General features: G+C 68.2%; 56 protein-coding genes (2 of these 56 cut by a window edge). 32 read left to right on the forward strand and 24 right to left on the reverse strand.

The features are described 5' to 3' along the window. A protein-coding gene (locus EV653_RS29620) for an LLM class flavin-dependent oxidoreductase (RefSeq protein ID WP_238160525.1) crosses the window boundary here: on the reverse strand, positions 1 to 745 show its 5' portion. It extends 704 nt beyond the left edge of the window; 745 of the gene's 1449 nt are visible here — the first part of the coding sequence; its start codon is at positions 743 to 745; the stop codon falls past the left edge of the window. A 34-nt stretch (positions 746 to 779) separates the two neighbouring features. Here EV653_RS29620 and thpR point away from each other — a divergent pair, with 34 nt between their 5' ends. The 4 genes from thpR to efeB are packed head-to-tail and all read left to right on the forward strand — an operon-like array spanning position 780 to position 4659. Then, positions 780 to 1343, forward strand: a complete 564-nt coding sequence (thpR, locus tag EV653_RS29625) for an RNA 2',3'-cyclic phosphodiesterase (RefSeq protein WP_134107571.1) — start codon at positions 780 to 782, stop codon at positions 1341 to 1343. A gap of 46 nt (positions 1344 to 1389) precedes the next feature. Then, positions 1390 to 2241, forward strand: a complete 852-nt coding sequence (gene efeU, locus EV653_RS29630) for an iron uptake transporter permease EfeU (protein ID WP_134107573.1) — start codon at positions 1390 to 1392, stop codon at positions 2239 to 2241. A gap of 31 nt (positions 2242 to 2272) precedes the next feature. After that, entirely contained in the window at positions 2273 to 3412 is a 1140-nt protein-coding gene (gene efeO / locus EV653_RS29635; RefSeq protein ID WP_134107575.1) for an iron uptake system protein EfeO, read from the forward strand. After that, positions 3409 to 4659: an iron uptake transporter deferrochelatase/peroxidase subunit gene (efeB, locus tag EV653_RS29640; RefSeq protein WP_134107577.1), complete on the forward strand. Its 1251-nt coding sequence runs from the start codon at positions 3409 to 3411 to the stop codon at positions 4657 to 4659. Before efeO ends, efeB begins: the two co-directional genes overlap by 4 nt. A 36-nt stretch (positions 4660 to 4695) precedes the next feature. Here efeB and EV653_RS29645 read toward each other — a convergent pair whose 3' ends face one another. Continuing rightward, positions 4696 to 5295, reverse strand: a complete 600-nt coding sequence (locus EV653_RS29645) for a TetR/AcrR family transcriptional regulator (protein WP_134107579.1) — start codon at positions 5293 to 5295, stop codon at positions 4696 to 4698. Between the two features lie 122 nt (positions 5296 to 5417). Here EV653_RS29645 and EV653_RS29650 point away from each other — a divergent pair, with 122 nt between their 5' ends. After that, complete coding sequence (locus EV653_RS29650; protein ID WP_134107581.1) at positions 5418 to 6158, forward strand: SDR family NAD(P)-dependent oxidoreductase; 741 nt, start codon at positions 5418 to 5420, stop codon at positions 6156 to 6158. A 78-nt stretch (positions 6159 to 6236) separates the two neighbouring features. After that, positions 6237 to 7112 (forward strand): NADP-dependent oxidoreductase, encoded by an 876-nt coding sequence (locus tag EV653_RS29655; protein WP_134107583.1) that lies wholly within the window; start codon positions 6237 to 6239, stop codon positions 7110 to 7112. 84 nt (positions 7113 to 7196) lie between these two features. Here the strand turns inward: EV653_RS29655 and EV653_RS29660 are convergent, their stop codons facing one another. The 4 genes from EV653_RS29660 to EV653_RS29675 form a co-directional block, all read right to left on the reverse strand. Beyond that, a complete protein-coding gene (locus tag EV653_RS29660) occupies positions 7197 to 8036 on the reverse strand; it encodes a carbohydrate ABC transporter permease (RefSeq protein WP_130441026.1) in 840 nt (279 codons plus the stop codon). Next, positions 8029 to 9006: a carbohydrate ABC transporter permease gene (locus EV653_RS29665; protein WP_134107585.1), complete on the reverse strand. Its 978-nt coding sequence runs from the start codon at positions 9004 to 9006 to the stop codon at positions 8029 to 8031. Before EV653_RS29665 ends, EV653_RS29660 begins: the two co-directional genes overlap by 8 nt. 88 nt (positions 9007 to 9094) lie before the next feature. Continuing rightward, on the reverse strand, positions 9095 to 10414 hold the full coding sequence (locus EV653_RS29670; protein ID WP_202871888.1) for an ABC transporter substrate-binding protein: 1320 nt from the start codon (positions 10412 to 10414) through the stop codon (positions 9095 to 9097). Positions 10415 to 10625: 211 nt separating this feature from the next. Further along, on the reverse strand, positions 10626 to 11711 hold the full coding sequence (locus EV653_RS29675) for a LacI family DNA-binding transcriptional regulator (protein ID WP_134107587.1): 1086 nt from the start codon (positions 11709 to 11711) through the stop codon (positions 10626 to 10628). Positions 11712 to 11794: 83 nt separating this feature from the next. On the opposite strand from EV653_RS29675, the gene EV653_RS29680 reads away from it, so the two are divergent. Beyond that, complete coding sequence (locus EV653_RS29680; RefSeq protein WP_134107589.1) at positions 11795 to 13453, forward strand: acyltransferase; 1659 nt, start codon at positions 11795 to 11797, stop codon at positions 13451 to 13453. Positions 13454 to 13562: 109 nt separating this feature from the next. Here the strand turns inward: EV653_RS29680 and EV653_RS29685 are convergent, their stop codons facing one another. Genes EV653_RS29685 through EV653_RS29700 form a run of 4 tightly spaced genes read right to left on the reverse strand, consistent with a single transcriptional unit; the run spans position 13563 to position 19244 of the window. Next, positions 13563 to 16082, reverse strand: a complete 2520-nt coding sequence (locus tag EV653_RS29685; protein WP_134107591.1) for a hypothetical protein — start codon at positions 16080 to 16082, stop codon at positions 13563 to 13565. Positions 16083 to 16092: 10 nt separating this feature from the next. Further along, on the reverse strand, positions 16093 to 17403 hold the full coding sequence (locus EV653_RS29690) for an ABC transporter substrate-binding protein (protein WP_134107593.1): 1311 nt from the start codon (positions 17401 to 17403) through the stop codon (positions 16093 to 16095). A gap of 18 nt (positions 17404 to 17421) precedes the next feature. Further along, the gene (locus tag EV653_RS29695) at positions 17422 to 18282 is read right to left on the reverse strand and encodes a carbohydrate ABC transporter permease (protein WP_134107595.1); all 861 of its coding nucleotides are present in this window, start codon (positions 18280 to 18282) and stop codon (positions 17422 to 17424) included. Further along, complete coding sequence (locus tag EV653_RS29700; RefSeq protein WP_134107597.1) at positions 18282 to 19244, reverse strand: carbohydrate ABC transporter permease; 963 nt, start codon at positions 19242 to 19244, stop codon at positions 18282 to 18284. Before EV653_RS29700 ends, EV653_RS29695 begins: the two co-directional genes overlap by 1 nt. 262 nt (positions 19245 to 19506) lie before the next feature. On the opposite strand from EV653_RS29700, the gene EV653_RS29705 reads away from it, so the two are divergent. Both EV653_RS29705 and EV653_RS29710 read left to right on the forward strand, forming a co-directional pair. After that, a complete protein-coding gene (locus EV653_RS29705) occupies positions 19507 to 20544 on the forward strand; it encodes a hypothetical protein (protein ID WP_238160527.1) in 1038 nt (345 codons plus the stop codon). An 85-nt stretch (positions 20545 to 20629) separates the two neighbouring features. Continuing rightward, a complete protein-coding gene (locus tag EV653_RS29710; protein WP_134107599.1) occupies positions 20630 to 21511 on the forward strand; it encodes a universal stress protein in 882 nt (293 codons plus the stop codon). 65 nt (positions 21512 to 21576) lie between these two features. On the opposite strand, the gene EV653_RS29715 is transcribed toward EV653_RS29710, so the two are convergent. Together EV653_RS29715 and EV653_RS29720 are read right to left on the reverse strand one after the other, a co-directional pair. Continuing rightward, positions 21577 to 22845: an MFS transporter gene (locus EV653_RS29715; RefSeq protein WP_134107601.1), complete on the reverse strand. Its 1269-nt coding sequence runs from the start codon at positions 22843 to 22845 to the stop codon at positions 21577 to 21579. Next, on the reverse strand, positions 22842 to 23429 hold the full coding sequence (locus tag EV653_RS29720) for a helix-turn-helix domain-containing protein (RefSeq protein WP_134107603.1): 588 nt from the start codon (positions 23427 to 23429) through the stop codon (positions 22842 to 22844). Before EV653_RS29720 ends, EV653_RS29715 begins: the two co-directional genes overlap by 4 nt. A gap of 183 nt (positions 23430 to 23612) precedes the next feature. On the opposite strand from EV653_RS29720, the gene EV653_RS29725 reads away from it, so the two are divergent. After that, entirely contained in the window at positions 23613 to 23978 is a 366-nt protein-coding gene (locus EV653_RS29725; RefSeq protein ID WP_134107605.1) for a hypothetical protein, read from the forward strand. Between the two features lie 9 nt (positions 23979 to 23987). Here EV653_RS29725 and EV653_RS29730 read toward each other — a convergent pair whose 3' ends face one another. Continuing rightward, on the reverse strand, positions 23988 to 24368 hold the full coding sequence (locus EV653_RS29730; RefSeq protein ID WP_134107607.1) for a PIN domain-containing protein: 381 nt from the start codon (positions 24366 to 24368) through the stop codon (positions 23988 to 23990). Continuing rightward, complete coding sequence (locus EV653_RS29735) at positions 24365 to 24616, reverse strand: type II toxin-antitoxin system Phd/YefM family antitoxin (protein WP_134107609.1); 252 nt, start codon at positions 24614 to 24616, stop codon at positions 24365 to 24367. Before EV653_RS29735 ends, EV653_RS29730 begins: the two co-directional genes overlap by 4 nt. 162 nt (positions 24617 to 24778) lie before the next feature. On the opposite strand from EV653_RS29735, the gene EV653_RS29740 reads away from it, so the two are divergent. The 3 genes from EV653_RS29740 to EV653_RS41795 are packed head-to-tail and all read left to right on the forward strand — an operon-like array spanning position 24779 to position 28201. Beyond that, positions 24779 to 26092: a class I SAM-dependent methyltransferase gene (locus EV653_RS29740; protein ID WP_134107611.1), complete on the forward strand. Its 1314-nt coding sequence runs from the start codon at positions 24779 to 24781 to the stop codon at positions 26090 to 26092. Next, positions 26089 to 27207 carry a hypothetical protein gene (locus EV653_RS29745; protein WP_134107614.1) on the forward strand — a complete coding sequence of 373 codons (1119 nt, stop codon included), beginning with the start codon at positions 26089 to 26091 and terminating at the stop codon, positions 27205 to 27207. The genes EV653_RS29740 and EV653_RS29745 overlap by 4 nt, the downstream gene beginning before the upstream one ends. Positions 27208 to 27256: 49 nt before the next feature. Further along, entirely contained in the window at positions 27257 to 28201 is a 945-nt protein-coding gene (locus EV653_RS41795) for a GNAT family N-acetyltransferase (protein WP_202871889.1), read from the forward strand. A gap of 51 nt (positions 28202 to 28252) precedes the next feature. Here EV653_RS41795 and serC read toward each other — a convergent pair whose 3' ends face one another. Together serC and EV653_RS29765 are read right to left on the reverse strand one after the other, a co-directional pair. After that, positions 28253 to 29377 carry a phosphoserine transaminase gene (serC, locus tag EV653_RS29760; RefSeq protein WP_134107616.1) on the reverse strand — a complete coding sequence of 375 codons (1125 nt, stop codon included), beginning with the start codon at positions 29375 to 29377 and terminating at the stop codon, positions 28253 to 28255. Between the two features lie 108 nt (positions 29378 to 29485). Then, positions 29486 to 30337: a phytanoyl-CoA dioxygenase family protein gene (locus EV653_RS29765; protein ID WP_238160528.1), complete on the reverse strand. Its 852-nt coding sequence runs from the start codon at positions 30335 to 30337 to the stop codon at positions 29486 to 29488. 104 nt (positions 30338 to 30441) lie between these two features. On the opposite strand from EV653_RS29765, the gene EV653_RS29770 reads away from it, so the two are divergent. Further along, positions 30442 to 31191 (forward strand): AraC family transcriptional regulator, encoded by a 750-nt coding sequence (locus EV653_RS29770; RefSeq protein ID WP_238160529.1) that lies wholly within the window; start codon positions 30442 to 30444, stop codon positions 31189 to 31191. Here the strand turns inward: EV653_RS29770 and EV653_RS29775 are convergent. Beyond that, positions 31188 to 32300 (reverse strand): citrate synthase 2, encoded by a 1113-nt coding sequence (locus tag EV653_RS29775; protein WP_134107619.1) that lies wholly within the window; start codon positions 32298 to 32300, stop codon positions 31188 to 31190. The genes EV653_RS29770 and EV653_RS29775 overlap by 4 nt on opposite strands. Before the next feature lie 138 nt (positions 32301 to 32438). Between EV653_RS29775 and EV653_RS29780 the strand changes: the two genes are divergently transcribed. Next, positions 32439 to 33569, forward strand: coding sequence for a hypothetical protein (locus EV653_RS29780; protein WP_134107621.1), 1131 nt, complete (start codon positions 32439 to 32441; stop codon positions 33567 to 33569). 9 nt (positions 33570 to 33578) lie between these two features. Further along, positions 33579 to 34220, forward strand: coding sequence for a pyridoxamine 5'-phosphate oxidase (gene pdxH, locus EV653_RS29785; protein WP_238160530.1), 642 nt, complete (start codon positions 33579 to 33581; stop codon positions 34218 to 34220). Here the strand turns inward: pdxH and EV653_RS29790 are convergent. Then, complete coding sequence (locus tag EV653_RS29790) at positions 34169 to 36343, reverse strand: MMPL family transporter (RefSeq protein WP_134107623.1); 2175 nt, start codon at positions 36341 to 36343, stop codon at positions 34169 to 34171. The genes pdxH and EV653_RS29790 overlap by 52 nt on opposite strands. A 115-nt stretch (positions 36344 to 36458) precedes the next feature. Between EV653_RS29790 and EV653_RS29795 the strand changes: the two genes are divergently transcribed. The 4 genes from EV653_RS29795 (at position 36459) to EV653_RS29810 (ending at position 39382) form a co-directional block, all read left to right on the forward strand. Continuing rightward, complete coding sequence (locus tag EV653_RS29795; protein WP_134107625.1) at positions 36459 to 37166, forward strand: TetR/AcrR family transcriptional regulator; 708 nt, start codon at positions 36459 to 36461, stop codon at positions 37164 to 37166. Between the two features lie 317 nt (positions 37167 to 37483). After that, positions 37484 to 37777 (forward strand): hypothetical protein, encoded by a 294-nt coding sequence (locus EV653_RS29800; RefSeq protein WP_134107627.1) that lies wholly within the window; start codon positions 37484 to 37486, stop codon positions 37775 to 37777. Further along, positions 37777 to 38772, forward strand: a complete 996-nt coding sequence (locus tag EV653_RS29805; protein WP_134107629.1) for an SPFH domain-containing protein — start codon at positions 37777 to 37779, stop codon at positions 38770 to 38772. The genes EV653_RS29800 and EV653_RS29805 overlap by 1 nt, the downstream gene beginning before the upstream one ends. Positions 38773 to 38776: 4 nt before the next feature. Next, positions 38777 to 39382 (forward strand): CGNR zinc finger domain-containing protein, encoded by a 606-nt coding sequence (locus EV653_RS29810; protein WP_134107631.1) that lies wholly within the window; start codon positions 38777 to 38779, stop codon positions 39380 to 39382. 12 nt (positions 39383 to 39394) lie between these two features. On the opposite strand, the gene EV653_RS29815 is transcribed toward EV653_RS29810, so the two are convergent. Continuing rightward, complete coding sequence (locus EV653_RS29815; protein ID WP_134107633.1) at positions 39395 to 40117, reverse strand: hypothetical protein; 723 nt, start codon at positions 40115 to 40117, stop codon at positions 39395 to 39397. 237 nt (positions 40118 to 40354) lie between these two features. Here EV653_RS29815 and EV653_RS29820 point away from each other — a divergent pair, with 237 nt between their 5' ends. The 5 genes from EV653_RS29820 (at position 40355) to EV653_RS29840 (ending at position 45007) form a co-directional block, all read left to right on the forward strand. Next, entirely contained in the window at positions 40355 to 41008 is a 654-nt protein-coding gene (locus tag EV653_RS29820; RefSeq protein ID WP_134107635.1) for a TetR/AcrR family transcriptional regulator, read from the forward strand. A gap of 171 nt (positions 41009 to 41179) precedes the next feature. Continuing rightward, positions 41180 to 42127, forward strand: coding sequence for an ROK family protein (locus EV653_RS29825; RefSeq protein ID WP_238160531.1), 948 nt, complete (start codon positions 41180 to 41182; stop codon positions 42125 to 42127). Then, complete coding sequence (gene nagA, locus EV653_RS29830; protein WP_134107638.1) at positions 42124 to 43254, forward strand: N-acetylglucosamine-6-phosphate deacetylase; 1131 nt, start codon at positions 42124 to 42126, stop codon at positions 43252 to 43254. The genes EV653_RS29825 and nagA overlap by 4 nt, the downstream gene beginning before the upstream one ends. Beyond that, positions 43242 to 44156 carry a 1-phosphofructokinase family hexose kinase gene (locus EV653_RS29835; protein WP_202871890.1) on the forward strand — a complete coding sequence of 305 codons (915 nt, stop codon included), beginning with the start codon at positions 43242 to 43244 and terminating at the stop codon, positions 44154 to 44156. The genes nagA and EV653_RS29835 overlap by 13 nt, the downstream gene beginning before the upstream one ends. 11 nt (positions 44157 to 44167) lie before the next feature. Next, on the forward strand, positions 44168 to 45007 hold the full coding sequence (locus EV653_RS29840; protein WP_134107640.1) for a class II fructose-bisphosphate aldolase: 840 nt from the start codon (positions 44168 to 44170) through the stop codon (positions 45005 to 45007). On the opposite strand, the gene EV653_RS29845 is transcribed toward EV653_RS29840, so the two are convergent. Beyond that, on the reverse strand, positions 45004 to 45258 hold the full coding sequence (locus EV653_RS29845) for a hypothetical protein (RefSeq protein WP_134107642.1): 255 nt from the start codon (positions 45256 to 45258) through the stop codon (positions 45004 to 45006). The two genes, EV653_RS29840 and EV653_RS29845, sit on opposite strands and share 4 nt — an antisense overlap. Before the next feature lie 74 nt (positions 45259 to 45332). Between EV653_RS29845 and EV653_RS29850 the strand changes: the two genes are divergently transcribed. The 3 genes from EV653_RS29850 to EV653_RS29860 all read left to right on the forward strand — a co-directional run bounded on the left by EV653_RS29850 (position 45333) and on the right by EV653_RS29860 (position 47769). Then, entirely contained in the window at positions 45333 to 45890 is a 558-nt protein-coding gene (locus tag EV653_RS29850; protein ID WP_166679618.1) for a TetR/AcrR family transcriptional regulator, read from the forward strand. Between the two features lie 75 nt (positions 45891 to 45965). Continuing rightward, a complete protein-coding gene (locus tag EV653_RS29855) occupies positions 45966 to 46505 on the forward strand; it encodes a hypothetical protein (RefSeq protein WP_134107646.1) in 540 nt (179 codons plus the stop codon). A 1-nt stretch (position 46506) separates the two neighbouring features. Then, a complete protein-coding gene (locus tag EV653_RS29860) occupies positions 46507 to 47769 on the forward strand; it encodes an APC family permease (protein ID WP_134107648.1) in 1263 nt (420 codons plus the stop codon). On the opposite strand, the gene EV653_RS29865 is transcribed toward EV653_RS29860, so the two are convergent. The 4 genes from EV653_RS29865 to EV653_RS29880 all read right to left on the reverse strand — a co-directional run bounded on the left by EV653_RS29865 (position 47735) and on the right by EV653_RS29880 (position 51523). After that, complete coding sequence (locus EV653_RS29865) at positions 47735 to 48787, reverse strand: ABC transporter permease (RefSeq protein ID WP_134107650.1); 1053 nt, start codon at positions 48785 to 48787, stop codon at positions 47735 to 47737. The genes EV653_RS29860 and EV653_RS29865 overlap by 35 nt on opposite strands. Further along, positions 48784 to 49662 carry an ABC transporter ATP-binding protein gene (locus EV653_RS29870; protein ID WP_134107652.1) on the reverse strand — a complete coding sequence of 293 codons (879 nt, stop codon included), beginning with the start codon at positions 49660 to 49662 and terminating at the stop codon, positions 48784 to 48786. The genes EV653_RS29865 and EV653_RS29870 overlap by 4 nt, the downstream gene beginning before the upstream one ends. Next, a complete protein-coding gene (locus EV653_RS29875; protein WP_165549724.1) occupies positions 49659 to 50051 on the reverse strand; it encodes a GntR family transcriptional regulator in 393 nt (130 codons plus the stop codon). The genes EV653_RS29870 and EV653_RS29875 overlap by 4 nt, the downstream gene beginning before the upstream one ends. A gap of 173 nt (positions 50052 to 50224) precedes the next feature. After that, entirely contained in the window at positions 50225 to 51523 is a 1299-nt protein-coding gene (locus tag EV653_RS29880; RefSeq protein WP_134107656.1) for a cryptochrome/photolyase family protein, read from the reverse strand. A 61-nt stretch (positions 51524 to 51584) separates the two neighbouring features. Here EV653_RS29880 and EV653_RS29885 point away from each other — a divergent pair, with 61 nt between their 5' ends. The 4 genes from EV653_RS29885 to EV653_RS29900 all read left to right on the forward strand — a co-directional run. After that, on the forward strand, positions 51585 to 52298 hold the full coding sequence (locus EV653_RS29885; protein WP_134109319.1) for a metal-dependent transcriptional regulator: 714 nt from the start codon (positions 51585 to 51587) through the stop codon (positions 52296 to 52298). A 91-nt stretch (positions 52299 to 52389) separates the two neighbouring features. Continuing rightward, entirely contained in the window at positions 52390 to 53169 is a 780-nt protein-coding gene (locus EV653_RS29890) for a class I SAM-dependent methyltransferase (protein ID WP_134107658.1), read from the forward strand. 43 nt (positions 53170 to 53212) lie between these two features. Then, complete coding sequence (gene pabB / locus EV653_RS29895) at positions 53213 to 54598, forward strand: aminodeoxychorismate synthase component I (protein WP_134107660.1); 1386 nt, start codon at positions 53213 to 53215, stop codon at positions 54596 to 54598. Continuing rightward, on the forward strand, positions 54595 to 55288 hold the 5' portion of the coding sequence (locus EV653_RS29900; RefSeq protein ID WP_134107662.1) for an aminotransferase class IV. Its footprint extends 5 nt past the window's final position; the window shows 694 of its 699 coding nt (coding positions 1–694); the start codon lies at positions 54595 to 54597; its stop codon lies beyond the right edge, outside the window. Before pabB ends, EV653_RS29900 begins: the two co-directional genes overlap by 4 nt.

Consider the following 55288-nt stretch of genomic DNA (forward strand, 5'->3'; position numbering starts at 1 on the left):
CCAGATACCCCAGGGTCGTCCAACTCTCCAGGAAGTCGTCCCAAGCCCGCCCCACCTGCGGAATCTGCCGGAAATGATCCATCACGTAGATCGCATCAAATCCCACCGCCTCCGCCCGCGCGGCCACCTCGCGAACCCACTCCGCCATCCCGGCCCGCCCAGCCGGATGCGTGTAACTGCTCAACTGCAGCCCGAACCGCAGCCCGCTCGGCCTCTCCGCCTGCCGCACGGCTGCCGCGCCTGCCTGCACGAACGCCTCGGGAACCACCCGAACGGCCGTCGGCTGCAGAACCTGGTCGTACCCTTCGTCCGGCAGGTCCTTCTTCACCGCCGCCCATGACCGCAACTGCGAGGTCAGCACATCGGCCGGGATCCGCTTTGCCGACCGCTCCCGGTTGCGCCGCCGGCACTCGTCGGCCGGCGTGTCAAAGCCGACCGCCACACAAGGCATCCCGGCCTCACGCGCCAGCTCCAGCCACCGGATCCGCCGTTCCTTGTCCAGTCCCAGGGTGTCGATGACAGTCGTCAGCCGCCGCCCGATGCGTTGCTTCACCGCCACATCCAGTAAGGCGAACGCATCCGCACTCGCCGCGATGTCGTCCTCGCCGGCACCCACCAACGCCCGCAATCGATCACTCGACACGATCAGCTCAGGAGCAAATAGTTCGGCCGCCCACGTCGACTTCCCCGACGCCCCCGGCCCGACCAGGATCACCACACACGGCGACGGCAGCTTGAGTTCCACACAAAGCAGTTTCCACCACCGATAGCATTTCGGGATGCGATTGTTCGTGGCTGTGGTGCCACCTATCGAGGTTGTGGAGGATCTGAACGAGTTCGTCGAGCCGCGGCGGGAGCATCCGGATGACGACATTCGGTGGGCCTCCGACCAGCACTGGCACATCACGCTGGCGTTCCTCGGCGACGTACCGGACTGGAAGACCGAGGAGCTCGAGGAGCGGCTGGAATCGGCTGCACGGCGGCAGAAGCCGTTCGAGCTGCAGCTCACCGGCGCGGGCGCGTTTCCCGGCGTACCGGACGCGCGGGTTGTGTACGCCGGAGTGCGCGACGACACCGAATCACTCCAGCATCTGTCGATGACCACGCGGGCGGCAGCGAGTCGCGCTGGCGTCCCGGTCGAGGGCCGGAAATTCACCCCGCATGTCACGTTGGCCCGGTTGCGGCGGCCGATCGACGCGACCAGGTGGGTCAGGATCTTCGACACGTACGAGAGTCCGGTCTGGACCGCGGGTAGTCTGCGACTGATCGCATCCCGGCTCGGTGAGGGTCCGGGCCACAGTGCGGCGTACGACACAGTAGGCGAATGGGACTTCTTAGGTTAACCTCAGCAAGGTTAGCCGTACCTAATGCTCTGGAAGTGTCGCCGCCATGCTCGCGAACTATCTGATCGGACTCCGTGAAGGACTCGAGGCCTCGCTGGTTGTCAGCATCCTCGCTACGTTCCTGGTCAAGTCCGGACATCGCGATCGACTGAAACTGGTCTGGATCGGTGTTGCCTCGGCGCTCGGCGTCGCAGCGGTCGCCTGGGGCCTGCTCCAGTTCGTCACCGCGCTGACCGCGAAGTCGTTCACCACCCAGGAGACCGTCGGCGGGGTGATGTCGATCCTCGCAGTCGGCTTCGTCACCTGGATGATCTTCTGGATGCGCAAGGCGTCCCGCAGCATCGCCAGGGAACTGCGCGAGCGGATGGGGCAGGCCCTCGAGGTCGGCTCCCGCGCCGTGGTGATCCTCGCGTTCCTGGCGGTGTTCCGCGAGAGCATCGAGACCGCGTTCATCGTGTACGCGTCGGCCGCCACCGCGACCACCGCCGTACCGCTGATCGGCGTTCTGCTCGGTCTGGGTACGTCGGTGCTGCTGGGGATCGCGATCTACAAGGGCGCGGTGAAGATCAACCTGGCCGTGTTCTTCAAGTGGACCGGCGCGGTGCTCGTGCTGGTTGCGGCCGGCATCTTCGCGTACGGCTTCCACGACCTGCAGGAGGCCGGCATCCTGCCCGGGATCGGTCACCTGGCGTTCGACATCTCGCACGTGATCCCGCCCGCCAGCTGGTACGGCGTACTGCTCAAGGGCATCTTCAACTTCAACCCGGCGCCGACCGTGCTGGAAGCGACCGCGTGGGTCGTCTATCTCGTCCCGGTGATGGTGCTCTACTTCCGTCCGGTGAAGAGCTCCACGCCTCCGGCCGTCCCGGCGGCGAAGACCGCCGGCGAAGCGGCCTGATCCACCCCTCACATCCCCGCTCAGGAGAACCATGTCCAGCTCATTGCCCCGCCGGGCCGCCGTTCTCGGCGTCGTCCTCAGCATCGGCGCGCTGACCGCGTGCGCGAAGGACGAGCCCGCGGCCAAGGACGACGGCACCGGCCCGATCTCGGTGAAGGCAACCGACTCGGGCTGTGACCTGAGCCGCCGCGACGTGAAGGCCGGCACCAGCACGTTCTCCGTCTCCAACGGTGGCAGCAAGATCACCGAGTTCTACGTGTACGCCGAGGGCGACCGGGTGATGGGCGAGGTCGAGAACATCGGGCCGGGCCTGAAGCGGGACCTGATCGTCGAGCTGCCGACCGGCAAGTACCAGGCGGTCTGCAAGCCGGGCATGGTCGGCGACGGGATCCGCGGCGACCTCACCGTGACCGGTGCTGCGGCCGCGCAGGCCGACACCGACACCGAGCTGCAGCAGGCGACCTCGAGTTACCAGCGCTACGTGAACTCGCAGGCGATCGCGCTGGAGCAGAAGACGGCAGAGTTCGTCGCCGCGGTGAAGGCCGGCGACGTCGCCAAGGCGAAGGCGCTCTTCCCGGTGTCGCGGACGTACTGGGAGCGGATCGAACCGGTCGCGGAATCGTTCGGCGATCTGGACCCGAAGATCGACGCGCGGGTGAACGATGTGGAGCCCGGCACCGAGTGGACCGGGTACCACCGGATCGAGCAGGCGCTCTGGGTCTCGAACTCCACGAAGGGCATGGAGAAGTACGCCGACCAACTGCTGGCCGACGTGAAGACGGTGGTGGCGAAGGCCAAGGTGGTGAAGCTGACGCCGCTGCAGCTGGCCAACGGCGCGAAGGAACTGCTCGACGAGGTTGCCACGGGCAAGGTCACCGGCGAGGAGGACCGCTACTCGCACACCGACCTGTGGGACTTCCAGGCCAACGTCGAGGGCTCGCAGGCCGCCATCCAGGCACTCCGCCCGGCGCTGCAGTCACGCGACGCGGCGCTCGTCACCCAGCTGGACACGAACTTCAAGGCCGTCTTCGCGGCGCTGGCCAAGTACCGCGACGGCGAAGGCTTCAAGCCGTACACCGCCTCCGAAACCGAGAAGAAGGCTCTAGGCGTCGTAGTCGACGGCCTCGCCGAGCCGGTCAGCCAAGTAGCCGGAGTAATCGCCCAAAAATGACTGAGCGCAAAGGAATCTCGCGGCGCGGCTTGTTCGGGGCCGCGGGAGCAGCTGTGGCGACGGGAGTTGCCGGGTACGCCGCGCACTCGGCGCTCACCAGCGAACCCTCGCAGGCGGCTGATAACAGCGGGCCGGTTGAGTTTCATGGGCCGCATCAGGCCGGTATCACCACGCCGGTCCAGGATCGGCTGCACTTCGCCGCGTTTGATGTGACGACGACGAGTCGGGACGATCTGATCGCGCTGCTGAAGGAATGGACCGCCGCGGCCGCGCTGCTGACGGCCGGGCGCGACATCGGTCAGTACGGCGCGGTGAACGGGCCGGACGAGGCCCCGCCCGAGGACACCGGCGAGGCGGTCGGTCTGCCGCCGGCTCGGTTGACGATCACCGTCGGGTTCGGGCCGTCGTTGTTCGACAAGCGGTTCGGTCTCGCCGCCAAACGCCCGAAGGCCCTGGTCGACCTGCCGCACTTCATCGGCGACGACCTCGACCCGACCCGCTCGTACGGCGACATCGCCGTACAGGCCTGCTCCGACGATCCGCAGGTCGCAGTACACGCGATCCGCAACCTCGCCCGGATCGGCTTCGGGCGCGTCGCCGTACGGTATTCCCAGCTCGGATTCGGCCGTACGTCGTCGACGTCGCGGGCGCAGGCGACGCCGCGGAACCTGTTCGGGTTCAAGGACGGGACGAACAACCTCAAGCTCGAGGACGCCGACAAGCTCGAGCAGCAGCTGTGGGTGCAGCCCGAGGACGGCCCGGACTGGATGGTCGGCGGCTCGTACCTGGTGTCGCGACGGATCCGGATGAACATCGAGATCTGGGACCGTACGTCGCTCGGCGAGCAGGAAGGCATCATCGGCCGGGGCAAGGGCACCGGCGCCCCGCTCGGCAAGGCCGACGAGTTCGACGCGCTCGACTTCAACGCCAAGCAGGCCGACGGTCAGCCGAAGATCCCGGCCGACTCGCACGTCCGCCTCGCCCACCCCAACTTCAACAACGGCGCTGAACTCCTGCGCCGCGGCTACAACTTCGTCGACGGCTCCGACGGCCTGGGCCGCCTCGAAGCCGGCCTCTTCTTCCTCGCCTACCAGCGCGACCCGCGCAAGCAGTTCATCCCGATCCAGAACCAACTCGCCAAGCACGACACGATGAACGAGTACATCCACCACGTCGGCTCCGGCATCTTCGCCTGCCCGCCCGGCGTCAGCCCCGGCTCCTACTGGGGCGAAAAACTCTTCAGCTGAACCGCTCGCTTCGCACGCTGCCGCGGTGAGCAGCGCTCAGGTTCTGGGAAGGGCACGCAGGGCGATCTCCACCGTCGCGTACAGGCGGGCCCGATCGGCCCCGGCGGCGGCGTGCACCGCGTTTCCCTCGCTCACGGTCATCACGTAGCGCGCGAGGTCGGCCGGGTCGGTGCCGGCGGGCAGGTCGCCCTCGTCGACCGCGCGGGCCAGGCGCTCGGCCAGCTGCTGCTCGCCGGCCAGGCGGCTCGCGGCCAAGAACTGCGCCACCTGACCGTTGTCGCTGCCGCCCGCCAGGCCGCCCTGGATCGACAGGCAGCCGGCGGGCCGGCCGGGCTGCGTGAGCGCGTCGGCATTCGCCTTCAAGAACTTTTCGACGGTCGCGTACGCGGTCGGCTCCGCGAGCGCCTCCCGGGCGTACGCCATGTCGTACTCCGCGTAGCGCGCAACGGCCCGTCGGAACAGCTCCTCCTTGTTGCCGTACGCCGCGTACATGCTCGGGCGGTTGATGCCCATCGCGTCGGTCAGATCGGCCAGCGACGCGCCCTCGTAGCCGTGCTCCCAGAACACCTCGATGGCCCGGTCGAGCGCCGCGTCCGCGTCGAAGCCCCGCGGCCGTCCTCGTGTCTTCGCCGTCACACCGCTGATTCTAACCGCTCGGTACAGAAATATCCCGGAAGGTGCTACCGTTCCCTTCCATACCGAACGGTACATAATTTTGAGTAGGCCATGAAACACGGACTCACCAAGGAGAACTTCTGATGGGACAGCTCGACGGCAAGACCGCCCTCGTCACCGGCGCCACCTCCGGCATCGGTCTCGCGGCCGCCCGGTTGCTGGCCGGCGAGGGCGCACACGTCTTCGTGACCGGCCGGCGGACGGAGGCCCTGGACGCCGTGGCCTCCGACAGCATCACCCCGATCCAGGCCGACGTCTCCAACCTCGACGACCTGGACAGCGTCTACGCCGCGATCTCCGACCGCGGCCAGGGCCTGGACATCCTCTTCGCCAACGCCGGCGGCGGCGAGTTCTCGGCGCTGCCCGATGTCACCTGGGACCACTACGCGACAACCTTCAACACCAACGTGGGTGGCACGATCTTCACCGTGCAGAAGGCGTTACCGCTGCTCAACCCCGGCGCCTCGGTGATCCTGACCAGCTCCAACATCGACGTCAAGGCAGCGCCCGCGTTCAGCATCTACGCCGCCACAAAGGCCGCCGTACGCTCGTTCACCCGTAGCTGGGCGGCCGAACTGGTCGAGCGCGGCATCCGCGTCAACGCCATCGCCCCCGGCCCGATCAACACGCCCGGCCTCGCGGGCCTGGCCGGCAGCCCCGAGGATGCCGCTCAACTCCTGAAGGGGCTCGCGTCGGGCGTCCCGATGAACCGCCTCGGGGCCCCCGAGGAGATCGCCACCACGGTCCTGTTCCTGGCCACGCCGGCCAGCGCCTACATGACCGGCGCGGAGATCTACGTCGACGGCGGCGCCAGCCAGATCTGACCCCGGTCGATCACTCACCCGTAGCTTCGGTCCCGCCAAGAATCCGCACGTCAAACACTTGCCAATCAAGGAGAGAGCATGCCGAACGCAGTTGTGTTGACCGACTTCGGGGCACCCGAGGTATTGCGCTGGCAGGAGGTCGTCCTGCCCGAGCCAGGTCCCGGGCAGGTGCGCCTCAAGGTGGCTGCGGCCGGCGTCGGTCCCACCGACCTGGCGATCCGCTCCGGCCGGCTGCGGGCCTTCGGAGCGGCGCCGGGCGGCGTACTCGGCTTCGAGGCGGCGGGCACCGTGGACCTGGTCGGGCCGGGCGTCACCGGGGTATCGGTGGGCGACGAGGTCGCCGCGCAATTGCTGAGCCTGGGCGGCTATGCCGAGTTCGCGCTCGCCGAGATCTGGACCGCCAAGCCGGCAGGCGTGTCGTGGGAGGACGCCGCCGCGTTGCCCGCGTCGGCCGAGGCGGCTGTCCGGGTACTCGATGACGTCCGGCTGGAAGGCGGGCAGACGCTGTTGCTGTTCGGCGGCGGAGGATCGGTCGGCATCATCGCGACCCAGTTGGCGGTGGCCCGGGGCGCTCGGGTACTCAGCGTGGTCCGCGGCCACGACGAGCGGCTGGTCGGCGAACTGGGCGCCGAGCCGGTGAAGCTCGGCGATACGGTCCGGGCCGACGCGGCGGTCGATGCGGCCGGAACGGGGGTGCTTCGAGAAGCTCTCGCTGCGGTCGGCGATCCCCGACGGGTGGTAAGTCTCTCCGATCCGCAGGCGGCCGATTTCGGCGTACGTGTGTCCGGTCCGCGCCCGCAGGCGGCGACGGCCGCGCTCGCCGAGACCATGCAGATGCTCGCGGCCGGACGGCTACGGCTCCGGGCACAGCGGACAGTCCCGCTGCCCGAGGCCGCCGAGGCCCACCGTCAACTCGAGGCCGGCACGCGGGAGAAACTGATCCTCATCCCGTGAGACCGGCTCCCGAAAGGTCGACGGTGAGAGTGGCCGGGTGTTCGGTGCGAACACCCGGCACGTAGTCCTCGAAGTACATGCGTCCTATTTGACCGCGCCGGCGGTCACACCGGCGACGAAGTGGCGCTGGGCGAGGAGGAAGCCGATGACTACCGGGACGCTGACGACCAGGGCGGCGGCCATGATCTGGTTCCAGTAGATGTTGGTCTGGGTGGAGTACTGGCGTAGGCCCACGGACAGGGTGCGGTTCGCTTCGGTGGTCATCACCGAGGCGAACAGGACCTCTCCCCACGCGGTCATGAACGAGTAGATCGCGACCGCGATCACGCCAGGCCGCGCAGCGGGAAGTACGACGCGCCACAGCGCGCCCATCGGCCCACAGCCGTCCACCAGCGCAGCCTCGTCCAGCTCGCGCGGGATGCTGTCGAAGTACCCGGCGAGCATCCAGATCGAGAACGGCAGGCTGAACGTCAGGTACGTGATGATCAGCCCGAGCCGCGTCCCGACCAGCTGCAGCCCGAACGAGTTGTTGATGTTCACGAAGATCAGGAACAACGGCAGCAGGAACAGCACGCCCGGGAACATCTGCGTCGACAACACCGTCGTGGTGAACGCCGTCCGCCCGCGGAACCGGAAGCGGGACACCGCGAACGCGGCCAGGATCGCGATCGCCACCGAGAACACCGTCGCCGACACGGAGACGATCGTGCTGTTCACGAAGTACCGGGCCAGCGGCACCGTCTTCCACATGTCCACGAACGGCGCCAGCGTCAGGTTCGACGGCCACCAACTGAACGCGCCCTGCACGTCCTTCAGCGGCTTGAGCGACGACGTGATCATCACGTAGAGCGGGACGAGCACGAACAGGCCGAGTACCGTCAGCACGACACCGCGGTAGATCTTGAACCCCTGGGTCTCACGCACGACGCGACCTCCTTCCGGTGACGAGCAGATACGCGCCGGTGACGATCATCAGGAAGATCAGCAGCAGGACGGACATCGCCGCCCCGGTGCCGAAGTTCCAGGTCAGGAACGACGCGTTGTAGATGTGGAACGTGATCAGGTCACCGGCCGGCGGCTGCGCCGTACCGAACAGCACGTACGGCGTGTTGAAGTCGCTGAACGTCCACAGGAAAAGGACCAGCACCAGCACCAGGTTGACCGGGCGCAGCGAGGGCAGCGTGATGTTGCGCCACTGCCGGAGGTTGCCGGCGCCGTCGACCGACGCGGCCTCGTACAGATCGCCCGGGATGCTCTGCAGGCCGGCCATCAGCGTGAGGAACGCGAAGGTCCACAGCTTCCAGGTCGCGACCGTGATCAGCGAGACCAGCGCATTGCTGCCGATCAGCCAGAACGTCCGGCCGTCGCTGAGGTGCAACTGGTTCAGCACGTGGTTCACGGCGCCGGTGTCGCGCTGGAGCATGAAGTTCCAGGTCAGGATCCCGGCGTACGCCGGCAACGCGTACGGCACCAGGAAGAACGTCCGGATGATGCCGCGACCGCGGAACGGCGGCTGCAGCGCGACCGCGGCGGCCATCCCGAGCACCCACGACAGCGCGACCGTGATCAGCGAGAAGGCGACGGTGACGCCGAACGACTTCAGCAGGCCCTCACCGACCGCGTTGTTGAAGTCCAGCGCGACCTTGTAGTTGTTGAGCCCGGCGCTCGGAGCCGCGGACCAGTTCGCGATGAAGAACTTGGTCAGCTTGATGAAGCTCATCCAGATGCCGACCAGCATCGGGATGATGTGGATCAGCAGTTCGGCCAGCACGGCCGGCGCCAGCAGCAGATACGGCAGCCACCGGTTCAGGCCGGGACGGTGTTCGGGGCCGCGTTTGGTCTTCTTCGCAGGCTTCGCGGCGGCCGGCGTCGCTTCCTGTGTGGCGACGGACATCGACTGGTCGCCTCCTGTCTGTCGGATCGGGGGTGGGGGCTGACGCGGGCAGTGGCCCGGACGCGTAGTCCGGGCCACTGAGCGCGGGTCAGCTACCTGCGGCCACCTGATCCTGGGCGGTCTTCAGGGCCGCCTTCACATCGTCGGCCGTGACCGTGCCACCGGTGGCGATCTTGGCGAACATCGAGTTCATCGCCTTGCCGACGGTGCTCTCGAACTGGTCCTCGGCCGGCACCAGCGGAAGCGGCTTGGACTTGGTGTTGTAGACGTCCTGGAACGTCGCAGCCTCGGCCGCGTCGGTGGTGAAGACCGGCTTGGCGTCCTTCAGCACCGGCAGCGAGGAGAACGGCTTGCCCAGTGTGGTCTGGGTCTGCGCGTCGGTCATGTACTTGACGAACTTCAGCGCCGCGTCCTTGTGCTTGGTGTTCTTGAACACCGACAGGTTGATACCGGCCACGTGGCTGGCGACCTGCTCGGCGCCGGACGGAGCCGGGAACGGCACGACGCCGTACTCGCCGGCCTTCATGCCGTTGGCAACGATCGAGGAGTCGGCGTTGTTCTGGTTGATGACCATCGCGACCTTCTTGGTGGCGAAGTCGTTGACCGACTTGGTGCCGTTGTCGTACTGCGCGTTCGACGGATTCGCGACCTTGTCCTTCTGCATCAGGTCGAGGTACCGCAGGACGCCCTGCACGTTGCCGTCACCGGTGAAGGTCGGCTTGCCGTCCTTGTCGAACCAGTCGGCCTTGTTCTGCGCGGCGTTGATGAACGCGAAGTGCACGTTCTCGGTGTAGCTACCGGCCGCCAGCGCCATGCCCCACTGCTTCTTCGCGGGGTTGGTCAGCTTCTGCGCGTCGGTGACCATCTCTTCCCACGTCTTCGGCGGCTGCAGACCGGCCGCGGCGAACATCGCCTTGTTGTAGTACAGGCCGTAGGCCAGACCGTAGAGCGGGACCGAGGTCGGGTCGGTGCCTTCCTTGCCGCCGGTCGCCAGAGCCGTCGGCACGAACTTGTCCTTCCCGCCGATCGCGCCCATCGCGTCGCCGTCGAACGGCAGGAACGCGTCGGTCGCCTGCAGCGAGGCCGCCCAGGTGTTGCCGATGTTGACCACGTCCGGCGCCTGGCCGGAGGTGATCGCGGTCTGGATCCGCGTCTGCAGATCGTTCCAGCCGATCACCTCGAGGTTGACCTTGATGCCGGTGTCCTGGGTGAACTTCTGCAGGACCGGGGTCAGCACCTCCTTGTCGTTGTCCAGGCTGGTGCCCTGGTTGCTGGCCCAGTAGGTCAGCGTCTGGTCACCACCGGAACCGCCGCCGGAGGAGTCATTCTTGTCGCCCCCACCGCACGCGGCGAGGCTGATTCCCATGGCGGTCGCCGCCACCGCGGCTACAAACGAACGCAGTCTCACGTCGGACTCCCTCGTCCCGTCGAGCCTCCACAGAGCTGCGAAGGCGGATCGGCCCCATACTGACCTAACCGGTTAAGTTTCGAAACCCTAACCGGTTCAGTTCCGGGGTCTTCGTTACGACCTCGTGACTGATCCAACCTCTCGCGAGGTTCCGGTAAACGCAATCCAACACTCTCCGAATTCGCCTGAATTCACAGAGTCTTGAAACTGGTCAGAAAGGCGCCGGACCGCTCGAATCCCGGGCCTGCAGCTCGCCCGCCGGGGCCTGTTCGTGCATTTCGTTCTCGCCGGTGACGATCCGAAGCAGCAGATCGGCAGCCGCCCGCCCGCGTTCCATCGTCTTCTGGTTGACCGCGGTGATGCCGGGCCGCGCGAGTTCGCACAGCGGCGAGTCGTCCCAGGCGAGGATCGAGACCTCGGCCGGCACCGCCGTACCGAGATCCATCGCGACCCGCAGCGCCGCGACCGCCATCAGGTCGTTGCCGAGCACGATCGCAGTCGGCGGATCCGGATCGGTCAGCAACTGCCGGGTCAGCTCGGCGCCGTCGTCGTAGCGGTAGCTGCCCTCGATCTGCCGTACGGCGACCCCGCGCCGTTCGGCCTGTTCCTGCAGGACCTGCACCCGCAACCGCTCGTGGACGAACGTGAACGGCCCGCTGATATGCGCGATGTTGCGGTGCCCGAGCTCGACCAGATGATCGAGCAGCAGCCCGACCGTCTCCTCCGGCGAGCTGATCAACCGCCCGACCGAATCGTCGGGCGCGTTCGAACTCACCACCACGCACGGAACCCCGAGCTCGGTCAGCAGCGGGATCCTGGGGTCGTCGTCGTGCTCGTCGAACAGGATGAACCCGTCGACGCGTCCCTGCCGCGACCACCGCCGCAGTACGTCGAGATCCTCGCCGTGCTCGCCCGTGAGCCGGAGCAGCAGCGACGAGTCGACCTCGTTCAGGTACTGCTCGATGCCGACCAGTGTGCGCATGTAGAACGCTTCGGTGGAGATGAGCGCGGGGTCGCGCGCGATGACGATCCCGATCGTCCGCGTCCGGCTCGCCGACAGCGCGACCGCGGCGGAGTTCGGGTGGAAGCCCAGCTCCTCGGCCAGGTCGAGCACGCGCTGCCGGGTCTCCTCGCTGACGCCGGCACGCCCGTTCAGCGCGTACGAGACCGAGGCCTTCGAGATGTGCAACCGCTGCGCGAGATCGCTGATCGTGACCCGATGACTCCGGCGCGTGCTGCTCTGTGGGCCGTCGTCGCCGACCTCGCCGCCGTCGGTCACAGATCCGCTCGTCGTCATCGCCTGGCTCCCCGCACAGAGGGGAGGTTAGCAGCGGCATTTCGGGACTGGCGGGGCTCCGGTGTTTTGGATAGCGTTTTCCCATGCTGCCGAATGAGCCGTTGCGACTCGATTTCCTGCCATGGGAGTACAAGCGAACGGCCTCCGATGCCGACCGCGATCGCCAGGCCGAGCGGCAGTCGCGCCTCGGCGGGTCGGTCCGGCTCGCCGCCGACGTGTACGTCGCGGAGTCGGCCGCCGTGTACTGCGACGAGCTGACCATGGGGGAGCGCTCGTACATCGCCGCGCACGCCTATGTCACCGGAAACATCGCGCTCGGATCCGACTCCACGATCAACCCGTTCTCCGCCGTCCGCGGCAACGTGACGATCGGCGACGGCGTACGGATCGGCGCGCACACGTCGTTGCTGGCGTTCAACCACGGCACGGCTCCCGGTCAGCCGATCTTCAAGCAACCTCACACCGCCCTCGGCATCACGATCGGCGACGACGTCTGGATCGGTTCCAATGTGACGATCCTCGACGGTGTCACGGTCGGCCCGCACACCATCATCGGCGCCGGTGCGGTTGTCACCAAGAACGTCCCGGCCAACTCGGTCGCCGCCGGCAACCCCGCCCGCGTCCTCCGCTCGCGAACAGGATCCTCCATGCCAGGTGACCTCCGGACCCAGTTGACCGCCTTCGCCGCCAAGGCGCGCTCGCAGGTGGACGACGTACTCGCTCGCTGTTGGGACGGCGAGCGATTCGTCGACCGTCCTGACCTCGGCCACGAGCCGGCGGTCCGCCCGTGGTGCGACGCCATCGAGATCGCCGACCTGCTGGTACGTCGTACTCCGCTCGGTCACACTCGCGACGACCTGGTCCGCCGGTTGCGTCACCGGCAGGACCCGAAGACCGGACTGGTCGCACCAGGGGACCTCTCCGACTCCGGGCTGGACGTGCCGGACGACGGCAAACTCTCTGTCCTGGAAGGGCCCGCCGGCTACCACGTGCTGTGTGTCGGCTACGCGCTCCAGTTGCTCGGCAGCAGCTTCGAGCACCCGATCGACACCACATTCGACTTCACCGACCTTGACAATTTGCCCTGGGCAAGGAGGTCCTGGTCGGCCGGGTCCGGTATCGACCACCTCGGCACCGCGATCGCCCGGAATCTCCATGACCACTGCGAATCCGGGCCGCTCGAAGCCCTGATGGGTTGGCTCGTCACGAGGGTCGATCCAACGACCGGTGCTTGGGGTCACCAACATCCCGACGACGGCTGGCTGCAGGTCGTGAACGGGTTCTACCGCCTCACCCGCGGAACGTACGCGCAGTTCGGCCTCCCGCTGCCGTACCCCGAACAAGCGGTTGCGACTGTCCTTGCTCATAGCAACGACCGCCGCATGTTCACCGGTGACAACTACAACTCCTGCAACATCCTCGATGTCATCCACCCGTTGTGGCTGGCCCGCAAACAGACGACGTACGGCGAGCAGGACGGTCGCCGCTGGGCCGAGGAACAACTGCGTGCGATCCTCCCGCGGTGGGTCGACGGCGCCGGCTTCGCGTTCGCTCCCGACGGCACCGACGACCGCGCAATTCCAGGCCTCCAAGGCACCGAGATGTGGCTGGCCATCATCTGGCTGCTGTCGGACTACCTGGGCCTGTCCGACGCCCTCGGCTACCGCCCCCGCGGCGTACACCGCCCCGAACCACTCGTCACTCTCCACACGCCCGGGGTCCGCAACTACCCACTGGTGTGAACGACCCGGACGGGGGTCCACTAGCCTGAGCAAGTGGACCCCCGGACTCGTCGACTCATCACCTCGGTCGTGCTGGCAGCGCTCGTCGCGATCGTCGTGATCGCAGCGATCATCCGGTGACGGTCGAGGAACCCAGAACGACATACGGCTGGTTGGACAGGTCGGCAGCCAGACCGGGGTAGAGCGCCTGTCCTCCGGTCCGGTGCTGCACGCTGAAGAAGTACATCAGCGGGTACGTCGACGACGTGTACTCACTGTCGATCGTGCCGGACAACGTCTGCCCTGACAGCTCCATCGGGACCTGTTGCCATGGCTTCGACTGGTCCACGTGCCGGTAATGCAGTGTCGCGCCGATCACATCTGGCTCCACCACGTCCAGCGACAGTGTGACCGGCTTGCCCCGGTCGAAGCTCGCCGGCACCTTGTGGTCGACGCCGGCGGTGGCCGGCCGGGCCGGTGCTTGGGCCAGCTGGGTGACCTGCTGCGTGCCCGTCGCCTCCTTCAGTTCCTCTTCGAGGGCTGCAAGGTCGGCGTCGATGGCCGGGATCCGGTCCTCCCAGTGACCGTGTTCTGACGTCTCGATCCCGAACCGCAGGTCGGGCTGGTAGACGCCGTCGACGATGCCCGGGATCTCGGCGTAGGCGTCCCGCGCCGCCTGGCAGGCCTCGACCGCCGACTCCAAGGCACTGACCTGCTTGGTGGTCCGATAGATCGAGTAGTCGACCGCGGCGCGGAACTTGCCGGCGAAGAACCGCCCCATCCGGACCAGGATCTCCAGATCGATCAGAACCCGGCGGACCTGTGCGTCGGACTCGTCCGCGGTTTCACGAGCGCGGTCGAGGGCCTGCTGCCCGTCGTCGACGAGTCGCTCGATCCACGCGGCGACCTCGAGCGGGGTGTACTTCGCCGATACCGAGCCGCTCGCCAGCGCCGCGACGTACTCGTCGATGGCGTAGAACGTCGTCGGGTCGAACGGGCTCACGCCGCCCCAGTTCACCGGCGGGTCGGTGTCGGCGGCGTAGTGGGGCGACTCGACGCGCGACGAGATCGGGAGGTTGAGGTACACCTCCGGCCAGTAGCCGTTGTTCGATCCGCCGACGCCGTGGACCACGGTCACCAGCGGGAGGATCCGGCTCAGCGGGCTGAGGGCGTCCTCGACGTGTGCGGCAGCCTCGCCGTACGTCGCGCGCAGGTGACGACGCCACGTCTCGGGCTCGGCGTCGGGGTTGTAGAGCAGCCGGCCCCACAACAGGTAGCCGTAGCGGTACTTGGTCCACTCCCGGTTGTCAGACAACCTGAGGTCCTCGCGGACGTACGGGTCGCGCTTGCCCGGTTCGCCGCTGCCCTTGCGTCCCTTGAAGAACAGCGGTTCGCAGAAGTCGACACCGCGGGATCCACCGAACGTCGACAGCCGCCCGTACCCGGCCGCGATCGCGGGATCGCCCCACGCCAGCAACTTCTGGGTTCCCGGCCAGACCCGGAACATCAGGTCGACGGTCCGGTCCTCGCGCAGGAAGTCGCCGTACCCGTAGCGGGTGAACCGGCGGGAGAACTCGGTGATGCCCTTCAGTTCGTGGCCGGGCGGGATCGGCTTGGCCGTCTCCTTGGCCCGGATCGAGGCCTGGTGATACGGCAGGCCGACGTGCTCGGCCCAGTACTTCGCCGACAGCACCGGCGACAGGTTCGGTAGGTCGACGGCGTCGAGCAGGGCCTGGTCGACCCCCTTGGCGTGCATGTCGACCTCGAGCGGCCGGCCGACCGAGTTCGCGCCTTCGAACACCGCCCGCCAGAAGATCTCGTGCTTGTCGTCGGGGATGCCGCCTTCGTAGTGCACCCGGAAGGTGAGCCCGTCGATGTCGGGACACTCCGTGAGCAGCTTGGCGATTCCGGCCTTGCAGTACTCCGCGTGGGTCTCCGGACCGATCCCGGTGATCGGGTACCGATGCACCGAGTCGCGGCCGTAGTCGTACGCGTGGTTCCACAGCCCGAGCTGGAACTTCAGCCCGCGCCGTTTGCTCTCGGCAGCGATGAACCGCAGCGTGTCCAGGTTGCGCTTCTGCTCGTCTGCGCCGACGCCCTCGGCCTGTACCTCGTAGCCGTCCACGTCGAACAGGAACGGATAGACGAAGCACAGGTAGTTGTCGGTCGCGCCGTGCCGATCAGCGCCGTAGTTGTACTGCATGCCGAGCGCCAGGTGGAACCGGTTGAACCGCGACGCGGCCAACCAGGTGAGGTACTCGGTCCAGAACCGTCGGTCGTGGAACCAGGGCGAGTCCTCGTCCACGCTGGAGAATGACCGCACCACACCCCGGACCGGTACGGCGGGCTGCTCGGCGAAAGGCGTCGTGCCAGCGAGATCTTCGCCCGCTGCGACCCGATCCGCGAGTTCGAGTACTCCGCAGCGCAGGCCGATCTCGTCGTTGCTAACGACAACGATCTCGTCGTCGACACGGAGTACGGCGTACGACTCGGGCACGTCTGCGAGGTCCGCGGCAGGCACCTCGTCGAGGGTGGCCAGCCGCACCGGCGGGTCCGCGGCCGTGATCCCCTTCTCTGCCAGGGCTTGGACGAGCTGCTCCATCGCCCAGGTGGCGGTGCGGCCGGTGGTGACGGGGTTCTGCTCGTTCATAGGGCTCCAATCACTTGCCGTCGAGAGTCTTGCCGGCGTCGGCCATGAACTTCGGCACGCCTTGCTTGATCGAGATCTTGTTGAACGCGATGTCCTGGCTGACCTTCAGCAACAGGTCGCCGACCGCGGTCGAGGCAGCGGGGGACGCCTGGGGCGGGGGCGAGGAGTTCTTCAACGCCAGGTCGGTGTAGGCCAGCACCTGCTTCTCGCTCGCCGACAGGTCACTGCCCTTGACGAGCACGTCGCGCCCTTCGGACGAGGCCGGCGGTCCGCTGATCAGCCGCAACGTCTTCGCGGCGTCAGCGCCGTTCGCGAACCAGTTGATGAACGCGGCCGCATCGTCCAGTCGCTGGCTCTTGGCATTCAGCGACAGGAAGCTGCTCGGTGCCGGGAAGGTCCCGCACTTGCCGGCTTTGGTGTGCCGTGGTGGCAGCGTGATGTCGATCGTGTGGTCGGTCAGGTCCTGGAAACCGCCCTTGAGGTTGGGCGTCTGGATATGCGCGAGTGCCGCCTGCTTCTTGACCAGGGGCCCGTTCGGCCAGTCGCCGTACACGGCTTGCGCCGCGATGTCGGCGGGGATGGTGCCGCCGGTGGCCCGCAGCGCGGCCCAGTACTCGAACCACTCGGTCAGCGAGGCATCGGTGAAGGCGAGCGATCCGTCCTTGTACAGGTCCTCACCCTTGCCGCGCAGGAAGATCTGCAATGAGGCCGTGTCCCCGCTGGGGTCCTCAGCGCCGTAGATCTTCTTGCCGGACTTCTGCCGGATCTGGTTCGCCAACGTCGCGTACTCGGCCCAGGTCCAGGTCGGTTTCGGGTGCTCCAGACCGAGTTGGTCGAGCACCGTCACGTCGTACCCGATGCTGTAGGTGCTCATCGCGATCGGGATGCCGAACTGCTCGCCCTTCAACTGGCCCTGAACGAGCAGGTTGTGGTCGATCGGCTTGGTGTCGATGGTGTCCGGGATGTACTTCTGCAGGGACTGCAGCGCTCCGGCCGCGCCGTACTGGCCGATCCGTGGAGCGTCGATGTTGATCACGTCCGGGGCGTTGCCGCCGGCCATCTGGGTGGCGAGCTTGTCCCAGTACTCCGCGGTCGCGGTGCCCTCGAACACCATCTTCACGTTCTGATGCGTCGCGGTGTACTTGTCCGCGAGCTTGCTGCGCAGGCCGAGCTTGGTCGGGTCCCCGTAGCTCGAGAAGCGGACCGAGTTCTTCGCCTCCTTCGCCGCGGGGTCGAGGTTGCAGGCGGCCAGCAGCGGTGCGAGTACGCCGGCCGCGAGTCCGGCCTGCAGGAAGCGCCGTCGATCGATCTGTGTGGTCATGACAGGGGTCCTTTCGTGCTAGCCCTTCAGGCCGGTCGTGGCGATGCCCTCGACGATCCGGCGCTGGGCGAGAAGGAAGACGATGAAGGTCGGCACCAGCGACAGCACCGACATGGCCAGCAGTTGCCCGTACGACGAGTTGCCGGTCGCGTCGACGAACCGCCGCAACGCGACCGGAACGGTCTCGCTGCTGGGATAGGACAGGTAGATCAGCTGCGAGAAGAAGTCGTTGTACGTCCAGATGAAGGTGAAGATCATGGTGGTGATCAGCACCGGTCCGGTCAGCGGCAGGATGATCCGGCTGAAGATGCGGACCTTGCCGCAGCCGTCGATCATCGCGGCCTCGTCCAGCGTCCGCGGGATCGTGCGGATGAACTGGACCATCAAGAAGATGAAGAACGCGTCGGTGGCCAGGAACTTGGGCACCACCAGCGGGAGATAGGTGTTCACCCAGCCGAGGTGGAAGAACAGCACGTACTGCGGGATCAGCAGCGCGTGCGCCGGCAGCATGATCGAGCTGAGCATGATCGCGAAGAACACCTTCTTGCCGCGGAACTCCAGCCGGGCGAACGCGTACGCCGTGAGCGTGCAGGCGATGACGTTGCCGGCCACCGCGAGCACCGCGATCAGCATCGAGTTGATGTAGAACCGGGTGAAGGTGGGGTCGGTCGCGGTCCAGCCGGCGATGTAGCTGCGCGGGTCGAGCGAACTGGGGAACGGGTTGAGCTGCGAGAAGATGTCGGACTCGTCCTTGAAGGATCCGCCGACCATCCACAGCAGCGGATAGACCATGATCAGGGTGCCGGCGATGAGCGCGAGATGGGTCAGCCACCTGCGGGTGCGCCGCCGGGCTGCGGGAGCGTGCTGGAGTGTCGTCATCAGCGGTCCTCGTAGTAGACCCAGCGGCGGGCGAGCCCGAAGTTGATCAGCGTGAAGATCGCGATGATCAGCAGCAGCACCCACGCCATCGCGGAGGCGTAGCCCATGTTCAGGTTCGCGAAACCCTGCTGGTACAGGTAAAGCGTGTAGAACAACGTGGAGTCGGACGGGCCTCCGCTGCCGCCGCTCACGACGTACGCCGGGGTGAAGGCCTGGAACGCCTGGATGATCTGCAGCACCACGTTGAAGAAGATGATCGGCGTCAGCAGCGGCACGGTGACCGACCAGAACCGTCGCCAGGCGTTCGCGCCGTCGACCGAGGCGGCGTCGTACAGCTCCTGCGGTATCTGCTTCAGGCCGGCCAGGAAGATCACCATCGGCGAACCGAACTGCCAGATGTTCAGCAGCACCAGCGTGTAGAGCGCCGTGTCGGGGTTGGAGATCCAGCTCCGGCCGCCGACGCCGAAGAACGCGAGGAAGGCATTGAGTACGCCGTCGTCGTCGAAGAGCTGGCCCCAGATCACCGCGATCGCGACGCTGCCGCCGAGCAGTGAGGGGATGTAATAGATCGAGCGGTACAAGGCCATCCCGCGCATCGGGCGGTTCAGCATCACGGCGACTGCGAGTGCGAATCCCAGCTGCAGCGGGACAGTGAGGGCGACGTAGATGAACGTGACCTTCAACGACTGCAGGTAGCGCGGATCGTCGGTGAACATCTTCACGTAGTTGCCGAAGCCGTTCCAGCGCGGTGACTGCAGCAGGTTGAACTTGGTGAACGACAGGTACAGCGATCCCAGCAGAGGTGCGGCGGTCAGCAGCAGCAGGCCGGTGAACCAGGGGAGCAGGAAGAGGTAGGCGACCCGGTCCGTGCGCCGGCCGGGTCTGGGACGTGATGCCGGGGGAGGGACCTCAGCTGTCGGTTCACGGCCTGCCGGAGCAGAGATCTCGGTGCTCGTGCTCATGGTGGCCTCCTCTCAGGAGTCCTTCTTCACCGATGTAGAAACGGGCCGGAAAATCGGCCGAAGCCTTCGGATCACTGCTCTGGAAGGACTTCGGCCGGTCAGGGGGCGGCGCGGACGGGTATCACTTGGTGGAAGTGGTATTCCGCTACGCGAGAGATTAAGCCGCCGATGGGCGAAGTGCAATAGCGAAGTGGATTCGTATTCACACGTCTCAAACGCTCCACTGCGGTGGTGGGTCCGGGGCCCGGGTAACGTCGCGCCAATGACGAACAGCACCGCCGCGCGATCGTCGTACCTGATGCGGGCCGGACTGGTCCGCAATGTGCGGTCCGGGGAGCACCTGACCACGTTCGTGGTGTCGGGGGTGGCGACGGTCCTGGTGACCCGGCTGATCCTCAGCCTGAGCGGCTACCCGCAGATCGGCGGCAAGGGCCTGCACATCGCGCACGTGCTGCCCGGCGGTCTGCTGATGCTGATCGCGATCTCATTGCTGCTCGGGTACGTCGGACCCGTCGTCCGGCCGGCCGCCGCGACGGTCGGCGGGATCGGCTTCGGGTTGTTCATCGACGAGGTGGGGAAGTTCGTCACCTCGGACAACAACTACTTCTACAAGCCGACCGCGGCGATCGTGTACATCGTCTTCGTGCTGATCGTTCTCGGATTCCGGTTCCTCACCACGCGGCGGCCGATCGACCCGCGGGAGGAGCTGGCCAACGTCATCGACCATGCCGTCGAGGGCGTCGCCGGCGGCCTGTCGCGACGTCGTCGTGCGGAGGCATCGGAGCTGCTGCGGGCGGTGCCCCCGCAGGTGCAGGGGAGGCGGGAGACCAGGGAGTTGCTGGCCGCCTGCCCCGCCGACGAGGTTGAGCTGGCTGCTCCGGTCGACGCGGCCTGGCAGGCACTGCAGCGGGCGTTCGAGCGACTCGCCACGCACCCGAAGGCGCCGCGGATCGCTGTCGCCGTACTGGTGCTGCAGGTGGTTGCGGCCCTGGTTATCGCGATCGTCGTCGGCGATGGGCTGAATCACCTGCCAGTGCTGGGCGTGACGGCCGGAAGCTTGCTGTCGGCAACATTCACGATGCGGGGTGCGCTGGCGCTGCGGAAGGGCAATCGGGCCCGGGCGGTCCGGTTGTTCGAGCTGGCTGTCCTGGTGTCGTTGCTGATGACACAGGTCTTCCAGTTCGCCGCCACGCAGTTCGCCGCCGCCGGCGGCATGCTGCTGGACCTGGTGATGCTGGGGCTGCTGCGGGCCGAGCGGGACCGGATGCAGCGAGAACTGGACAAATCCGCGAGGCCTTAGGTGCCCGTTTGCCGACGAAGGGCTGTCGCATCCCGTCACGGAGGGTTAGGTTCGGAACTGTCGGCTCTTTCACGGGAGGACAGTCATGGCTGGTCGGATCGTGGTTGGCATCGACGGGTCGGAGCAGAGCGCGCACGCGCTCGAATGGGCGGTGTCGCGGGCACGCCTCGGGGGTGCGCAGCTCGAACTGATCAGTGCCTACACGTCTGTTCCCGATCTGAACTTCTACGGCTATCACGGCGTGCCGAGCCAGCCCGTGGAGTGGTACGCCGAGTTCGCCGGGGAGCTGCTGGAGGCCGCGGCGGCCCGGGTGCGCGAGCTCGCACCCGAGCTGACCTGCACGCTCACCTCGCAGCTGGGCCACCCCGCGCACGTGCTGGCGGACGCCTCCGAGGGCGCGGATGCGGTCGTCGTCGGCCGGCGTGGGCTGGGCGGCGTCAGGAGTGCGCTGATGGGCTCGGTGAGCAACCGGTTGACGATCCACGCGAAATGCCCGGTCATCGTCATCGGTGAGGGCGAGGCACCGAGGACAGGCCCGATCGTGGTGGGTGTGGACGGATCCGAGTTCGGCACGAACGCGCTCCGCTATGCGATCACCGAGGCTGCCGTGCGGGGGAGCTCGGTGCGTGCGGTCGCCGCGTACGAGCTTCCGCACCCTGCGCTGCGGGACGACCCGGAGCTCGTCGCACGGATGCAAGCGGACGTGGAAGCGGAGGCCACCGGCGCCGTCACCCAAGTGCTCGACGAGGTGAAGGGGACGAACGCCGCGTCGGTGAACGTCGAGCCCGTGGCCGTAGCGGGCCCAGCCGCGGAAGCAATCCTGGGTCACGCCGAGGACGCCCAGCTGATCGTGGTCGGTACGCACGGCAAGGGTCTGGTACAGCGCATCCTGCTCGGATCTGTCAGCCGGCGGGTCCTGAACGACGCCGACCGGCCCGTCGCCGTCGTGGACCTCCCGGAAAGCTGATCCGTTCACCGTGTCAGCCAGGTGTGCGGGGTACGGTCCGGGACTGAAGTTCAGCCGCCGTCTCGCTAAGCGGCACTGACTGTGTCTCGAACCGGAGCTGCCGTGGCTTCCATTGGACCCGGCGTAGCCTTCCACGTCTCGTGGCGCCCGATCAGTACTGGTGACATCGTCGCGATCAGGTAGATCGCACCTCCGGCGAGCAGAGCAGGCGCCAGACCGATGCCCGCGATCGCCGCGCCGGCTACGACGCCTCCCAGTGGTACGCCCGTCCAGCAGGCCGCGTTCGACAACGAGTTGACCCGGCCGAGCAGGTGACCGGGTATCCGTTCGACGCGGATCGCGCCGAGCACGGGGTTGATGAAGCCGGCGCCGATGCCGCCGACGGCGTACACCGCCATCAGCGCCCACACCGGTGCGTCCGTCGCCAGGGCGATGAAGCGGGGAGCTCCTGCGATCAAGAACGCAATCGTGAAGATCAGCTTGCGCGGGATGCGATCACCGATGGCTGACGCGAGCAGGGCGAACGCGGTAGCGGTCACAGCGAACGAGGTGAGGATCAGACTGGTGTGGCCGGGACCGTAGCCGTGTTCCCTGATCCAGACGGGCAGCAGGACGGTACCGATCGCCGCGTCGAGCAGGTTGGTGACGGCGATCATCGTCACGAGCGGCAGCAGCAGGCGGTCGGTACGGAGGAAGTTCCAGCCTTCACGGAGCCGGTGGCCGTAGCTCTCTTCGGTCTCGTTGTTCGCCGGTTGCCTGTCCTGCTTGGGGATCCAGCGTGCAATCAGTACGGCGCAGACGCCGAACGAGGCTGCGTCGATCCAGAGCGCGTTGACTGCTCCGGCCAGGGTGATCAGTCCGCCGGCGAGTGCGTACGCGAAGAAGCCGGCCAGGCGTTCCGTCGTGCTCTCCAGGCCTGTCACCCGTTCGAGTGGGACCTTGGCCGCTCGGGCGATGTCCGGGATCAGGGTCTCCTTCGCGGAATCCCCTGGTCCACGGAGCGCGCCGGCGATGGCTACCAGCGCGAGCAGGGTCGGGAAGTGCAGTAGGCCGAGTGTGTGCAGGAGAGGGACGAGCGCGACGACGCCGGTGCTGCCGGTGTCGGCCAGGACGCTGATGCGACGGGCGCCGACCTTGTCGATGAGCGGGCCGCCGACGGCCTTCACGATGACCAGTGGAGCCATCTCGGCCAGCGCGACCAGGCCTGTCTTCACGGGCGAGCCTGTTGTGATCAGTACGAACCAGGGGATGGCGATCGCGCTGACCTTGGTACCGCAGATCGAGACGACGTTCGCGACCAGGAACGCGACGAGCGGGGCGCGGTTCCTGTTCATCGTGTCTCCCGGGGAAAGGCCTGGATCTGGACGGTCACCTGCTCGGCGCCCTCGGGCAGGGGAGCGGTCAGGTCGGGCGTCTTGTACTTCTCCAGCACCGCCATGACCTCGTGCATCATCGCGTCGAGCTGGTCGGCCCGCAGGTGGAAGAAGTAGTCCGCCAGCACGCTGGCGTCGCGCCAGTCCTCGGGCATCGTCTGCATCGCGTCGATGAAGCCGAAGATGTTCTCGGCGTACGTCTGGCCGACGCCGTGCAGGAAGCCCAGTGCCAGCTCAGGCTCCTGCTCGAGCAGCTCCGCCTTGTTGAACTCGGTGCCTTGGTGAGCGGACTTCCACCAGCGGTCGCGCGCGTTGCCGCGGCTGTCGTCCTCGACCACCAGACCGGCGTCCGCCAGCTGGCGGAGGTGGTAGCTGGTCGCACCGGTGTTCACGCCGAGCCGGCCGGCCAGGGTGGTGGCGGTCTGCGGGCCATACACCCGCAGAAGGCCGACGATCCGGTTCCGCATCGGGTGGGCCAGGGCGCGCACCAGGTGGCGGTCGAGCCGGACTGTCCGGGGTGGCGGGGGGTTGGTCTCATCGCTCATGGTGTCGAGGGTAGGACTGCAAAGACTCTTTGCAAAGTGATTTTGCAAAGAAGTTCTGCGATTGCTCTGTGGGGCCTGCGTGCCTTGGTTGTCCACAGATTGCGGATCGGTCGCTCCGGGCGGCTCGGATCGCGGCATCTTCTCTGTCGACCACGCATCGACCGTGAATGGAGAGAACCAGCAATGATGCGCGTGATGCTCGAGGACGCCGACTACTGCGACGTCCCCGCCGACCTGATGACGTTCGACGACGGGGCGGTGGTGTTCTGGCGCGGAGGCGAGGAGGTCGGCCGCCACCGCCAGGCCCGGATCCGCTCGCTCGAGCTGCTCAACCCGCGCTCGATGACCCGCAAGATCGAGCAGGCCCGGAAGAACCACCCGAAGGCCTTCAGCCAGTGGTCCCCCGAAGACGAGCAGACCCTGATCGAGATGTTCCACAACGGCGCCACCAAGGACGACCTCGTCACGACCCTCGGCCGCCAGGAGGGCGGCATCGCCACCCGCCTCCGCTCCCTCGGCCTCCTCACCGACGACCAAAAACTCGAATGAGGGTGCGGCTTAGATACCGACGACCTCAACGAGCTCCTGAATCGCGCGGAAGTCCTTCGGGTTTCGGGTGAAGAGAGCAGCCTCGTGAGTGGCCGCGGTTGCCGCGATAACCAGGTCGAACGCGCGGGCGCGCGGCTGCCCTCCCGCGGCCGCGACCGCTGCTGCGAAGGAGCCGTAGGTGCGAGCCACTGCGTCGGTTACCGGTAGTGCCTCAAAAGCGCGTTCGATGCCGGCAAGACGCCGCAGCCGGGCCGCACGAGTCTCCGGTGACTTGGCGACCAGCACCCCGAAGTGCAACTCGGCGAGACTGATGGTGCTGATCGCAAACTCCGCATCAACTGGCTCATCCAGGCCTTCGATGAGGACACTGGTATCTAGCAGTGCCCTCATTTCGTCGGCCCCCAGGGATCGACGAGGTCTTGATCGATCAGGTCGCGATCGGTCTCCCAGGCGTCATCGGTGCGTCGGCTCAGTATGTCTGCGATCTCGTCGTAGTGCCGCCAGTGGTCGCGTTCAGGTGGGCCGAGCACAGCCGCTGGGCGGCCGGACACAGTAATCACCAGGTGCTCGCCGGCCTCGGCGCGGCGGACGAGATCACTCGCGTGCTGCCGCAGCTCACGAAGTCCCAATGCGTCCATGAACCCCAAGGTAGCACATGTGCTACATACTGAGTCGGCGTGAACAAGGCGTGCGTTTCGTGCTCGGTGGCAGGGAGGAATGTACGGGGAGTTTGGAGGGAGCAACCGTGGGTTTCCGAGACCCTTTTGAGATCGGGGGTGGCGGTCGGGGACAATGGCGCGATGCAACCAGTGGTGCGGTCGGGCGAGCCGGCGCGGTCGGCGGAGGCCGGGGCGCTGGACGTGGTTCGTGCTGCCCTGCTGGATCAGAGCAGTCTGGTGCGGGCGCTGGCGTCCGGGCGGCGTCGCGGGTTCGACCCGCCGGCGTACCTGCGGGTCGAGGTGCGGTACGTCGATCTGAAGGGCCAGCGGCACCTGCAGATCACCGAGTTCGACGAGCGGCAGGCCCACACGCGGAACGTCGCCGGGGCCGACGTGGAGAAGGCCGTGGACGAGCTTCTCGACCTGCCGTACGGGTCGTGGCACGTGGAGACGACGGGCGAGACCCTGCGGCTGCGGTACACCAAGAAGGGCAAGGAGCTGCTGCACCGGCAGGACGACAACCGGGAGCAGGAGACCGGGCACGACCGGGTGAAGCAGCGGGTGCTCGATCCGGCCGCGCCGTTCCTGATCGAGCTCGGTATCAGCGACCACCAGGGCAGGGTCAAGCCGTCGCGGCAGGCGAAGTACAAGCAGATCGAGGAGTTCTGCAAGCTGCTCGCGCCTGCGCTCGACGAGGCGATCGGGGCGGGCCGGATCGCGACGGACCGTCCGCTGCAGGTGGTCGACCTCGGCTGCGGGAACGCGTATCTCACCCTGGCGGCGTACCACCTGCTGTCCGTGGCCGGGCACGACGTCCGGATGACCGGCATCGACCACAACCCGGCGGCGCGGAAGCGGAATGCGCGGGTGGTCGAGGCGCTCGGCTGGCAGGACCACCTGCGGTTCGTCGACGCGACCATCGAGGCGGCCGAGCTCGACGTACGACCGGATGTCGTCCTGGCGCTGCATGCCTGCGACACCGCGACCGACGACGCGCTCGCGCGGGCGGTCGGCTGGGAGGCTCCGCTGGTGCTCGCAGCCCCGTGTTGTCATCACGACATCCAAAAGCAGCTCAAGAGCGTCACACCACCGGCGCCTTATGCGCTGATGACGCGATATGGCATCGTTCGTGAGCGGTTTGCCGACGTCCTGACGGATTCGTTGCGGGCGGCGGTGCTGCGACAGGTCGGTTACCGGGTGGAGGTCGTGCAGTTCGTGGACAGTCAGCACACGCCGCGCAATCTGCTGCTTCGCGCTGCGCGGACCGGCGCGAAGCCGACCGCCGACCTCCAGGCCGAGTACCAGGCCATGGTCACCGAATGGCAGGTCAACCCCCGCCTGGCCCAACTCCTCCTCCCCGCCGAGCCGCCATCGGCCGAGGCGCCGCTGGCCGCGACGGAGCCCGCCGAGGCGCCGCCTGGCGAGCGGGACGCGGGCGCCGGGGTGGGCTTGTGACGCGACTTCGGACCGCGTTCGCGCTGGTAGGGGCGACGCTGTGCACGCTCGCGGGTGTGGCACTTCCCCTAACGGCCACGACAGCCTCGGCGGCCTCGGCGAGCGTGCATGCAGACCCGACCCCGGCCGCTCCGAAGAAGCTGTTCACGATCCGCGACGACCGGATCAAGGAGTCGTCCGGTCTGGCGAAGAGCGTCAAGCACCCCGGCACGTACTACACCGTGAATGACTCCGGCGACACCGGGCGGGTGTTCGCGATCGACTCGACGACCGGCAAGGTCGAGGCGGTACTGCGTTTCGGCGCGAAGGTGAGCGACGTCGAGGCGCTCGGCGTGGACCGCAACGGCACGATCTACATCGCGGACATCGGCGACAACAAGGCCGACCGCGAGCAGATCGAGATCTACACGATCCCGGAGCCGGAGACGCTCGAGGACGCCGACGTCAAGTACCACCAGTTCGACTTCAAGTACCCGGACGGCGCGCACGACGCCGAGACGCTGCTGATCGAGCCGGGCACCAGCCAGCTGTACATCGTGACGAAGGAGCTCAAGGGCACCGGCGCGATCTATGCCGCCCCACCCGCCCCGAGCCGCCAAGGCACCAACGACCTGTCGAAGCTCGCGCCGGCGCCGTCCGGGATCATCACCGACGGCACGTTCTTACCGGACGGCCAGCGGGTGGTGCTCCGGACGTACACCGACGTCGCAACGGTCGCCTGGGGCGACACCCCCACCGTGGTCGCGCGTGGCGCCGCAGCCCTGGGTCAGGGCGAGACCGTGGCAGTAGGCCCGACCGACAACACCGTCCTCGTCGGCAGCGAAGGCGCCAACTCGGCCATCTACCAATTGACGGCTCCCACCAAGGCAGTCGCTTCCACCCCGCCGTCCGCGGGCGCGACGCCGAAGCAGGCCACGACGTCCGACTCCGGCAGCTCCGACTCCGGCAAGAGTCACAACCTTCGCTGGATCATCATCGGCGCCGGCCTGTTCGCGCTGATCATCACGATCGTCACGTTCCCTCCTGGCCGCCGCGAACGCCTGGACCGCCAGGCCGAGAACGACCGCCTGACCGGCCAGTCCCCACCCACCGGTCATCGCCGCCCGCACGTCTGATTCGCAAATCCGGAAGCTGTACGTCCGGAACCGGTCCTAGCATCGGGGCATGGAGCATGAGTTCAGCGGCGAGGTCATCGAGTGGCGCGGTCCGGCGCCGTACTACTTCGTTCCCGTCCCGGACGAGGACGCTGCCGCGCTGAAGGCGGCGGCGTCAGCCGCCGGCCACCACAGCTGGGGCATGCTGCCGATCCGTGCACGCCTCGGCACCACGGAGTGGAAGACGTCGCTGTGGTCGAAGGACGGCGGCTACCTGCTGCCGCTGAAGGACGGCGTGCGTAAGCCCCAAGGACTGGACGCGGGCGACACGGTCGATCTTCGGCTCACGTTCGAGGCGCCGGCCCGCAAGCAGACAAAGCCGAAGCCGGCCAAGCGGGTTCCTGTTCCGCGTACGGCGGGTTCGCGGGAGCCGGTCACCGACGAGCAGCTCACGATCGTTCCGGCGAACGAGGCGTCGTGGGAGGACCTGCAGGCCGTCTTCGGCGCGGGCGATCCCGGACGGTGCTGGTGCCAGCGGTTCCGGATGCTGCCCAAGGAGTCGTGGGCATCCGAAGGTCCCGAGGAGCTCGCCTCCCGGCTCCGCGACCAGACTGCCTGCGGCAACCGCAAAGCGCAGGAGACCAGCGGCCTGATCGCGTACGTCGACGGCGAGCCTGTCGGCTGGTGCGCCGTCGCGCCGCGCTCGGACCACCCGAGGCTGCTCCGCGACTTCCGCGTCCCCTGGCTCGGCCGCAACGAGGACAGGACCGACCCGACCGTCTGGGCCGTGACCTGCTTCGTCACCCGCGCCGGCTACCGGCGCCGAGGAATCGGCCGCGCGCTGGCCCGAGCCGCCGTCCCCTTCGCCCGCGCCCGTGGCGCCGTAGCCCTCGAGGGCTACCCCGACCTCGTGGACGGCGGCTCCGTCGGCACCCTCGCCATGTTCACCGACGCCGGCTTCACCGAAGTAAGCCGCCCCGGCAACCGCCGAGCCGTGCTCCGCATCAACTTCTGAGCAAATGAAGCAGCCGCCGTACCTACGTGAGGTACGGCGGCTGTTCAGCGGTTACTTGAGGTTCTCGACGACGTAGTCGATGGCCTGGGTCAGCTTCTCGACGTCGTCGGGGTCGACCGCGGGGAACATCGCGACGCGGAGCTGGTTGCGGCCCAGCTTGCGGTAGGGCTCGGTGTCGACGATGCCGTTGGCGCGGAGGACCTTGGCGACCGCGGCGGCGTCGATCGCGTCATCCAGGTCGATGGTGCCGACGACGAGGGAGCGGGCGTCGGGGTCGGTGACGTACGGCGTGGCGTACTCCGACTTCTCGGCCCACGTGTACAGCCGGTTGCTGGAGTCCGTCGTCCGCGCGACGCTCCACTTCAGACCGCCCTGGTTGTTGATCCAGTCGGTCTGCTCGGCCATCAGGAACAGCGTGGCGAGCGACGGCGTGTTGTAGGTCTGGTTCTTGCTGGAGTTGTCGACAGCGGTCGCGAGGTCCAGGAACGCCGGGATCCAGCGGCCGGACGCGGCGATCTCCTCGACCCGGGCGAGTGCGGCCGGGCTCATCAGCGCGATCCAGAGGCCGCCGTCGGACGCGAAGCCCTTCTGCGGCGCGAAGTAGTACACGTCGGCCTCGTTGACGTCGACCGGCAGACCGGCCGCACCCGACGTCGCGTCGATCGCGACCAGCGCACCCTCGTCGGCGCCTTCGACGCGCTTGACCGGCGCCATCACACCGGTGGAGGTCTCGTTGTGCGGCCACGCGTACAGGTCGACGCCGGCCTCGGCCACCGCGACCGGGCGGGTGCCGGGGTCGGACTTCACGATCGTCGGGTCGCCGAGGTGCGGGGCGAGCTGAGCGGCCTTCGCGAACTTCGACGAGAACTCACCGAAGCTCAGGTGCTGGCTCTTCTCCCGGATCAGCCCGAACGTCGCGATGTCCCAGAACGCGGTCGAGCCGCCGTTGCCGAGCACGACCTGGTAGCCCTCGGGCAGGTTGAACAGCTCGGCCACGCCCTGCTGCACGCGGGCCACCAGGTTCTTCACCGGGGCCTGGCGGTGGGAGGTGCCGAGCAGCTTCGCGCCCTCGGTCGCCAGCGCGGCGATCGCTTCCGGGCGGACCTTCGACGGACCCGAACCGAAGCGGCCGTCAGCGGGTTTGAGCTCAGCAGGAATCTGAATGTCGCTGGTCACCAGCGTCTTCCCTTCGTCGTCTGCATCTCAGAAAGCCGACGACGCTGTCAGCGCCCACCATCTTCCCACACCGCTCCCACCCCACCACCCGGGGGCTCACCGCGCGGACTACTCGTGCTTGCGGGTGATGGTCTGGGTGCCGGTCAGGACGGCGACCGGGCCGTCCGGGGTCTCGGTCCACTCGCCGCAGGCGCCGCCGCCCTCGGCCACCTCGAGCGTGAGTTCGGTGCCGTCCATCCGGAGTGCCGGGTGGTAGTACTGCGCGACCCGCTCCGCCTCGCCCTGGATGTAGTGGCCGATCAGCGCCCGCCGGAACCGGTCCGTGGTGACGTTCGGGTTGCTCCCGTGCACCAGCGCTCCGTGGAAGAACAGCACGTCACCCGGTTCCATCTCCACCGGTACGGCGGACCCGGTCGACGGGAGCGGCACCGTGACATCGGTGAAGCTGACCGTGGTGTCGGCCTTCTCCGTGCACAGGATCGGCCAGCGGTGCGAACCGGGCACGACCTCGAGGCACCCGTTCGCCTCGTCGACCCGGTCGAGCGCCATCCACGCCGCGACACAGGTCCCCGGGTCGGCCTTCAGGTAGAAGTTGTCCTGGTGCAACGCCTGCCCGCGGGAGCCCGGTGGCTTGAAGTACACCATCGTCTGTACGGCGTACGGCGACCGCCCGAGCAGCGTCGTCATAATCTCGTCGATCCGCGGGTCGATCATCCACTGCAGCGACATCTCGTCCCAGCGGTGCATCTGCGCCATCCGCGGGTACCGCTTCAGCGGGTCCCGGTCGGTGGAGTCGTGCCCCGCGAAGTCGTGCGAGCGCGGCCCGCGCTGCCGGACCTCCATGTAGTGATCCCGCAACCGGTCGACCTCGTCGGTGCCGAACAGGCCACGCACCAGCGTGTAACCGGTCCGCTCGAACTCTTCCCGAAGTACGACGTCGATGTTGGATGAAACGCTCATACACGACTCCCGCGGATGTGCTCTACGCTGCTGGTCAGATCCAATTCTCCTGCCAGGTACCAGCGCCGAACCACGGAGGATTCGCGCGAGGAGTTGAACTTTTGTTGCATCGACTGGAACTCGAGCTGATGTCCGCGCCGACCTTCTGGCGGTGTGAGCCGAGCTGGTCGTGGACCTCACGCCCGCTCGCGGACCACCTGCTCTGGTGCGTGCTGGACGGTCGCGGCGAGTTGGTTCTCAACGGCGAACGCCAGGACCTGCACCCCGGCATCTGCGCGGTCTTCCAGCCCGGCGACGCCCCGCGCGCCACCCACGACCCGCATCGCCGGCTGCTGGTCTTCGGCATGCACTTCCAGACGACCGGCGCAGCGCCTGACCCGCGCTGGGGCGAGGTGATGGACCGCGAGCTGCTCGGCGTCCTTGCCCGCACCAGCGACACGTCGTACCGGAGGCAGGACGCACTCGGCCGGCGCCAGGCGGAACTATGCCTTGAGCAACTGATCGCGCTGATCTGGGACGCCGTCCACAACCCGGGCCGACGCGTCACCGACACCGCCGTCGACGAGATCGCCCGGCAGCTCCGGCAGGACCCCGGCCGCGACTGGACCGTGGCGGAGATGGCGTCCAAGGCTTCCCTGAGCCGGGCACAGTTCACGCGCAGGTTCGTCACCCAGTTCGGGATGTCACCGGCGCAGTACCTCATCCAGGCCCGCGTCGATCGCGCACACCAGTTGCTGACCGAGAGCGGCATGACCGTCACCGAGACAGCCGCCGCCCTCGGCTACACCGACGTTCCGTACTTCAGCCGCCAGTACAAGCAACGCACCGGCCGCACACCCAGCCAGGACCGTTAGGCCCAGTCGGGGTTCCAGCCCTCGATTGCGTCGGCGGGCCGGGACGCGGGGCCGGAGTAGATCGCCGACGGCCGGATCAGCCGGCCGGTCCGCTTCTGCTCCAGTACGTGCGCGCTCCAGCCTGCGGTCCGCGCACAGGTGAACATCGACGTGAACATCGGCGGCGGCACCTCCGCGAAGTCGAGGACGATCGCCGCCCAGAACTCCACGTTGGTCTCCAGCACGCGGTCCGGCCGCCGCTCGCGCAGCTCGGCCAGCGCGGCCTGCTCCAGCGCCTCAGCCACCTCGTACCGCGGGGCGTCCAACTCACGCGCCGTACGACGAAGCACGCGGGCGCGCGGGTCCTCGGCCCGGTACACCCGGTGCCCGAAGCCCATCAGCCGCTCGCCCGCGTCCAGCAAGCCCTTCACGTACGAGCGTGCGTCGCCGGATCGCTCCACGCCCTCGATCATCGTCAGCACCCGCGCCGGCGCACCACCGTGCAGCGGCCCGGACATCGCGCCGACCGCACCGGAGAGCGCAGCAGCGACGTCCGCACCGGTCGATGCGATCACCCGCGCGGTGAACGTCGACGCGTTCATGCCGTGCTCGGCCGCGGACGTCCAGTACGCGTCGACCGCCTTCACATGCTTCGGATCCGGCTCACCGCGCCAGCGGATCATGAACCGCTCGGTGATCGTCGTCGCCTTGTCCACCTCGCGTTGCGGCACCATCGGGTGGCCGACGCCGCGGGCCGCCTGCGCGACGTACGACAGCGCCATCACCGCCGCGCGGGACAGGTCGTCACGCGCCTGCACGTCGTCGATGTCGTAGAGCGGCCGCAGACCCCAGGCGGGTGCGAGCATCGCCAGCGCGGACTGTACGTCGACGCGCACGTCGCCGGTGTGCACCGGCAGCGGGAACGGCTCGGCCGGCGGCAGGCCCGGCGTGAAGGTGCCGTCGACCAGCAGGCCCCACACGTTCTCGAACGGGACGCGGCCGACCAGGTCCTCGATGTCCACGCCGCGATAGCGGAGCGCCGAACCTTCTTTGTCCGGCTCGGCGATCTGCGTCTCGAAGGCGACCACGCCTTCCAGCCCGTGCTGCACCTCGGTCCTCGGATCAGACATGCCACTCCCTCGTCCTCGTATCGGCGCTCCCGCAGCATAGTTCTCGGAACTGATGACAACACAGCTTTGTGACCGGTTCGAGCCGGTCGGGGCTCGGGCCGGGGGAACTTTTGCCACGGAGCGGGCATCAGGCTCTGCATGGAAACGCTGGTCGCCTACACCTTCGCGCACGACAGCGCCGCACGCGCCGCGGCCGGTCGTGCCCGCGTGGAGGCGCACTACGGCGCCGAGGCCGAACACCACGCGTACGTCGGTGCAGCGGTCGGCCTGCACCTGTGGGGCACCCCCGGCAGCACCGACACCACCTCGTGGCACGACGCCGGCGGGCACGCCCGCGTGAATCTGGCCGACGAACGACTGGAACTGTCCACCGAGTCGGCCGGTGTCAGCCGGCTGTTCGAGCTGCAACTGCCGGACGGGTGCGTTTGGGCGAATCGGCCGGTCGCGGCGTTGTTGTTCGCAGGGATGCGGGCCGTCGCGTCGACGCGCGGATGGACCTTCGCCGCCGGCTGCGGATGGTTCATGGACGACAGCACGCCGTATGACGGTGTGCTGGCTGTGCCCGGAGGAACACATATTGTTGCCGACGGCCACCGTCAGCAACGGACGACCAAGGCGTACGTGCTGGAAGCGAGGACCGCCGCTGCCTCGGAGAAGGTCGTGGCCAAGCCCTACGCCAGGTCGGAGCCGGTCGAGCTGATCAAGCAGGCGCTGAGCTGGCACAGGTACGCGGAAGGTCTCCGGCCGGCGAGCAGTCTGTTCGACCCACCGCCTGATGGTTTCATCACCGACGCACCTGTCGATCACGTTGCTCACGGCTACTTCCATCCACGCGACGTCGACCAGCTCGAGACACTCCCGCTACCCGACAAGCTGCGTGCCTTCAGCAACCACCTGCAGACTCGGCTGATCCCTGCCGCCGGCCCGACGCAGGCAGCCCGGGTCGCGGTCGCCGAGCAGATCGACCGCGTGCTGCAGGCAGCCGTCGACAGCGGCCTCGAGGACGCGACGATGCTCGACTACTTCTACGCCGTCGAGCCCCTGCGCCGAGGCGGTACGCCGTTCACCCCGGTCTGGAGGAACCTCGCCTCGGCGGCCGACCGCGACCTGATCGAGCCGCTCCTCGCCGACGTCGAAGGCTTCGGCGATCTCAGCACGCTCTGGGCCGCCTCGGTGGCCGGCGCGAGCTCGGCCACCGGCGAGGCAACGCTCCGTCAGGCCCTCTGGCGAGCCACCTTCGATCAACACCTCGAGCAGGTCAACAAGTAGGCTCGACGCGTGGACCTTGCGGAGATGCGGCGTACGTACGGACTGGGGGAGCTGCTCGAGGATCAGATGGCCTCTGACCCGATCCAGCAGTTCGAAACCTGGCTTCAGCAGGCCCGGGAGGCCGGCCTGGCGGAGCCCAACGCGATGGTGCTGGCCACGGCAGACCGCGACGGGCGGCCGTCGGCACGGACGGTTCTGCTCAAGCGTGTCGACGAACGCGGGTTCGTGTTCTACACCAACCAGCAGTCGCGCAAGGCCGACGACCTGTCCGGCAACCCGCACTGCGCGCTGGTGTTCCCGTGGCACGCGATGGAGCGCCAGGTCCGCATCGAGGGCACCGTCACCAAGCTCCCCACCGACGAGGTCGACGCGTACTTCGCCAGCCGGCCGCGCGAGTCACAGCTCGGCGCGTGGGCGTCGCAGCAGAGCCAGCCGGTGGTGTCCCGCGAGGAGCTCGACCTGCAGTACGAGTCGTACGAGCGTCAATGGCCCGAGGGCACCGAGATCTCCACGCCGTACTTCTGGGGCGGCTACCTGGTCGCCCCCGAAGCAATCGAGTTCTGGCAGGGCCGTGTCGGCCGCCTGCACGATCGTCTGGCCTACCGCCGTGCCAGCTCCGGTTCCTGGGAGCTGGTCCGGCTCCAGCCCTGATCGGTTTCGCGGAATCCGTTCCGTTCCCACCACCGCACGAGCGGCCGCGGCGCCCACCAGTTAGCCCGCCCCAGCAACCGCATCGTCGCCGGCACCAGCAGCGCCCGGACGATCGTCGCGTCCAGCGCGATCGCGATCACCAGCCCGACGCCGATCATCTTCACGAACACGATGCCCGACGTCGAGAACGCCGCCACCACGATGATCAGCAGCAGCGCCGCGCTGGTGATGATCCCGCCGGTCCGCTGCAGGCCGTGCGCGACCGCCTCGGTGTTGTCGCCGGTCCGGTCGTACTCCTCCCGGATCCGGCTGAGCAGGAACACCTCGTAGTCCATCGACAGCCCGAACAGTACGGCGAACAGCAGCACCGGGTTGGTCGCATCGAGGAACCCGGCCGGCGTGAATCCGAGGAACCCGGACAGATGCCCGTCCTGGAAGATCCACACCATCGCCCCGAACGCCGCCGACAACGACAACACGTTCATCAGCAACGCCTTCGCCGGCAGCACGAACGAGCCGAAGGCCATGAACAGCAGCACGAACGTCACCACGACGATGAACCCGGCCATGTACGGCGCGCGCTCCTTCAACACGTCCAGCAGATCGATGACTGCCGCCGTCTCACCACCGACTTGGACCTGCGTACCCGTCGGCGCCGGCACCGCGCGCACCCCATGGACGACGTCCCGCGCCGCCAACTCCTGGCCGGTGAAATGAGTGTGCACGACAACGGACGCGACACCGTTGGCGTAACCACCGATCCGCACGTTCTCCACGTCCCGCACCTGCTGCAGCCGAGAGATGTACGGCGCCAGCGCCGCCGCCGGATCGCTCGGTACGGAATCGAACCGCACCGCCGCATAGATGTCCGACCCGCCGGCTCCCGGGAAGTCCCGTTGCAGCGTCTCGGTCACCGTCCGCGAAGTAGCGCCCGGCGGCAGCGACCGATGATCCACCCCACCCAGCTGCGCAGACAGGAACGGGATCCCCAGAATCAGCAGTACCGGGACGAGTACGAGCACGTACCGTACCGGCCGCCGCATCACGCTGTGCGCCAGCCGATACCAGGCACCCTGCGAAGCGGAAGCCTTGCGTGGTTTGAAGATCCGGAGACTGTTCACACGATGACCCAGTACGCCGAGCAGCGCCGGAAGCGCGGTCAGTGCCGCGATCATCGCGATCGCCACGGCGGCAGCACCGCCGTAGGCCATCGACTTCAGGAACATCACCGGGAACAGGACCAGGCTGCTGATCGCCACGCCGACCGTCACGCCGGAGAACGCCACCGTCCGCCCGGCCGTCGCCATCGTCGCGGCCAGCGCGGTCTCAACCTCGTTGCCCCGAGCAAGTTCTTCGCGGAACCGGGTGACGATGAACAGCGCGTAGTCGATCGCCAGCCCGAGTCCGATCATCGTGACGATGTTGATCGAGAAGATCGACACGTCGGTGACCGCCGACAACCCGCGCAGCAGCACGAACGAGCCCAGGATCGCGAGCGCGCCGACGAACAACGGCAGCGAGGCCGCGACCAGACCGCCGAAGACGACCACCAGCAGCACCAGCACGATCGGCGTCGAGATCGACTCGGCCTTCACGATGTCGTGCTCGGTCTGCGTGTTCACCTCGTCGAACACCGCGACCTCGCCGCCGACCTTCGTGTCGAGCCCGGCAGGCGCCGCCCGGACCTTCGAGGCGATCCGGTGGAACGTGTCCAGCCGCGCCTCCTGCGTGGCGCCGGCCAACGTGAGTACGGCGTACGTGCTGTGCTGGTCCTTCGACACGAACACCGGCGACTTCGTGCTCCAGTACGTCGACACGCCGGTCACGTCGGCGCTCGGCAACCCGGCGAGATGGCTCTCGACGGACTGCTTGAAGGCCGGGTCGGCGACGGTCCCGGACGGACTGCGATAGAGCACGACGACGTCGGTGCCGGTGCGGCCAACGTTCTGCTCGATCGTCGCGACCGCGTTCGCGGCCTCGGTGTCCGGCGCATCGAAGCCGCCGTTCGCCAGCGAGCCGAAGACGCCGGTGCCCCAGGCCAGCCCGAGGACGACGAAGACACCGGTGAGGGCGAGCACCAGACGGCGGCGCCGGTACGTGAAGTGGCCGAGCGTCTCGAACACGAAACTCTCCCCAGCGAGTAGATTTGAGCGGCAGCAGCTTGAGTGAACAGCGTTAACTGTTAACGGTGTTCACTCTAAGGTCCTGCCCTACCGCGATGTCAAGGAGAGTTTCGAGATGGAGAGCCGGGACCGCCGGAGAGCGGCGACGCTGGCCGAGATCAAGGCGGCCGCGCGCCGGCTGCTGGTCAGCGGCGGATCGGCCGCGGTCGGCCTGCGCGCGGTCGCGCGCGAGCTCGGCCTGACCCCGCCCGCGCTGTACCGGTACTTCCCGAGCCACGAGGCGCTGATCAGCGCGCTGATCGCGGACCTGTACGACGAGCTGACGACCGCGCTGATGCAGCTGCAGACGACCGAGGACGTGCCCGACCTGGGCGAGCGGTTGTACCTACTGGCCAACGGCCTGCGGAACTGGGGTCTCGCGCACCCGGCCGAGTTCGCGCTGCTGTTCGGTACGGCGGTCCCGGCGCCGGACGCTGACGACCACGACGAGACGCCCGGTCACCAGGCGGCGATGCGGTTCGGCGCGGTCTTCAAGGAACTGGTCGCGCAGATCTGGCACTGGAAGCCGTTCCCGTACCCGCCCGACGAGCTGCTCGGCAGGGAGCTGATCGCCCAGCTCACGCAGGAGTCCGAGCACTTCCAGGGCATGCCGCCGGGCGCGATCTACCTGTCGCTGACCTACTGGACCAGGCTCTACGGCCTGATCTGCATGGAGGTCTTCGGCCAGCTGCACTGGGTGCTGCCGGACGCAGGGGCGTACTTCGAGGCCCAGCTCCGCGAGATCGGCGAGGCGCTCGGCCTGGACTGCCCGCCTGCCGACTGAGGGCCGACTGAGGGCCGACTGAGGGCATAAAAAAGCCTGCGGGCGCTTCCAGAGACACGACCGGGTGGCCGAACTCAGGGTCAGGCGGACTACCTGACTGCCCGCAGGCCCGGTGGCTGGCGTTGTATTAGCCGACCACTTGCCCACTTAACTGTGGTTGGCGGTTAGCCCGCCGCCACCTCACGAGTCCGATAGCAATTCATGCGTTGGACCACCTCCCTTCGCGTGTACTGCGAATTTACTGTCCGGCGGTCAACGGTTCAACCGCATTTCTCCCAGGACGAACAGGTCGCCCTGGGATGAACGACAATCGGGACATGATCGAACTGGGCCTGATCCCGCTGCTGGTACTGATCGGAACCGCCTGGTTCGGGTGGGCGTCGTACCGCCGGGCCGTCCAGGCAGAGCAGGCGCTGGCCGAGGTCAACGCCGAACACCGGGCACTGACGCACGAGGTCAGGTCGCTCGAGCGGGCGGTCGCGGCTGCCGAGCAGGGCCTGCGTACGCTCAGCTCGCATCCGTCGGTACCGCGCGACGTCGCGGTCGCCGCCGACCTGACCCTCGCCGACGTCCGGCGATTGGTGGAACGCAACAAGGAGCTCGACGACTGATGGCAAAACTGGGGAACGCAGCCGCCGGACTCAAGCCCAAGGGCGGCGGCAGCGTGAAGGCCAAGGTGATCGGTGGCCTGATCGTCGCGGTGATCGTGATCATCGCGTTGTTCAACATCTTCAACTTCGCGAACACCGACGCGAACCGGATCGGTCTGCACTACGGCGGCGGCGTGATCGAGGACAAGAAGTTCAAGTCGATCGTCCCGCCGGGCTCGACGAACAAGCTGATCGGCCCCGGCGACACGCTCTACACGTACCCGATCGACCAGCGCTCGTACATCATCGGCGGTGACGGCGCCGACACCGACGCGGCCGACGAGGTCACCGTGGTGAGCAAGGACAACGTCCGGCTCGGCGTCCGGGTGCAGGTGTACTTCACGCTGAACCGGGACAAGGACGTGATCAAGTCGTTCCACGAGCGCATCGGCCTGAAGACCGAGGCGTACGAGGAGGAAGGCTGGAACGACATGCTGCAGAGCTACTTCCGGCCGCAGATCGACCGCGCGTTGTCCGCGGTGGCGACGAACTACAACTGGGCCGAGCTGTACAACAACGAGGCGAAGAAGTCCGCGTTCCAGAGCGCGGCGGCCAAGGAGTTCACCCGGCTGCTGCCGGCCGCGGTCGGCGGTGACTACTTCTGCGGCCCGGGCTACAACGGCAGCAACGACTGCGGCGAGCTGTCGTTCACGATCCAGAAGCCGATGCCGCTGGACAAGGGCATCATCGACGGCCTCGAGGCCAAGCAGCGCGCCGAGCTGGCGAAGGCCACCCAGGAGCAGAAGAACCAGCAGGTGAACGTCGAGCTGCAGTCGGTCAAGCAGCAGGTCGCGATGCTCGGTGCGAACGGCTACCTGCTGAAGACCGCGATCGAGTCGGGCAAGATCCAGTTCATGGTCATCCCGCAGAACGGCAACGTCAGCATCCCGGTGCCGACCACGACGCCGTCGACGCCCAACGACCAGCCGACCCAACCGGCCCAGCCGGCCCGGTAGCCAGATGGATGCGCTGCCGTCGCACCTCGAGCTGGTGCAGGGCGTCGTCCTGCCGAGGCCGGTCGGCGCGCATCCGGTGCTCGACTTCGTCAACACCCGGTCCGAGTGGACCACCCGTGGCCCCGCCCGGACCGAGTGGCTGACGTCGTACGAAGCCTTCCTGATCTGGAACTCGTACGTCGGCCTGTTGTCGCCGGCCACCGTGTTCCGGCTGATCGAGCGGGCCGGCCGCAGCTCGAGCGAGGTGGCACGGCGGCTGCAGGCCACGCTGGACTTCCGCGTCGACCTGTACGACGTCCTGACCGACCAGGCCACCGCGACGACCTTCGAGGCCGCCGCGCGCGTGATCGAGACGGCGTTCGGCGACCGGCGACTCGTGTCGACCGACGACGGTCCGACCTGGGAGCTGCGGGAGGACCTCGCGCTCCCGCTCCACAACCTGGCGGTACTGGCTGGCGACCTGCTCACCGGCCCGTCCCGCGAGCATGTCCGCACCTGTCCGTCCTGCGGGTGGTTGTTCCTCGACCCGCGCGGACGCCGGCGCTGGTGTTCGATGGCGACCTGCGGCAACCGGGCCAAGGTCCGCGCCCACGCGGCGCGAGCGCGTTAGTTTCTGTGCTTTCTAGTTGAAGGCCGCTGGGTCCACCGTGATCCAGGTGTGCTTCGCGCGGGCGAGTACGCGGCCGTCGGCGTCGTACAAGGTGCTCGCGGTGAACGTCTTGCGACCGTCCTCGCCGAGGTAGCGGCCGAGCGCGACGCATTCCTCGCCGACTTGCGGACGGGCGTCGACGCATGCGGTCAGCTGGCCGAGCACCGACGGACGGCCTTCGAGGTCGATCGTCCAACCGCCGGGGCAGTCGAGCGCCGCCCAGAGGAACAGCTCGTCGACCAGTCCGCCGGTCGCCAGATCCGCCGCGGGCTTCCACGTGCACGCCGTACGCCCGTCGCCGATCGGCCCTGGCCTGAGCCGCAGACCGGCCTGGTTCGACGGGCCGCAGACGAAACAGTTCGGGAACGGGTGGTCCTGCAACCCCCGGTACGCCGCCTCCGCGGCCCGGGCCTCGTCCGCCGGGACCGGGTCGATCGTCGCGTCGGCGAGGAAACCGCTGTCGACCGGTACTGCGTCCGCGACCAGTCCGTCACCGTCAGTCAGCTGAGCGCCGACGTCGTCGGCCGACAGGGCAAGGTCTTTCTGCAGTGGCGGCGGCATCCGCAACCGGACCTGAGGGACGTGTGCGCCGTTGAGCTGCGCCGCCAACGTCGTCCCGACCAGGCCGGCGACGTATCCGCCGTTGCCCGACCGCTCCGGCCCCCGGAATCGTTGGTCGACCCGCACGAAAGTCATGGCTCCGGACCCTAACGCAATAACAGGTTTCACCCGTTCGTACACGGTCTGTGGTGGAGGTGTGAGTGCCGAGAACCGTGGGAAGGAAAGGGTTTCAGAGAAATCTGAGGATTTCTCGGAACAACCGAGCTGAGCCCTCCATTTCAAACGACCGTTTGAACTATGCTGACTGCAGACTACTGCGCGTGAGCAGGTGGGGTGCCTGTGCGAGCAGTAGCTGGGGGGAAGGAGAACTCTGTGGAGACACCGGTCGAAACGACCCGGGAGAGATTGCTCAACGTCGCTGAGCAACGATTCGGAGAAGGGGGATACGAGGGCACTTCGCTGCGGGCCATCACGGTCGCGGCGGCCGCGAACATCGCGGCGGTCAACTATCACTTCGGTTCGAAGGAAGCGTTGCTACGGGCTGCCGTGGCGCGTGCGATGGCGCCTGTCAACACCGAACGGCGGCGCCGGCTGGACCAGTTGGAAGCCGGCGGGGCGCCGACGCCGGAGGAGCTGATCCGGGCCTTCATCGAGCCCGGCCTGGAACTGGTACTGCGCCGCGGCGAGCGCGGTGCCGTGGTCGCCCGGTTCATCGGCCGGATCGCGTTCGATCCGAGCCGACGGATCCGGGAGCTGTACGCGGCCGAGTCGGATCCGATCGAAAGCCGGTACCTGGCCGCTCTGCAACGGGCGTTGCCGCAGGCGTCGCCGGATGCGGTCGCCTTCGGGTACATGAACATGCTCGGTCTGCTCGCGTTGCACCAGTCACAGGCTCTGTCCCCGACGCCGGGTGCCGCCGGCGTTGCGAACACTGCGAACCCTGTGAACACCGAGGATCCCGGCAAGCTCGCCGAGAACCTGGTCGCATTCCTGGTCGCGGCCTTCGACCGCGGCCTGCGGGCCTGACCGCATCGTGGATGCCCCGGAAACCGTGGATTCCCTGCCCACGGCTCCCGGGTGACACAGATTCACCCCGCTGCACACCCCTTCACACCGCGCCCCGGTCCACGTGAGTTTTGTCCCGTGTTTTGCTCATGGATGTTCGGACCGCCGGGTAACGCTGCATAATGGCGCTCCGTGGACCCCTGTGAAGTCGTGGTTGCCGTCGACCTCGGTGGAACCCGGATGAAGTGCGGCCTGGTCGCCGCCGACGGTGCCCTGCTGCACCGCGAGACCAGGCCTACTCCCCGGGACGCCGGCGGCCGAGCCGTGCTCGACGCGCTGCTGGAGACCGTCGTCGAGCTCAGCCAGAAGGCGACCGCCGACGGGCACCGGGTGCGCGCGATCGGCGTGGTCGTGCCCGGCGTCATCGACGCCGAACACGGGACGGTCGGCGCCGAGAACCTGGAATGGGTCGCGACGCCGGTGCTGGCCGAGCTGAAGGCAGCGATCAGCGACGACGTGCCGATCGTTCTGGCCCACGACGTCCGCGGTGGCGGGTACGCCGAGCTGCGCCAGGGCGCCCTGGCCGGTACGACGAACTCGATGTTCCTGCCCCTCGGCACCGGGATCGCCGCTGCGATGATCGTCGACGGATCCCTGGTCAGCGGTGACGGGTACGCCGGCGAGCTCGGCCACTCGAAGTTCATCTACGGCGACGCGGCCGAGCTCTGCGCCTGCGGTCAGTGGGGCTGCCTGGAGACGGTCGCCTCCGCCGCCGCGCTGGCCCGGCGGTACACGGCACGGACCGGACGGACTGTGGACGGCGCCCGCGAGGTGATGGAGTTGCTCGCGGCCGGAGACCCGGACGCGGCGCAGGTCTGGCAGGACGCTCTGGCGGCTCTGATCGACGCTCTGGTCCTCTACACGACCCTGGTCGCACCGACCCGCATCGCGATCGGCGGCGGCCTCGTAGGGGCCGGCGAGACGCTGCTGCAGCCGCTGCGCGAGGGTGTGCACGCGCGCCTGACCTTCCAGCGCGAGCCCGAGATCGTGGCCGCGGTGCTGGGCGAGGAGGCGGGCATGCTGGGCGCCGCGCAGATGGCGTGGGACAGCGTTAACGCCGACGAGGAGGAGACGGCATGACGACGTACCGCGTGGGCCGGGTGGTCACGCCGGACGACGTACTCGAGAACGCCTGGATCCAGGTGGTCGACGAGGACATCCACGCGTTCGGGCGCCGGTCCGAGGGGATGCCCGCCGACGGCAAGCGGCCCGAGGATCTGGGCAACGTCACGGTCGTGCCGGGGTTCGTCGACATCCACACGCACGGCGGCGGCGGGTCGACGTACTCGACCGCCGATCCGGAAGAGGCGCGCAAGGTCGCGGCCTTCCACGGCAAGCACGGTACGACGACCACGCTGGCCAGTCTCGTGACAGCGCCGCTCGACGTGCTCGTCGACCAGACGGCCTGCCTGGCGGAGCTGATCGCAGACGGCGTGATCGCCGGCGTGCACCTCGAAGGACCGTTCCTCTCCGCGGCGCGGTGTGGTGCGCACGAGCCGACGCTGCTGCGGCCGCCGCTCAAGGACGACGTGGCGAAGGTGCTCAGCGACGCGGTCAAGATGGTGACGATCGCGCCGGAGCTCGAGAACGGGCTGGAAGCGATCCGCCAGGTCGTCGACGCCGGCGCGGTCGCGGCCCTCGGGCACACGGACGCGACGTACGAGCAGATGGTCGCCGGGGCGGATGCCGGCGCGACCGTCGCGACGCACTTGTTCAACGGGATGCGGCCGTTCCATCACCGCGATCCCGGCCCGGTCGGCGCCGCGCTGAACGACGAGCGGCTGCTGCTCGAGGTGATCAACGACGGTATGCACCTCGACCCGCAGGTGGTCCGGGTCGCGCTCGCGGCCGCCGGCGTGAACCGGATCGCGCTGATCACCGATGCGATGGAGGCGACCGGGATGGGCAACGGCCGCTACAAGATCGGCAACCTCGAGGTCGACGTCAAGGACGGTCTGGCAACGCTTGCCCACGGCACGCATTCGATCGCCGGCAGCACCTTGACCATGGACGTTGCCTACCGCAACGCGGTGAAGTCCGGCGTCTCGCTGGTGGACGCGTCCCGGATGGCGTCGACGACGCCGGCGCAGACCTTCGGCTGGTACGACGTCGGCTCGATCGAGACCGGGAAGCGGGCGGACCTGGTCCTGCTCGACGACGAGTACGCCGTGCAGAAAGTGATGCGGGCCGGGTCGTGGCTGGACTGATCGGGACCGTCACGCTCAACCTCGCGCTGGACGTGACGTACGAGGTCGACGAACTGCAGGTCGGCGGCAGCCATCGCGTCGATCGGATCCGTCGGCGGGCGGGTGGCAAGGGCGTGAATGTCGCACGAGTCGCGGCCACCCTCGGGCATCAGGTGCTGGTGCTCGGGTTCGTCGGTGGGGTGACCGGCGAGCTCGTCGCCGAGGAGTTGTTCGATGCCGGGCTGACCGCGCTGCTCACCCCGATCGCGGGGGAGACCCGCCGTACCGTTGCCATTGTCAACGGTGTCGACGGGGACGCGACGATTTTCAACGAGGCCGGTCCGACGGTGAGTGCCGACGAGTGGCGGGCGTTCCTGGATCGGATGCCGTGGGGGCGGATGGGTGTGCTCGCGTGTTCGGGCAGCCTGCCGCCGGGACTGCCGTCCGACGCGTACGCGGAACTCGCGGTGCGGGCGCGGCATCACGACGTACTGTCGGTGATCGATACCGGCGGTGACGCGTTGACGGCTGCGGCTCGTGCCGGCGCCGTGGTGCGGGCGAATGCGTCCGAACTGCGTGCTGCCGTTGGTGATGCGGAGGTCGAGGAGGGCGCGTCGGAGCTGGTTACGCTCGGTGCGTCCGCTGCGGTGATCACCGACGGTCCGCGCGGGATGGTTGCCGCCAGCAAGAAAGGCGTCTGGCGGGCGCTGCCGGTCGAGACGGTCGCCGGGAATCCGACCGGCGCGGGCGATGCGTGTACTGCGGTCGTCGCGGCAGCTGTCGCGGAATCACCCGAGCCCGACTGGTCCGTCGTCCTCAAGTCGGCCGTCGCCGCATCGGCCGCCGCCGTGTTGACACCCGTTGCCGGAGACATCGACCTGGCCGCCTACCGCCGTTGGCAACCCCAAGTCGCCGTTAACTAGAAGGAGTTCTCATGCCGTTGGTTTCCGGGGCCGAGGTTGTGCTGGCTGCGGCCAAGGCCGGTCGTGGTGTCGGCGCGTTCAACGTGATCCAGCTGGAGCACGCGACCGCGTTGATCGCGGGTGCGGAGCAGGTCGGTGCGCCGGTGATCCTGCAGATCAGTGAGAACGCGGTGAAGTACCACGGCGCGCTCAAGCCGATCGGGCTCGGCACGCTGGCGGCCGCGGCGGCCGCGACGGTGCCGGTCGTCGTCCACCTGGATCACGCGATGGACCGGGACCTGGTCACCGAGGCGGTCGCACTCGGGTTCACGTCGGTCATGTACGACGCCTCCAAGCTCGAATACGCCGACAACGTGGCCGCGACGTCCGAGGTGGTTGCGTACTGCCACGACCACGGGGTCTTCGTCGAGGCCGAGATCGGCGAGGTCGGCGGGAAGGACGGCGTCCACGCACCCGGCGCCCGCACCCGCCCCGACGAAGCACTCGCCTTCGCCGAGGCCACCGGTGTCGACGCGCTGGCGGTCGCGGTCGGCTCGAGTCACGCCATGACCGAGCGCACCGCGACGCTCGACTTCGACCTCATCACGCAACTCCGCGACGCCGTCCCGGTGCCGTTGGTGCTGCATGGCTCGTCGGGAGTCGCCGATCCGGATCTCACCCGGGCCGTCGAGGCCGGCATGACCAAGGTCAACATCGCCACCCATCTGAACAACGTCTTCACCGGCGTCGTTCGCGAGGTGCTCGCCGAGAACCCGAAGCTGGTCGACACGAGGAAGTACCTCGGCCCGGCCCGCGACGCCGTGGCGACCGAGGTCGCGCGACTGCTGGGTGTGCTGAAGGCGACGGCCTAGATCCCGGCGGCACCTCGGATCCAGTGCGCGCGCAGATCGTCGCGGGCGACCTGGACCTGCTCGCGGGTCGCCGGATCGGGCACCTCGAAATCGTCGATCAGCCGGGTGAGTGCCATCTCGACCGCCGCGACCAGCGCGTCCTCCTCGGACAGGTCGGACTCGGCCACTCCGCGCAGCCCGGCCGCGAGCGCGGCGAGCCCAGCCCGCTCCTGATCGGTGAACTGCACCCGGATCTCGGTCCTGCTGTCCACGCCGCCTCCTCAGACGATTGCTACAGTCATGGTGCAATGCAACGATCATGTTGCACAAGAGTGAGGGGTCGCGGATGACCGTGGCGGTGGACGAGACGCTGCGTACGGCGGCCATCGCCGTACTGGCCGAGCACGGCTGGGCAGGGGTGACGCTGGAGCGGGTCGCGGAGAAGGTCGGCCGGTCGCGGGTCACGCTCTGGCGGCAGGGCCTGACCGTCGAGGCGCTGCTGAACTCCCTGCTGGACGCTCTGGCCGACGACTATCGGGACACGATGTGGCCGGTGCTGGCCGGTTCCGGGACCGGTCGCGAGGGCCTGATCCGCACCATCGAGGCGCTGTTCGACGTGATCGACCGGCATCTTCCGCTGATGTTGTCGTCGGACCTGGTCTTCCATCAGGAACAGGCCCGCAACGGGCCGGTCTCGTTCCTGGATCCGTTCGAGCGGTTCCTCCGCGACGGCGAGGCGGACGGCACGCTGCACCCGCACGGCCGGGTCAGCGACGTGGCCGAGGTGCTGATGGTCTCGGCCGCCTTCACTTATGTGCACATGCGCGGCCGGCACCACTGGTCCCGGTCGCGGGCCCGGCGCCTGACCCTCGACCTGGTCCTCCGCGGCGTGCTGGAGGCGTGAAACATGCCTGTTGCATTTCTTGCAACGAGCGTGTTTCACTAACGGCATCATCAGCTTCTCCTGGAGGAGACCGCCATGACACTGCCGTACGCCGAACCGCTGATCCGTCGTGAGCCGCAGCCGCGGGTGATTCCCGAGCCGCTGCGTGTCGGCGAGCCCGGTGGGGATCCCTGTGGACTGTGCAGCTGGCTCGCCGGCCTGGACGACACCGCGACGACTCGGGACCCCGCAGACAAGCCGCTCTGGTACGACGACGACTGGGCGCTCTGCCGGGCGACCGGCGTCACCATCCCCGGCGTGGTCTGGCTGACGAGCCGCGCTCACCATGACTCGTTCGCCGACCTGCCGGATGCCTTGGCGCGCAGCTACGGGCCGATGGTCGCCCGGGTCGAGCGGGCCGTTCTGGCGCTCGGCGACATCGCCCGGGTGCATGTCTATCGTTGGGGCGACGGTTCGGCTCATTTTCATGTGTGGTTCTACCCGCGGCCGCTGGGAATGCTCGAGGCCAAGCGGGAGATGCTGCCGCTGTGGGCCGATGTCCTGCCCGAAGCCCCCAAGGAGGTCGTCGCCGATGCCGAGGACAAGATCGCGGCGGCGTTGGCGGCGGACAGCTGACATGAATGCATCCAGGCCGGAGCAGACGGGCGAGGCCCGGCTCGCGCGGCGGCTCGGGCTGGGTGACGCGGTCCTGATCGGGCTCGGCTCGATGGTTGGCGCCGGTGTGTTCGCGGTCTGGTCGCCGGCCGCGCACGCCGCCGGCTCGTGGTTGCTCCTCGGCCTGGCGATCGCAGCGGTTGTCGCCTACTGCAACGCAGCCTCCTCGGCCCAGCTGGCCGTGGTCTACCCGGTGTCCGGCGGCACCTACATCTACGGCCGCGAACGCCTGGGGGAGTGGTGGGGGTTCGCCGCGGGCTGGTGCTTCGTCATCGGGAAGACCGCGTCCTGCGCCGCGATGGCGCTGACCTTCGCGACCTACGTCGTTCCCGACGAATGGCTGCAACGCCTGCTGGCCCTTGCGGCTGTTGTGGTCCTTGCCGCCGTCAACTACCGCGGTGTGACCAGAACAGCCCGCCTGACCAGGATCCTCGTCACCTGCACGTTCGTCGTACTCGCCTTGGTCCTCGTCCTGCTCTACACCGGCGAGCCCCACCATCACACGTCCGCCCCCACCTCGGCGTACGGCGTTCTGCAGTCGGCCGGCCTGCTGTTCTTCGCGTTCGCCGGCTACGCGCGGATCGCGACCATGGGCGAGGAGGTCCGTGAGCCGGCCAGAACGATCCCGCGAGCGATCACCGTCGCGCTAGCCGTTGCTATCGGCATCTACTTGCTCGTCGCGATCGCGCTGCTGCGGACCGGCGACCCCGCGTCGACCACGGCGCCCCTCGCGTCCGCGGTCGACGGGGTCGGTGCGGCCTGGGCGACACCGATCGTCCGGATCGGCGCCGCCCTCGCCAGCCTCGGCGCCCTGCTCGCCTTGATCGCCGGCATCGGCCGCACCACGCTCGCGATGGCCCGCAACCGGGACCTCCCGGCCTGGCTGGCCGCCGTACATCCCCGCTACCAGGTGCCGCACCACGCCGAGCTCGTGCTCGCCGCGGTCGTCGGCGTACTCGTGCTCACCACCGATCTGCGCGGGGTGATCGGCTTCTCGTCGTTCGGCGTCCTGCTGTACTACGCGATCGCGAATGCCTCGGCGTTCACCCAGCCGGCCGACCAGCGTCGCTGGCCGCGCGCCGTCAACGTGATCGGCCTGATCGGTTGCGTCGTACTCGCGGTCACCCTCCCGTGGACGTCCGCGGTCGTGGCTGCCGCCCTCCTCGCGGCAGCCCTCCTCGTACGCCGGTTCAGGACAGGTCGCGCCGGATCCGCCAGAAGCTGAACCCGGTCAGCCCCAACGCCAACAGCATGAACAGCCCGAACTCGCGCCACTGCAGGTCCCAGAACGTCTCTTTGGGGAAGTAGCGCACGTGCTGCCGGTAGCCCTCGTCGGCGAGCCGCTGGAAACACGCCACCTCGGCCGGCGTGGTCCTCACCTGCTGCTTCGGCCCCGCAGGCGGCGGCCCGGGCGCACATGCCATGGTCCATTCGGGCAGTGTGCTCAGTTCCTTGCCGGACTTGTCCACGGTCTTGTCGGACACCTTCCAGGCGGCGACCGTACCGGTGGCGACTTCCATCTCTTTCACCTGCTGATTCGTCCCCTCGCCGGTGATCCCGAACCCGCGGATGTTGTCCGCGGTCGCCACGATGTACCTGTCGACCGGTGCCAGCAGGTGCGGCCGGATCAACGACGGCGTGAGGATCTGGATCAAGATCACCGCCGCCAGCGTGATCGCGAGTGCCACCAGGGTGCGGCGGACCACCAGCCCGATCGCGACTCCGAGAGCAAACGCGAAAGCCGCATAGCCGACCGGCACCAGGCCACGGGCGGAGAACGTCGACGGGAACATCCGCGGCAGGTAGGTGTTCGAATCCTGGCCGCTGTTCAGCGCGTCGTCGATCGGTGCCGACCACCACGTCACCGCGAAGCTGAGCAGCCCGGTGATCGCCATCGCGGTCAGTCCGGTGACGCCCACCTTGACGGCGAGCCAGCGCCAGCGGGAGATGCTCTGGCTCCACACCAGCCGATGCGTGCCGGTCTCCAGCTCGCGAGCGATCAGCGGCGCACCCCAGAACGCCCCGATCACCGGCGGTACGGCGTACAGCAGCACCTGACCGATCCGGTACAGCAACGGGTTGAGTCGCTCGTAGGCGAGACTGTCGATGAAGGTGGTGTTGAGTCGGTGATAGTCGTCGAGCAGGTTCGGTCCGGTCACGGCGAGGAAGACCGCGGCCGCGACGACCGCGGTCGCGACGACCAGGAACTGCACGCGGAACTGTCGCCAGGTCAGCCAGATCATCGCTGCACCTCCAGAACTGGGCGCTCCGGCTGGACGTCGCGGCCCATGTAGGCCAGCACCAGGTCCTCGAGCGTGAGTCGGGTGACCGTCCAGGCCGGATCGTGGATCGGCTGCTCGGTCCGGATCAGGTACGTCGACTGCCGGTCGGTGTGGCTCGCCGTCACGACGAACTGGCCCCGCGGCAGGTCCTTCGGATCGCGGCGCGGACCGGTCAGCCGGTAGTGCGTGTCGAGCAGGGCGTCGATCTCACCGCTGACCTGCACCCGCGAGTCGACCAGCACGATCACGTAGTCACAGGCCCGCTCGATGTCCGAGACGAGGTGCGAGGACAGCAGGACGCTCAGCTCCTGGTCGGCCACCGCCTCCATCAGGTCTTGCAGGAACTCGCGTCGCGCCAGTGGGTCGAGCGCTGCCACCGGTTCGTCCAGCACCAGCAGCTCCGGCCGCTTGGCCAGACCGAGGGTGAGCGCGAGCTGCGCACGTTGACCCCCGGACAGCTTGCCGGCGCGCTGCTTCGGGTCGAGCCTGAGGTGCTGGATCCGTTGCTGGGCGAGCGAATCGTCCCAGTTCGGGTTGAGCCGGGCGCCGAGCCGGAGGTGGTCCGCGACGCTCAACCGGACATACGTCGGGGTGTCCTGAGCCACGTACCCGACCTTCGCCTGCTGCGTCCCCGCGGGTGCCCCGAGGACCTGCACGGCGCCGGTCGTCGGCGACAGCATCCCGACCGCCAGGTTCAGCAGCGTGGTCTTGCCGGCGCCGTTCGGGCCGACCAGTCCGACCACGTGCCCGGACGGAATCTCGAGGTCGCAGTCGGTCAGCGCCCACCGCCGGCCGTACTTCTTGCCCAGACCCTGGGCGTCCACAACGGCGCTCATGCTATGTCCTCCTGAGCGGCGGACCGAAAGGTTGTCAGGAACAGCGCCTCGATGCTCTCGTCGTCGAGGCCTGCTTTGCGCGCCTTGGCCAGCCAGCGGCGGAGATCCTGCCGCAGCGGGCCGTGTGCGGCGAGCGTGTTGTCGGTGAGGGTGCGGGTGACGAACGTGCCGCGCCCGGGCCGGGCCTGGACCAGGCCCTCGTGCTCGAGCTCGCGGTACGCCTTGAGCACGGTGTTCGGGTTGATCGCCAGCGCCGCCACCACGTCCTTCACGGTCGGCAGCTGGTCCCCCTCCCGCAGCAGTCCGAGCCGCAACGCGTTCCGGACCTGCTGAACGATCTGCTGGTACGGCGAGACCCCCGACCGGCCGTCCAGATGGAACTCGATCATCCATAACCCCATTCATCTAGGTAACTAGCACTATAGGGGTATGGAGCGCGCGATCGTCAAGAGCTGGCGCGGACCTCCACCACTGACCAAGTGCGTCCGAGCGGGTGGCATCGGCGCCGCCCGAGCGTGCGGCGGCGCTGCGTCGGGAGGTTGGTGAGTGGTGCCGGTCCGACTCAGCGGATCGCGGCGTACCGGCGGAGGGCCTCGGCGCGGGCCTCGCCGTGGTCGACGATCGGGTCCGGGTAGGCGTCGGCGCCGTACCGCCAGGGCTCGTGTGCCGTCTTGCCGTCGAGGTGCCGCAACTCGGGAATCCAGCGGCGGACGTACTCGCCGTCGGGGTCGAACTTCTGGCCCTGGCTGACCGGGTTGAAGATCCGGAAGTACGGCGCCGCATCCGCACCGCAACCGGCCACCCACTGCCAGTTGAGCGAGTTCGACGCCAGATCGCCGTCGCGCAGCGTCTTCATGAACCAGCGAGCGCCGAACCGCCAATGCACGTGGAGGTCCTTGACCAGGAACGACGCGACGACCATCCGCACCCGGTTGTGCATGAAGCCGGTCTCGGCCAGTTGCCGCATCCCGGCGTCCACGATCGGGAACCCGGTCCGCCCCACGCACCACGCGTCGAACAGTTCGCCCGGTTCGTCGTACTGCATCTTGTCGAACTCCGGGCGCAGCGGCTTCCAGGCGGCGTGCGGGTGGCGCGCGAGCAGGTCCGCGCAGAACTCACGCCAGGCCAGCTCGCGGCGGTACGCCTCCGCGCCGGCGCTGCGTTTGCGGGCCAGATCGGCGAGCATCGTCCGCGGGTGGATCTCGCCGTACTTCAACGGCACCGACATCCGTGAAGTGCTGTCCAGATCGGGCCGGTCCCGCTCGTCGTCGTACGCCGCGATGTCGTCGAGGTACGCCTTCCAATGCTGCAGCGCAGCCTGCTCCCCGGCTCCGTCTCCGGGCGGCAGCTCCTCGCCGGAGGCCTTCACCCACGTCACGTCGGACGGCGCCTCGACCGGCTGTCGCCACCCGTGCGCCAGCCACGCCTTGAAGTACGGCGTGAACACCTGGTACGAGCGCCCCTGCTGATTCAGCACCCGTCCCGGCGCCACGGCGTACGGCGATCCCGTCCGCCTGAGCGGACACTTCAATGAGGCTTCAACTTCTTGATCGCGCTGCTGTCCGTACGGCCCGTAGTCCGCGCTGACATGCACACTCGCGGCGCCGATCTCGTCCGCGATCGCCGGTACGACGGTTGCCGGATCACCTCGCCGTACGACGAGCGGTCCGCCCATCGAATCGGAGAGGCTGCGCAACGACGCCGCGAGGTGATCCCGCCGCGGATCGCCCGAACGCTCCCAGAGCAACGGATCCACCACGAACACGCCCAGGACGCGGCCGTCACCGGCCGCCACCGCGTCGAGCAGAGCCGGATTGTCCGCCAGCCGAAGGTCCCGGCGGAACCACATCACCGCTGTCATCGTGCCCATCATCCGCCAGTACCCAGCAGCGATTCGGTAAGGGTTGCCTCAATAGGTGAGAATGGTTGTCGTGAGCGAGCTGATCGATACCACCGAGATGTACCTGCGGACCGTCTACGAGCTGGAAGAAGAGGGCATCCTCCCTCTCCGGGCACGGATTGCCGAGCGCCTGCACCAGTCCGGTCCGACGGTCAGTCAGACGGTTGCGCGGATGGAGCGCGACGGTCTGATCAAGGTGGAGGGCGACCGCCATCTGGAGCTCACCGACGTCGGCCGCAAGCAGGCGGTCCGGGTGATGCGCAAGCACCGCCTCGCGGAGCGTCTGCTGGTCGATGTGATCGGACTCGAGTGGGAGGACGTGCACGCCGAGGCCTGCCGCTGGGAGCACGTGATGAGCGACGCGGTCGAGCTGCGGCTGCTGAAGATCCTCGACAACCCGACCGAGTCGCCGTACGGCAACCCGATCCCGGGTCTGGAGGAGCTGCAGACCAGCGGTATCGCGAGCGGGATCGAGGACTTCCGGATCGGTGTCGAGCCGCTCGACCAGGTCCTCGACCAGTCCACCGGCGAGAGCGTGCGGGTGCTGGTCCGCCGGATCGCCGAGCCGGTCCAGACCGACGACGACGCGATGGCCGTACTGCGCAAGGCCGGCGCGCTGCCCGGTCGCGAGGTGGACTCCACGATGGACACCGACGGTGTGCTGGTCGGCAGCCGCGAGGCCGGCGGCGTGATCAGCGACGAGACCGCCGGGCACATCTTCGTCAGCCGCGTCTAGATCGGCACCCCCTCCCTGATCGTCAACTCTCTGTTAACGCTGAGCACCCGGCGAAGTACGCCGGGTCGCCAGCCGGTAGGTTCAGCCCCCGATGTCTGAGAACTTTGTTGATTGGCCGCAGTACCTGCGGGAATTCCACACCGCCGCACCCGGCAGCACGGAAGCGCTGTTGTCACGGGCAGTGGCCGGTGACCACACGCCGTACCGGTGGCTGGTCCGTGCCGTGTCGGGGGAGGCCCGGCGGGTGCTCGACCTCGCCTGCGGCAACGGGCCGGTGGCGCGTGAGCTGTACGGGCGCTGGGTGGTCGGCGTCGACAACAACCCGGCCCAGCTCGCTGGTGCGCCCGGTCCGAAGGTGCAGGCGGACGCCCTCCACCTGCCGTTCGCGAACGAGGTCTTCGATGTCGTCACCTGCTCGATGGGCCTGATGGTCCTCCAGCCGCTTCCCGACGTACTCGCGGAGGCGGCCCGGGTACTGCGGCGCGGTGGCGTGCTGGCCGCGATCGTGCCCGCCGTACGGCCGCTCCGGCGCGGGGACATCCGCACGCTGAGCGGTCTGACCACGCGGCTGCGGTCCACGCCACAGTTCCCGGCCGGTGGCGAGATCACCGAGCTGAAGGACCAGCTCAAGCACGCCGGCTTCGACGTCATGGAGAGCCAGCGCGAGCGATATGTGTACATGATCCGCAGCCGCGACGACGCGATGCGGCTGATCAACGCGCTCTACCTCCCGGGGACGCCGGACATCCGCCGCGACACCGCCGCCGCCTGGCTCGCGGATCGCGCCGAATCGAAGGACGGCCTCGAGGTCGCGATCCCGATCCGCCGCATCACCGCGATGCGCACGAAGGTCGCACTGACCATCTCCTGAGCGCTGGGGTCCGCTGCGGCCTCGCGATCGGTACGGTGTGCTTGTGAGTGCGCTGCGCTGGTCCGTCCGGACGCTCGATCGAGCGCTCGACGGCGAGACGGTCTACCGCGAGCTGCTGGCCGCCGAACCGGTCGCGTTCTGGCTCGACGGCAGTCTCACGGACCGGGCGCCGCGTCGCGTCTCGGTCCTGGGCACTTCGCTCGGGGCCGAGGTCATCGTCCGGGATGTTGCCGACGGCGACGTCTTCGCCGAGCTCAACGAGCTGCTCGCCGCGCAGTCCGCGGAGCCCCCTCCCGAGCTGGCCGGCCTCTTCTGCGGCGGCTATGTCGGGTACTTCGGGTACGAGCTGAAGGCGCTCACCGGTGGCCGGGCCGCGCACGAGTCGCCGACGCCGGACGCCCTCTGGATCTGGGCGAACCGGTTCGTCGTCATCGACCACGATCACGACCTGACCCACCTCGTCGCGGTCGACGAACCGGGTGCCGGCGAGGACTGGCTGGACCGGGCCGAGGAGGCCGCCGCCGATTGGTGGATGGGCAGCCTCGACCCGCCGGCGATCGCCACGCTCGACCTCGAGGCGCATCTCGAGCAGGACCGCGCGACGTACCTGGCCGGCATCGCGCGCTGCCTGGAGGAGCTCGAGGCGGGTCAGACGTACGAGGTCAATCTGACGAACCGGGTCCGGCTGCCGGCCGTGCAGGACCCGTTCGAGTTCTTCCGCTGGCAGCGGACCGCGAACCCGGCGCCGTACGCCGCCTTCCTCCGGTACGGCGATCTCGCGGTGGCGAGCTCTTCGCCGGAGCGATTCCTGACCGTCGATGCGGACGGCTGGGCCGAGTGCCGGCCGATCAAGGGGACCGCGCCGCGTGACCTCGACCCGGCGCAGGACCAGCTCGCGGCGAAGGCGCTGGCCGAGGACGACAAGACCCGGGCCGAGAACCTGATGATCGTCGACCTGATCCGCAACGACCTCGGCCGGGTGAGCGTGCCGGGGACGGTGACCGTGCCGCAGCTGATGCAGGTCGAGAGTTACCGGACCATGCACCAGCTGGTGACGACGGTCCGCGGCCGGTTGCGGGCCGGCCTGACTGCGGTCGACGCGGTGCGGGCGTGCTTCCCGCCGGGGTCGATGACGGGTGCGCCGAAGATCCGCACGATGGAGATCATCGACGAACTCGAATGGAGCGCGCGCGGGGTGTACTCCGGCGCGCTCGGCTACCTGTCCCTGGACGGGCGGGCGGACCTGAGCGTGGTGATCCGGACGGCAGTGCTGACGCCGGACCAGACTGTGGTCGGGGCAGGGGGCGCGATCGTGCTGGATTCCGACCCGGTCGCGGAGTACGAAGAAATGGTGCTGAAAGCAACGGCAGCCGTCGGCCGGGCCGGTCGCGGGTACGGATCTTTCCGCGGTGAGGGGTGGGGGAGATGAGTGGTCTGCTGGTGGCGGATTCGTTCCTGGTTGCCAATGGCAAGGTCCGGGGACTGGAGCTGCACCGGGAACGGTTCGTCCGGTCGTGCGCCGCGGCGGGGGTCGCCGCGGAGCGGTTCTGGGACGAGCAGGCCGGGCGGTTGCCCGGGTTCGGGCGGTGGTTCCCGCGGTTCGAGCTGCAGACGTCGGGTGAGCTCGCCGTCCAGCTGCGGCCGGCGCCGCCGATCGGCGGACGAGTGCGCGTCGCCGTACACGAAGGTCCTGATCCGCGAACCGCGCCGCGGGTCAAAGGGCCGGACCTGGAGTTGCTCGGGAAGCTGAAGGAGGCGGCGCCTGATCGCGCGGACGAGGTCCTGCTGCTCGACACCGACGGGACTGTGCTCGAGGCGGCGTACTCGGCGGTCGCGTGGTGGGAGGACGACACGCTCTGCTTCCCGCAGTCGGACCGTCCGCTGCTCGCTTCGGTGACCGCACAGCTCCTGCGCCGGATCGCCGCCAACCAGGGCGTCGAGATTTCCGAGCGGGCCGCCACGCCGCAGGACCTGCAGAACGCGACCGAGGCCTGGCTGGTGAACGCCCTGCACGGCATCCGCCCGATCCACGCCTGGGGCGCCTCGGCCATCGACCCGCTGCCCAACTCCCACTCCTCGCTGTGGCAGTCCCACCTCGAGTCCCTCGCAACCCGCCTCC

Source organism: Kribbella pratensis, from assembly GCF_004365355.1.
GTDB lineage: Bacteria > Actinomycetota > Actinomycetes > Propionibacteriales > Kribbellaceae > Kribbella.

Excerpts from the sequence above, each read along its gene's own strand:
- thpR (WP_134107571.1), top strand. The coding sequence starts at position 780 with ATGCGATTGTTCGTGGCTGTGGTGCCACCTATCGAGGTTGTGGAGGAT.
- efeU (WP_134107573.1), top strand. The coding sequence starts at position 1,390 with ATGCTCGCGAACTATCTGATCGGACTCCGTGAAGGACTCGAGGCCTCG.
- efeO (WP_134107575.1), top strand. The coding sequence starts at position 2,273 with ATGTCCAGCTCATTGCCCCGCCGGGCCGCCGTTCTCGGCGTCGTCCTC.
- efeB (WP_134107577.1), top strand. The coding sequence starts at position 3,409 with ATGACTGAGCGCAAAGGAATCTCGCGGCGCGGCTTGTTCGGGGCCGCG.
- EV653_RS29650 (WP_134107581.1), top strand. The coding sequence starts at position 5,418 with ATGGGACAGCTCGACGGCAAGACCGCCCTCGTCACCGGCGCCACCTCC.
- EV653_RS29655 (WP_134107583.1), top strand. The coding sequence starts at position 6,237 with ATGCCGAACGCAGTTGTGTTGACCGACTTCGGGGCACCCGAGGTATTG.
- EV653_RS29665 (WP_134107585.1), bottom strand. The coding sequence starts at position 9,006 with ATGTCCGTCGCCACACAGGAAGCGACGCCGGCCGCCGCGAAGCCTGCG.
- EV653_RS29675 (WP_134107587.1), bottom strand. The coding sequence starts at position 11,711 with ATGACGACGAGCGGATCTGTGACCGACGGCGGCGAGGTCGGCGACGAC.
- EV653_RS29680 (WP_134107589.1), top strand. The coding sequence starts at position 11,795 with ATGCTGCCGAATGAGCCGTTGCGACTCGATTTCCTGCCATGGGAGTAC.
- EV653_RS29685 (WP_134107591.1), bottom strand. The coding sequence starts at position 16,082 with ATGAACGAGCAGAACCCCGTCACCACCGGCCGCACCGCCACCTGGGCG.
- EV653_RS29690 (WP_134107593.1), bottom strand. The coding sequence starts at position 17,403 with ATGACCACACAGATCGATCGACGGCGCTTCCTGCAGGCCGGACTCGCG.
- EV653_RS29695 (WP_134107595.1), bottom strand. The coding sequence starts at position 18,282 with ATGACGACACTCCAGCACGCTCCCGCAGCCCGGCGGCGCACCCGCAGG.
- EV653_RS29700 (WP_134107597.1), bottom strand. The coding sequence starts at position 19,244 with ATGAGCACGAGCACCGAGATCTCTGCTCCGGCAGGCCGTGAACCGACA.
- EV653_RS29705 (WP_238160527.1), top strand. The coding sequence starts at position 19,507 with ATGACGAACAGCACCGCCGCGCGATCGTCGTACCTGATGCGGGCCGGA.
- EV653_RS29710 (WP_134107599.1), top strand. The coding sequence starts at position 20,630 with ATGGCTGGTCGGATCGTGGTTGGCATCGACGGGTCGGAGCAGAGCGCG.
- EV653_RS29715 (WP_134107601.1), bottom strand. The coding sequence starts at position 22,845 with ATGAACAGGAACCGCGCCCCGCTCGTCGCGTTCCTGGTCGCGAACGTC.
- EV653_RS29720 (WP_134107603.1), bottom strand. The coding sequence starts at position 23,429 with ATGAGCGATGAGACCAACCCCCCGCCACCCCGGACAGTCCGGCTCGAC.
- EV653_RS29725 (WP_134107605.1), top strand. The coding sequence starts at position 23,613 with ATGATGCGCGTGATGCTCGAGGACGCCGACTACTGCGACGTCCCCGCC.
- EV653_RS29730 (WP_134107607.1), bottom strand. The coding sequence starts at position 24,368 with ATGAGGGCACTGCTAGATACCAGTGTCCTCATCGAAGGCCTGGATGAG.
- EV653_RS29735 (WP_134107609.1), bottom strand. The coding sequence starts at position 24,616 with ATGGACGCATTGGGACTTCGTGAGCTGCGGCAGCACGCGAGTGATCTC.
- EV653_RS29740 (WP_134107611.1), top strand. The coding sequence starts at position 24,779 with ATGCAACCAGTGGTGCGGTCGGGCGAGCCGGCGCGGTCGGCGGAGGCC.
- EV653_RS41795 (WP_202871889.1), top strand. The coding sequence starts at position 27,257 with ATGGAGCATGAGTTCAGCGGCGAGGTCATCGAGTGGCGCGGTCCGGCG.
- EV653_RS29765 (WP_238160528.1), bottom strand. The coding sequence starts at position 30,337 with ATGAGCGTTTCATCCAACATCGACGTCGTACTTCGGGAAGAGTTCGAG.
- EV653_RS29775 (WP_134107619.1), bottom strand. The coding sequence starts at position 32,300 with ATGTCTGATCCGAGGACCGAGGTGCAGCACGGGCTGGAAGGCGTGGTC.
- EV653_RS29780 (WP_134107621.1), top strand. The coding sequence starts at position 32,439 with ATGGAAACGCTGGTCGCCTACACCTTCGCGCACGACAGCGCCGCACGC.
- EV653_RS29795 (WP_134107625.1), top strand. The coding sequence starts at position 36,459 with ATGGAGAGCCGGGACCGCCGGAGAGCGGCGACGCTGGCCGAGATCAAG.
- EV653_RS29800 (WP_134107627.1), top strand. The coding sequence starts at position 37,484 with ATGATCGAACTGGGCCTGATCCCGCTGCTGGTACTGATCGGAACCGCC.
- EV653_RS29805 (WP_134107629.1), top strand. The coding sequence starts at position 37,777 with ATGGCAAAACTGGGGAACGCAGCCGCCGGACTCAAGCCCAAGGGCGGC.
- EV653_RS29810 (WP_134107631.1), top strand. The coding sequence starts at position 38,777 with ATGGATGCGCTGCCGTCGCACCTCGAGCTGGTGCAGGGCGTCGTCCTG.
- EV653_RS29815 (WP_134107633.1), bottom strand. The coding sequence starts at position 40,117 with ATGACTTTCGTGCGGGTCGACCAACGATTCCGGGGGCCGGAGCGGTCG.
- nagA (WP_134107638.1), top strand. The coding sequence starts at position 42,124 with ATGACGACGTACCGCGTGGGCCGGGTGGTCACGCCGGACGACGTACTC.
- EV653_RS29840 (WP_134107640.1), top strand. The coding sequence starts at position 44,168 with ATGCCGTTGGTTTCCGGGGCCGAGGTTGTGCTGGCTGCGGCCAAGGCC.
- EV653_RS29850 (WP_166679618.1), top strand. The coding sequence starts at position 45,333 with ATGACCGTGGCGGTGGACGAGACGCTGCGTACGGCGGCCATCGCCGTA.
- EV653_RS29855 (WP_134107646.1), top strand. The coding sequence starts at position 45,966 with ATGACACTGCCGTACGCCGAACCGCTGATCCGTCGTGAGCCGCAGCCG.
- EV653_RS29860 (WP_134107648.1), top strand. The coding sequence starts at position 46,507 with ATGAATGCATCCAGGCCGGAGCAGACGGGCGAGGCCCGGCTCGCGCGG.
- EV653_RS29865 (WP_134107650.1), bottom strand. The coding sequence starts at position 48,787 with ATGATCTGGCTGACCTGGCGACAGTTCCGCGTGCAGTTCCTGGTCGTC.
- EV653_RS29870 (WP_134107652.1), bottom strand. The coding sequence starts at position 49,662 with ATGAGCGCCGTTGTGGACGCCCAGGGTCTGGGCAAGAAGTACGGCCGG.
- EV653_RS29875 (WP_165549724.1), bottom strand. The coding sequence starts at position 50,051 with ATGATCGAGTTCCATCTGGACGGCCGGTCGGGGGTCTCGCCGTACCAG.
- EV653_RS29880 (WP_134107656.1), bottom strand. The coding sequence starts at position 51,523 with ATGACAGCGGTGATGTGGTTCCGCCGGGACCTTCGGCTGGCGGACAAT.
- EV653_RS29885 (WP_134109319.1), top strand. The coding sequence starts at position 51,585 with ATGGTTGTCGTGAGCGAGCTGATCGATACCACCGAGATGTACCTGCGG.
- EV653_RS29890 (WP_134107658.1), top strand. The coding sequence starts at position 52,390 with ATGTCTGAGAACTTTGTTGATTGGCCGCAGTACCTGCGGGAATTCCAC.